This is a genomic window from Acinetobacter bereziniae, assembly GCF_016576965.1.
Classification (GTDB): domain Bacteria; phylum Pseudomonadota; class Gammaproteobacteria; order Pseudomonadales; family Moraxellaceae; genus Acinetobacter; species Acinetobacter bereziniae.
On record NZ_CP066119.1, the window covers coordinates 3,287,275 to 3,344,945 of the forward strand.

At 40.0% G+C, this 57,671-nt stretch carries 40 protein-coding genes (2 of these 40 only partly in view); 15 read left to right on the forward strand and 25 right to left on the reverse strand.

The genetic code is table 11. The features are described 5' to 3' along the window. Both I9192_RS15405 and I9192_RS15410 read left to right on the forward strand, forming a co-directional pair. Positions 1–336: the 3' portion of a GNAT family N-acetyltransferase gene (locus I9192_RS15405; RefSeq protein WP_151811852.1), read on the forward strand. The gene continues 219 nt to the left of window position 1, outside the view; only the last 336 of its 555 coding nucleotides appear in the window; its start codon lies off the left edge, out of view; the stop codon is at positions 334–336. Between the two features lie 63 nt (positions 337–399). Continuing rightward, a complete protein-coding gene (locus I9192_RS15410) occupies positions 400–945 on the forward strand; it encodes a GNAT family N-acetyltransferase (RefSeq protein ID WP_004829386.1) in 546 nt (181 codons plus the stop codon). A gap of 6 nt (positions 946–951) precedes the next feature. Here the strand turns inward: I9192_RS15410 and I9192_RS15415 are convergent, their stop codons facing one another. The 3 genes from I9192_RS15415 to I9192_RS15425 form a co-directional block, all read right to left on the reverse strand. Beyond that, complete coding sequence (locus I9192_RS15415) at positions 952–1,323, reverse strand: hypothetical protein (protein WP_200149896.1); 372 nt, start codon at positions 1,321–1,323, stop codon at positions 952–954. Positions 1,324–2,059: 736 nt separating this feature from the next. Beyond that, positions 2,060–2,956, reverse strand: a complete 897-nt coding sequence (locus I9192_RS15420; protein ID WP_200150429.1) for a tyrosine recombinase XerC — start codon at positions 2,954–2,956, stop codon at positions 2,060–2,062. Positions 2,957–3,036: 80 nt separating this feature from the next. Beyond that, positions 3,037–3,951, reverse strand: coding sequence for a M28 family peptidase (locus tag I9192_RS15425; protein ID WP_370469255.1), 915 nt, complete (start codon positions 3,949–3,951; stop codon positions 3,037–3,039). A gap of 182 nt (positions 3,952–4,133) precedes the next feature. Between I9192_RS15425 and rlmH the strand changes: the two genes are divergently transcribed. From rlmH to I9192_RS15445, 4 genes are all read left to right on the forward strand, one after another. Further along, positions 4,134–4,616, forward strand: a complete 483-nt coding sequence (gene rlmH / locus I9192_RS15430) for a 23S rRNA (pseudouridine(1915)-N(3))-methyltransferase RlmH (RefSeq protein WP_004829391.1) — start codon at positions 4,134–4,136, stop codon at positions 4,614–4,616. A gap of 170 nt (positions 4,617–4,786) precedes the next feature. Further along, positions 4,787–5,563: a dioxygenase family protein gene (locus I9192_RS15435; RefSeq protein ID WP_005032891.1), complete on the forward strand. Its 777-nt coding sequence runs from the start codon at positions 4,787–4,789 to the stop codon at positions 5,561–5,563. 166 nt (positions 5,564–5,729) lie between these two features. Further along, positions 5,730–6,500: an META and DUF4377 domain-containing protein gene (locus I9192_RS15440; protein WP_005032894.1), complete on the forward strand. Its 771-nt coding sequence runs from the start codon at positions 5,730–5,732 to the stop codon at positions 6,498–6,500. Positions 6,501–6,742: 242 nt separating this feature from the next. Beyond that, positions 6,743–7,162, forward strand: a complete 420-nt coding sequence (locus I9192_RS15445) for a DUF4377 domain-containing protein (protein WP_010591000.1) — start codon at positions 6,743–6,745, stop codon at positions 7,160–7,162. 96 nt (positions 7,163–7,258) lie between these two features. Here I9192_RS15445 and gdhA read toward each other — a convergent pair whose 3' ends face one another. Beyond that, complete coding sequence (gdhA, locus tag I9192_RS15450) at positions 7,259–8,602, reverse strand: NADP-specific glutamate dehydrogenase (RefSeq protein ID WP_005032897.1); 1,344 nt, start codon at positions 8,600–8,602, stop codon at positions 7,259–7,261. A 347-nt stretch (positions 8,603–8,949) separates the two neighbouring features. Between gdhA and I9192_RS15455 the strand changes: the two genes are divergently transcribed. Both I9192_RS15455 and nth read left to right on the forward strand, forming a co-directional pair. Continuing rightward, complete coding sequence (locus tag I9192_RS15455; RefSeq protein WP_005032899.1) at positions 8,950–9,750, forward strand: RnfABCDGE type electron transport complex subunit B; 801 nt, start codon at positions 8,950–8,952, stop codon at positions 9,748–9,750. Continuing rightward, entirely contained in the window at positions 9,747–10,424 is a 678-nt protein-coding gene (gene nth / locus I9192_RS15460; protein WP_005032902.1) for an endonuclease III, read from the forward strand. Before I9192_RS15455 ends, nth begins: the two co-directional genes overlap by 4 nt. A 345-nt stretch (positions 10,425–10,769) precedes the next feature. On the opposite strand, the gene I9192_RS15465 is transcribed toward nth, so the two are convergent. The 5 genes from I9192_RS15465 to I9192_RS15485 form a co-directional block, all read right to left on the reverse strand. Further along, a complete protein-coding gene (locus tag I9192_RS15465) occupies positions 10,770–11,120 on the reverse strand; it encodes an SH3 domain-containing protein (protein ID WP_005032904.1) in 351 nt (116 codons plus the stop codon). Between the two features lie 172 nt (positions 11,121–11,292). After that, complete coding sequence (locus tag I9192_RS15470; RefSeq protein ID WP_005032906.1) at positions 11,293–11,508, reverse strand: hypothetical protein; 216 nt, start codon at positions 11,506–11,508, stop codon at positions 11,293–11,295. A 91-nt stretch (positions 11,509–11,599) separates the two neighbouring features. Beyond that, positions 11,600–12,253: an adenylate kinase gene (gene adk, locus I9192_RS15475; RefSeq protein ID WP_004829407.1), complete on the reverse strand. Its 654-nt coding sequence runs from the start codon at positions 12,251–12,253 to the stop codon at positions 11,600–11,602. 83 nt (positions 12,254–12,336) lie between these two features. Continuing rightward, a complete protein-coding gene (locus I9192_RS15480) occupies positions 12,337–13,653 on the reverse strand; it encodes a membrane protein (RefSeq protein WP_005032908.1) in 1,317 nt (438 codons plus the stop codon). Between the two features lie 60 nt (positions 13,654–13,713). Next, positions 13,714–14,253: a hypothetical protein gene (locus I9192_RS15485; protein WP_005032911.1), complete on the reverse strand. Its 540-nt coding sequence runs from the start codon at positions 14,251–14,253 to the stop codon at positions 13,714–13,716. Positions 14,254–14,530: 277 nt separating this feature from the next. On the opposite strand from I9192_RS15485, the gene mrdA reads away from it, so the two are divergent. Both mrdA and rsmD read left to right on the forward strand, forming a co-directional pair. Next, positions 14,531–16,597, forward strand: coding sequence for a penicillin-binding protein 2 (gene mrdA / locus I9192_RS15490; protein WP_005032912.1), 2,067 nt, complete (start codon positions 14,531–14,533; stop codon positions 16,595–16,597). Positions 16,598–16,601: 4 nt separating this feature from the next. After that, positions 16,602–17,150, forward strand: a complete 549-nt coding sequence (rsmD, locus tag I9192_RS15495; protein WP_034715485.1) for a 16S rRNA (guanine(966)-N(2))-methyltransferase RsmD — start codon at positions 16,602–16,604, stop codon at positions 17,148–17,150. Positions 17,151–17,363: 213 nt separating this feature from the next. Here rsmD and I9192_RS15500 read toward each other — a convergent pair whose 3' ends face one another. The 3 genes from I9192_RS15500 to I9192_RS15510 all read right to left on the reverse strand — a co-directional run bounded on the left by I9192_RS15500 (position 17,364) and on the right by I9192_RS15510 (position 33,363). After that, complete coding sequence (locus I9192_RS15500) at positions 17,364–17,567, reverse strand: hypothetical protein (RefSeq protein WP_005032919.1); 204 nt, start codon at positions 17,565–17,567, stop codon at positions 17,364–17,366. Between the two features lie 139 nt (positions 17,568–17,706). Continuing rightward, positions 17,707–18,186, reverse strand: a complete 480-nt coding sequence (locus tag I9192_RS15505; protein WP_010591004.1) for a hypothetical protein — start codon at positions 18,184–18,186, stop codon at positions 17,707–17,709. Positions 18,187–18,462: 276 nt separating this feature from the next. Then, positions 18,463–33,363: an Ig-like domain-containing protein gene (locus tag I9192_RS15510; RefSeq protein ID WP_200149897.1), complete on the reverse strand. Its 14,901-nt coding sequence runs from the start codon at positions 33,361–33,363 to the stop codon at positions 18,463–18,465. A gap of 722 nt (positions 33,364–34,085) precedes the next feature. Here I9192_RS15510 and I9192_RS15515 point away from each other — a divergent pair. Next, positions 34,086–34,847 (forward strand): 3-oxoacyl-ACP reductase, encoded by a 762-nt coding sequence (locus I9192_RS15515; protein WP_005032926.1) that lies wholly within the window; start codon positions 34,086–34,088, stop codon positions 34,845–34,847. Positions 34,848–34,944: 97 nt separating this feature from the next. Here the strand turns inward: I9192_RS15515 and sucD are convergent, their stop codons facing one another. The 9 genes from sucD to sdhC form a co-directional block, all read right to left on the reverse strand. Continuing rightward, positions 34,945–35,835 carry a succinate--CoA ligase subunit alpha gene (gene sucD / locus I9192_RS15520; protein ID WP_004829423.1) on the reverse strand — a complete coding sequence of 297 codons (891 nt, stop codon included), beginning with the start codon at positions 35,833–35,835 and terminating at the stop codon, positions 34,945–34,947. A gap of 12 nt (positions 35,836–35,847) precedes the next feature. Beyond that, entirely contained in the window at positions 35,848–37,014 is a 1,167-nt protein-coding gene (gene sucC / locus I9192_RS15525; RefSeq protein ID WP_004829424.1) for an ADP-forming succinate--CoA ligase subunit beta, read from the reverse strand. A gap of 168 nt (positions 37,015–37,182) precedes the next feature. After that, positions 37,183–38,619 carry a dihydrolipoyl dehydrogenase gene (gene lpdA / locus I9192_RS15530; RefSeq protein WP_200149898.1) on the reverse strand — a complete coding sequence of 479 codons (1,437 nt, stop codon included), beginning with the start codon at positions 38,617–38,619 and terminating at the stop codon, positions 37,183–37,185. Between the two features lie 60 nt (positions 38,620–38,679). Beyond that, entirely contained in the window at positions 38,680–39,894 is a 1,215-nt protein-coding gene (odhB, locus tag I9192_RS15535; protein ID WP_004829426.1) for a 2-oxoglutarate dehydrogenase complex dihydrolipoyllysine-residue succinyltransferase, read from the reverse strand. Next, entirely contained in the window at positions 39,894–42,731 is a 2,838-nt protein-coding gene (locus I9192_RS15540) for a 2-oxoglutarate dehydrogenase E1 component (protein WP_200150430.1), read from the reverse strand. The genes odhB and I9192_RS15540 overlap by 1 nt, the downstream gene beginning before the upstream one ends. A 624-nt stretch (positions 42,732–43,355) precedes the next feature. After that, entirely contained in the window at positions 43,356–44,066 is a 711-nt protein-coding gene (locus I9192_RS15545) for a succinate dehydrogenase iron-sulfur subunit (RefSeq protein WP_004829428.1), read from the reverse strand. Positions 44,067–44,080: 14 nt separating this feature from the next. Then, entirely contained in the window at positions 44,081–45,979 is a 1,899-nt protein-coding gene (locus I9192_RS15550) for an FAD-dependent oxidoreductase (RefSeq protein WP_005032935.1), read from the reverse strand. A 12-nt stretch (positions 45,980–45,991) separates the two neighbouring features. Then, positions 45,992–46,357 carry a succinate dehydrogenase, hydrophobic membrane anchor protein gene (gene sdhD, locus I9192_RS15555; RefSeq protein WP_004717289.1) on the reverse strand — a complete coding sequence of 122 codons (366 nt, stop codon included), beginning with the start codon at positions 46,355–46,357 and terminating at the stop codon, positions 45,992–45,994. Beyond that, positions 46,357–46,746: a succinate dehydrogenase, cytochrome b556 subunit gene (gene sdhC / locus I9192_RS15560; protein ID WP_004829430.1), complete on the reverse strand. Its 390-nt coding sequence runs from the start codon at positions 46,744–46,746 to the stop codon at positions 46,357–46,359. The genes sdhD and sdhC overlap by 1 nt, the downstream gene beginning before the upstream one ends. 1,078 nt (positions 46,747–47,824) lie before the next feature. Between sdhC and gltA the strand changes: the two genes are divergently transcribed. The 3 genes from gltA (at position 47,825) to I9192_RS15575 (ending at position 52,730) form a co-directional block, all read left to right on the forward strand. Next, entirely contained in the window at positions 47,825–49,099 is a 1,275-nt protein-coding gene (gene gltA / locus I9192_RS15565; protein ID WP_004829431.1) for a citrate synthase, read from the forward strand. 263 nt (positions 49,100–49,362) lie between these two features. After that, complete coding sequence (locus tag I9192_RS15570; protein WP_200149899.1) at positions 49,363–50,931, forward strand: peptide MFS transporter; 1,569 nt, start codon at positions 49,363–49,365, stop codon at positions 50,929–50,931. After that, positions 50,928–52,730, forward strand: coding sequence for an aminopeptidase P family protein (locus I9192_RS15575; protein ID WP_005032941.1), 1,803 nt, complete (start codon positions 50,928–50,930; stop codon positions 52,728–52,730). Before I9192_RS15570 ends, I9192_RS15575 begins: the two co-directional genes overlap by 4 nt. Before the next feature lie 325 nt (positions 52,731–53,055). Here I9192_RS15575 and I9192_RS15580 read toward each other — a convergent pair whose 3' ends face one another. Together I9192_RS15580 and I9192_RS15585 are read right to left on the reverse strand one after the other, a co-directional pair. After that, positions 53,056–53,673, reverse strand: a complete 618-nt coding sequence (locus I9192_RS15580) for a hypothetical protein (RefSeq protein WP_010590881.1) — start codon at positions 53,671–53,673, stop codon at positions 53,056–53,058. A gap of 69 nt (positions 53,674–53,742) precedes the next feature. After that, on the reverse strand, positions 53,743–54,411 hold the full coding sequence (locus I9192_RS15585) for a YARHG domain-containing protein (RefSeq protein ID WP_200149900.1): 669 nt from the start codon (positions 54,409–54,411) through the stop codon (positions 53,743–53,745). A 176-nt stretch (positions 54,412–54,587) separates the two neighbouring features. Here I9192_RS15585 and I9192_RS15590 point away from each other — a divergent pair, with 176 nt between their 5' ends. Next, on the forward strand, positions 54,588–55,259 hold the full coding sequence (locus I9192_RS15590) for a DUF2306 domain-containing protein (RefSeq protein ID WP_005032945.1): 672 nt from the start codon (positions 54,588–54,590) through the stop codon (positions 55,257–55,259). 46 nt (positions 55,260–55,305) lie between these two features. On the opposite strand, the gene I9192_RS15595 is transcribed toward I9192_RS15590, so the two are convergent. Together I9192_RS15595 and I9192_RS15600 are read right to left on the reverse strand one after the other, a co-directional pair. After that, a complete protein-coding gene (locus I9192_RS15595; protein ID WP_005032947.1) occupies positions 55,306–57,099 on the reverse strand; it encodes a flavin-containing monooxygenase in 1,794 nt (597 codons plus the stop codon). Between the two features lie 17 nt (positions 57,100–57,116). Then, positions 57,117–57,671, reverse strand: the 3' portion of a protein-coding gene (locus I9192_RS15600; RefSeq protein WP_005032950.1) for an SDR family NAD(P)-dependent oxidoreductase. Its footprint extends 291 nt past the window's final position; only the last 555 of its 846 coding nucleotides appear in the window; its start codon lies off the right edge, out of view; the stop codon is at positions 57,117–57,119.

Below are 57,671 nucleotides of genomic sequence, written 5' to 3' on the forward strand. Positions count from 1 at the left end.
AAAGAAAATCAAAAATTTATTGGTTTTGTTGGATTAGCTGACCAACCAGAAACGTTCAGTTTTTCACCCTGTGTTGAAATTGGCTGGCGTCTTGATCGACCTTATTGGAATAAAGGCTACGCAACAGAAGCTGCTAAAGCTTGCTTAACATTTGCATTTGAGCGATTGGCTTTAAAACAGATCGTCGCATTTACAGCTGTATCCAATCGACCTTCTGAAAAAGTGATGCAGCGATTAGGAATGCAGTATGTTTGCTCTTTTCAACATCCAGCTTTAGATGCGCAACATGCGCTAGCAGAACATGTACTTTATCGTATAGCCAACCCAAACCTTTAAAAAGTAAACATGCTAAGATTCAAACATCAGCAAATAATAAACAAGTAAGGATGCCCATCAACGATGATTTATGAATTATGTACGGATCGACTCTTGCTTCGACAATGGCAACCTTCTGATTTAGAAGCTTTTGCAAAAATAACCTCCAATCCTGAAGTGATGCAGTTTTTCCCAAAAATATTAAATCGCCAGCAAAGTGATGAATTAGCCAATCAAATCAAATACCTTATTGAAATTAAAGGTTGGGGGCTTTGGGCTGTTGAACTATTAGAAACTCAAGAATTCATCGGCTGCATCGGGCTACATCCACAACCTTCAAAGTTTGATTTTTCACCGTGTATCGAAATTGGATGGCGACTTGATCCGAAATTTTGGAATCAAGGTTATGCAACTGAAGGTGCTCATGCCTGTTTAAGATTTGCTTTTGAAGAATTGGGTTTTGAAGAAATTGTTGCTTTTACTGCAAAACATAATTTTTCTTCACAAAAAGTCATGGAAAAAATCGGAATGCGTTTTTCACATGACTTCTTGCATCCTGATTTTGATGATCATCATCCACTACGAGAGGAAAAGTTATATCGAATTAAAAAACAGGATTTTCAAGACTAAGAGATCTTACTTGGCAATGCTCTCTAAAAAATCACGATGGATATGACTTAAATCAATCAAATCTTGCTTTTCAAGCTCCAACACCTGCCAAATTTCAATAAAATCTTCTTTTAAATCAATATGGCTAGAAACAGTATTTGCGGCTTGCCATTGCTGATCTGATATCCATAGATAGGTTTGATTGGTTTGGGTATTGATTGCTTGGACTTTTCCTTCAGCATTAATTCCCAAGACTTTCCCCGCTTCAGGCAATGTCGCCTCAATTTTGGGTAAGCTAAATTCTACAAAATGCTTAATTTGACGTAAGCCATAGCCCTTAAAAATCTCTTTTTGAGCTTCTGTCAGTTGCTTATATTTTTGTTCAAGTTCGGGGATCATTGAAAGACCTAAATTTTTTGCAAAATTGAATCAATAAAAATGTATTTGATAAATACGAAACTTAGATATACATGAGAGCATTTTTAAAAACAATTATCTATTCGACTTTTTTCTGTGCTAAATGTGTCTAATCTGTGTGCATGTTCTCAAAGATGAGAAGTTTTCAACAACTTAGATGGACTTCCTTCATCAGTTAAATGCGCTCACGAGCATGCAGCTGCTCTTCTTTTCCTCAACAATCTAATTATTAGAATAAAGGATAATATATAAGTTAGGATTAGATATATATTGCCATGAAATAAGTGATGTCTATAGCCATCAAAAATAAATTTATATAATCGTTCTTGTTGAGTATAACCAATAAAGGCTTTGCCAAAAAAATAACTTAAAATGAAAGAATATAGTCCCGTAAAAACGAAGAACGCTAAAATCTTATTGAATTTATCTTTTATCCAAGTAGTAGAATTAAGGCTCAAGGACGCAATCAGTACACTAAAAATTATCGAGTAAAGACTAACCCAATAGTTATATTCATCCATTTAACCACCTAATGCCTTTTTGATAAATGGTTTATTTATAAATCAATTTCTGAGTATTATTTGCATCAATAATATACATAAATATGCAATGTTCTTATTTTTCATAAAGCTAAATATTTACAAAATGTTTAGTTATTCTTATCAATAAACTAAATTTCACATGAATTAAAAACTATTCAACGTTATTTTACTCATTTTTATTTTATTTTTGCAGCTGATGCTCTTGGGTGTGCTTGATCATAGACTTGTGCCAAACGATCGAAATCGACATGCGTATAAATTTGAGTCGTGGTTAAATTACTATGCCCTAACATTTCTTGAACCGCTCTTAAATCACCACTATTAGACAGCATATGACTGGCAAAACAATGTCTCAGTAAGTGAGGGTGTAAATCAACATTTACTCCTGCTCGTAAGGCTTGATATTTCACACGATTTTCAATTTGTCGAGGTGTAATACTATTGCCACGTTGCGTAATAAAAACAAAAGCATCTGGACTAAATTCGCCTTGCCAAATTCGATAAACTTTCAACCATTCAACTAGACTCTCACGCGCCTTAGAGCCAAAAGGAACGATTCGAGTTTTATTGCCTTTCCCTGTGGTCCTTAATAAATGCCGATTGAAATCAATATCACGAATCGTTAAACGCTGAATTTCTGCAAGCCGTAAACCACTGGAATAGAGCAATTCAAGTATCGCTTTATCTCTCATCCATAATTGCTTTTCTACTGGTTTTTCGGGTTCTGCTTGCTCCATGATTTGATTGATCGTTTCTATATCAATCATCCCAGGTAATGGTCGAGGTTGACGTTTCAATTGAAAATCATCAGCAGCATTGATTTCCAAGTAACCGCCTTGTTTTGCCCATTTCATGAATTGACGAATCGAAGTCAAATGGCGCTGTAGACTACTGGTGGAAAGCTGATCATTTTCAACACGATAAGCCACATATTCACGTAAATCTGATGCTTCTACTTGTTTTAATTCAAGCTGTTTGTCATAGCAGAAATCAATAAAATTCGATACATCTCGAAAGTAAGCATCCAATGTATGCTCAGACTGATTTTGAATTTTGCGATCTTTCATCCACATTGAGAGCAATTGCATTGCACCGTATTGCATAAGCTCTCCTTATTTAAAGTAATTTTGACTGATGAAAAACATACCTAGAATTAGTCTTTTAACAAAGTATTGACTAGACCATCAACCACATCAGCCATTTTATTTAAATTAAGCTTTTCAACCGTATCCTCTGGAGTATGGTAATGCTTATTTCTAAAAAATGCCGTGTCGGTAATCATAATAGCAGGAATATCGAAACGCCAATAATTCAAATGATCAGAAAAATCCACACCTTTGACAAATGATGGTGCAATAAGTCTTTGGCAATCCAAACGCTTTAGATTTTTCATAGACGAACAATATTTTTCACCTATTGCGCGTGAGCTAAAATTACTCACAGCACCAATAAAATTTGCATGTTTGGGATAAAATGCAGCCAATCCTGATGGGTAATCTTGCACATTTTTATGATCGAAATACCCGATCATTTCCAAAATATAGACCGCTTGAATTTGATCTTTCTGTTTTAATATTGACTGGGCGTGGATAAAACTGCCCATGTGTTCTGTACGGAAGTAAGGCGGCTCTTCCAAGGTATAAAACACAAAATCAATATTTTGCTTTAACTGGCGTCGATTTGTTGCCAAAATTCGAGCCGTCTCTATCAGTCCAACAACGCCAGAGGCGTTATCATCTGCACCTTTGAAATTACCATAAACATCATAATGCGCCCCAAGAATCACTTTTTTGGCATGTCCCATTTGCAAATGACAAATCACATTACGATAGTTTTTTCCATCAACCGCATAAGTTTGATATTCACATGGGATGGAAAACTGTTCGATTTGTTGTTTAATAAAGGCAGCAACGCGATCCAGCTCTTGTATATTTTGATAATTTCTAAAAGCTTGAGGATGAATCACTTGTTTTAGGTAGCTATTAAGCCGATCAGGTTCAGCTTGCTGAATATTGAGAGGCTGAGCTGCCATAGCCCATATTGGGAGTATAAAGCTCAGTACAAGCATCAGGATCATTTGTTTTAAAATTCTAGTCATTAGACAATGCATCAACATAGATAAACTCAATAAAAGTTATGCAATAAACATCATTAAAAAAACAGCAATAGGAAAAACAGTTTTTGTTGTATGCCTGAGGATAACCAATATCACGTTATAATGGCGTAATTCCAGCGTTTGAAATTGTTAATATGAAAATCCGTATTCTGACTATTGGTCAAAAAATGCCTGCATGGGTACTGACTGGTTTTGAAGATTATTTCAAAAGAATTCAGCCTTTTGTACAAACTCAAATTATTGAATTGCCCATGGCTAAACGTGGCAAAAATGATTCAGAAGCAGATATTTTAAAATACCGTCAAATCGAAGGTGACAGTATTCTTGGTCAACTCAAACAAGGTGAAACATTAATTGCGCTTGAGGTAGGTGGTCGTGAATTCAGTACAGAAAAACTGGCTGAAACCATGAAAAGTTGGATGCTCGAAGGTAATGATGTCGTGCTTGCAATTGGTGGACCTGATGGTCATTCAGAAGCAGTTCGCAAAGCAGCGGCGTGGCACTGGTCGCTTTCTAAACTAACACTTCCTCATCCATTGGTGCGTGTCATGTTAATCGAACAACTGTATCGTGCGATGAGTATAAATCATAACCACCCTTATCATCGTGCAGGTTAATTTTAGGAATATCGATTTACACGCCTAAATATCTCGTCATCGATAATTTCAGCTTTAAAGAATATGTTGTATTCATGCAACAGGATATTGAAGTAGAACACTGACGCCCAATTATTCATTGAGTTAGAATGGACTTTTGATTTATTCAACGATCATTTAGGCGCAAAGATATGAACTTACAAACACTTCCCGGTTTATTTATCTCACATGGCTCACCCATGCTTGCACTAGATCCCGAACAAGTTGGTCCTGCTTTACATCGACTTGGGCTAAATCTTCCCGTACCACAAGCGATCGTTGTGATGTCAGCACATTGGGAAAGTGATGCACTGGAAGTAAATACAGGTGTACGACCTGAAACATGGCATGATTTTAGAGGTTTTCCTCAAGCACTCTATGAGATGCGTTACCCTGCACCGGGAAATCCTGAACTCGCCGAAGAAATTTTACATTTACTGGCTGAAGCTCAACTCCCTGCGCATGCAAATAGTACACGTCCACGTGATCATGGCGTTTGGATGCCTCTGTTACACATGTATCCTGATGCAGACATTCCAGTGATTGAAATTTCCCTACCGATGACCATGAATGCTGATCAGATCTATGCAATTGGTCAGGCGCTTCGCCCATTACGTGAAAAACAAATTTTACTGATAGGCTCAGGTAGCATTACACACAATCTAAGAGAGTTATCTTGGCAAGATCAAAATAACCGTGTTCCTCAGTGGGCTTCAAGCTTTAGAAATTATGTCGTAAGTAAATTAAATCATAGTGATTATGATGCAGTATTGCAGTGGGACGCTTTACCCTATATCGAAAAAAACCACCCTACGCTCGAACATTTTGCACCACTCTTTTTTGCAATGGGAACTGGACATCGCTTTAGTATTGTACATAGCAGTTTTTCGATGGGTGCATTAGGTATGGATATTTATCGCTTCGACTAAATTGCTGAATTGGCTCAAATTCATTACAATTGATAACAATTTGTTAAGTATTGTTTAATTTTTGGTTATATGGATACATTTTGAAACCGAACTAATAAACTGTCTCCATATCTTTTTATGGACAATGCTTTATCCTGTGCCTAGTTTTCAATAACGTGAATAGAATATGAAATTCAAATATTTAGCTTTAGCTGTACTTCCTTTAGCGCTTGCTGCTTGTCAATCGGGTGATATTCAAAAATTAGGTGATACCGCTGTGAAAGTATTACAACAACAAGGTACTGCTCAACAAACTTTAAATGCTTATCAGTGGTCATACCAACCAACTGAAACTAAACAGCCAATCGTACTCAACTTTGCTGATCAACGCTTAAGTGTCGCTACAGGTTGTAACCGTTTAATGACAAGTGCAAAAGTTGAAAATGGCTTGCTTGTTACAGGCAATATTGCATCTACAAACATGATGTGTTCACCTGAATTAATGAAGCAAGAAAGCTTTGCTGCTTCATTGTTCCAAGCAGGCAAGACTGCTTTTGTACTTGACACAGCCAATACTGAAAGCCCAACTTTAACTTTAGTGAATGCGACAGGCGGTAAAGTTGTGTTTACAGGTAAAATGACACCTGAAACGAAATATCAAAGCCAAGGCGAAACTATTTTCTTAGAAATTAGCCCAGAAACTAAAGAATGTTCTGCTGGCGTGATGAAAATGCAATGCCTTCAAGTACGTGAAATCAAATATGCTGACAACGGCGTAAAAACTCAAGTAGACAAAGATTGGACATATTTCTATGACCAAATCGAAGGCTTTACACATAATCCAGGTGAACGCCAAGTTGTACGTTTAAAACGTTATGAAATTAAAAATCCTGCTGCTGATCAGTCTAAATATGCTTATGTGCAAGACATGATTATTGAGCGTGAAACTGTAAAATAATTTAATGAAAAGCTGAAGTTAAACTTCAGCTTTTCTTTTTGAGTTAAACCTATTGATATAACACCTAACTTAATTTACTTATTTAAAAGATTAAATTGTTTGATTCCTTATTTAAAAATCTAAAATTATTCAGCAGGCTTTTAATTGATTCACCAACATACTCAATCACAACTGATTCAAGTTATCGCTGATCTACCTTTGTAATCAATACTTTTACTTAACATCAATACATGGTAAATACGATGAATTATAAATTAAGCCCTGTTCTACTCTTGCCTTTGTTGATGATTGCATGCACAAAACAACCCCAAACTGAGTCCAAAGCCCCTGTTGAAACTCAAGTTACACAACAGCATGCAACTAAAAAACAGCCAACGACAATGATTTTTTTAGAAGTTAGTCCAGAGACCAAACCGTGTGAAGGCGTAGCACCACAAACATGCCTTTTAGTTCGCAAATTAACTATCAATTCAACAGGAGAAAAAACATATCTTGAAAAACAACCGAGTTATTTCTATGACAGCATTGATGGTTTTACACACAATCCTAAATTAACCCAAATTATTAAAGTAAAACGTACCGAGATTTTGCATCCAGCAGCAGATCAATCTCAATACCAGTATACGTTTGATTCAATTATTGAAACGACAACCCAACCTTAAACAAAAATTGTATCTTGATCAAATAAAAACCGAGCTAATCACTTAACTCGGTTTAAGAAAAAATTTTGATCTATTTCGAAAAATCGCTTCTCTATATTAGAATACACCTTGCGCTAACATTGCATCAGCAACTTTTACGAAACCAGCAATATTTGCACCGTTTACATAGTTAACTGTACCGTCTTCTTGCGTACCATATTTCACACAATTACGATGAATTTCTTTCATAATGGCATGTAATCGCTCATCAACCTCTTCAAAAGTCCAACCCAAACGAATTGAGTTTTGAGACATTTCAAGACCAGAAGTTGCTACACCACCCGCATTGGATGCTTTACCTGGCGCATAAAGAATTTTAGCTTCAACAAATTTTTCAACAGCTTCAAGTGTAGAAGGCATATTTGCACCTTCAGCAACACAGATTACACCGTTTTCAAGTAATACTATGGCATCATCTTCATTCAATTCATTTTGTGTTGCACATGGCAAAGCAATATCACATGGAATTGACCAAGGACGTTGACCTTCTAAATATTCAAAGCCATGTTTCGAAGCAAATTCAGAAATACGTCCACGTTTTACATTTTTAAGCTCCATCACTTCTGCAAGGAGTTCGTTGGTAAAACCATTTTTTACATAGACTGTACCATTCGAGTCAGAAAGAGAAACCACTTTTGCACCCAAGTACATTGCTTTTTCTGCTGCAAATTGAGCTACATTTCCTGAACCAGAAATAGCGACAGTTTTGCCTTTAAAGCTATCCCCACGAGTTTTAAGCATTTCTTCAGCAAAATAAACTGTACCAAAACCTGTTGCTTCTGGACGAGCCAATGAGCCACCAAAAGACAAGCCTTTACCTGTAAATACACATGAAGTGTCATTGCTGAGTTTTTTCATCATCCCAGCCATATAACCCACTTCACGTCCACCCACACCAATATCACCCGCTGGAATATCGGTGTTTGAACCTAAATGGCGATAAAGTTCGATCATCAATGCTTGACAGAAACGCATGATTTCGCCTTCTGACTTACCTTTAGGATCAAAGTCAGAACCGCCTTTACCACCACCCATAGGTAATGTGGTTAAAGCATTTTTAAAAGTTTGCTCAAAACCCAAGAATTTTAAAATTGATAGGTTTACCGATGGATGAAAACGCATACCGCCTTTAAATGGACCAATTGCAGAATTGTATTGGACACGGAAAGCGCGGTTAACTTGTGTTTGACCTTTATCGTCTACCCAAGAAACACGAAATTGAATAGCTCGTTCAGGCTCTACAAGACGCTCAAGCAAACCTTGTTCAGCATACTCTGGGTTCTTTTCAATAAATGGCCATAAACTGGTCATCACTTCTTCCACAGCTTGCAAAAACTCTGGTTGATTTGGATCACGTGCTTTTACGTAATTTAAAAAGTCATTCAGGCTACTATATTTCAACGTTCATTCCTCAGCAGAAAATGATACAAAAAAGGTCAAACTTTTCAATAAAATGATAAATTTTGGCGCAAAGTATTTAATCGCTTTTGTGGACAATCCACAACCTTTTTTCAAATGTTTTTTCAAATAATATTTAAATTCAATATGATAATTTCTAATCAAGCTATAAAAAATAGTCTAATTATTGGCATTTTATTCCATAAAATACACCTTGATTTTGATCTAAATTAGCGCATTTTTAGCGCTAATTTAGATCAAAGATTTTCAACATAAAACATGCTAAAATCCGCATCATCGCTACGCTTTTACCCAGCTCTTGTTTATTTTTGCTTAAAGTCTTTAGTCACATGAATTCATCTCTCTCCATCATTCAGCAAATAGATGCAATTTTGCCTCAGACACAATGTGGACTCTGCGGTCACCGTGATGGATGTTTACCCTATGCCAAAGCCATTGTGGAAGGTGAAGATGCCAATAAATGTGTTCCCGGGGGACAACCTGTTGCTGACGCTTTGGCAGAATTGCTTCATCGAAATAAACTGATTGCAGAACCGAGTGTGTGGCCAATTCAAAGCGATGGTCGCCCGCAACGGATGAAGGCAGTGATTCGTGAAGATGAATGTATCGGATGTACAAAATGTATAAGTGCTTGCCCTGTAGATGCCATTATTGGTTCAGGAAAATTAATGCACACCATACTGACAGATCTTTGCACAGGCTGTGAGTTGTGCATTGCGCCCTGCCCTGTAGACTGCATCGACTTAGTTGAAGATATTCAACCCATCCCAAATAATGAGCAACGCCTATTCGAACAAAATGATTTACGCAGTCGCTACTATGCGCATATTCAACGTGAAGAAAAACAGCGTATTCATCGTAAAGGTCCTGTAGTTCGTGCAGAGATTGATACAGAGTTATTTGCACAGATTACTCAAAATAGTCAGTCTTTACCGACGATTGAAATCGTAGAAGCACCTCAAAAGAAACCCATCGTTACAGATGCGAAAACCACCATTGAACTGGCTAAACTACGTACACAAATTAAAAAATTAGAAAAACAGCTCAGCGTACGAGCCGATCAAAATAAGCAAGATCAACTTGACCAATTATTACGACAATTATCTGTTTTACAAGGAGAAAGTGAATGACTGTAAAAAATATGACAAAAAAACAGATTCAAATTTTCTTTGAAAGACTTCGTGAACAACGTCCAAATCCAAAAACTGAACTGAATTATTCCACACCATTTGAACTTTTGGTTGCTGTAACACTTTCAGCTCAAGCAACAGATGTCAGTGTCAACAAAGCCACCGATAAATTATTTCCTGTTGCCAATACTCCTGAACAAATTTATGCATTGGGTGTGGAAGGCTTAAAGGAATATATTAAAACCATTGGTTTATATAATTCCAAAGCAGAAAATGTCATTAAAGCATGTAAAATTTTGATTGAGAAACATAACAGCCAAGTTCCTGATAATCGTGCTGATTTAGAAGCATTGCCCGGGGTGGGGCGTAAAACAGCAAATGTTGTCTTGAATACAGCCTTTGGTCAAGCCACCATGGCTGTTGACACACATATTTTTCGTGTAGGTAATCGCACAGGGCTTGCTGTCGGTAAAAATGTGCTTGAGGTTGAGCATCGTCTGATCAAAGTGATTCCAAAAGAATTTATCATCGACTCTCATCATTGGCTTATTTTACATGGTCGTTACTGTTGCATCGCGCGCAAGCCAAAATGTCATGAATGTGTGGTATCAGACGTTTGCAATTGGCCTGATAAATTTGAGTTTGGAGCGACAAAAGAAATCAAATCGGCTTAATTCAACCAGCCGCACCGTTGATAGCATTGAAGATTTGATTAATCATTGCTTTATTATCACCTGAGTTCGATAAAAATCCTTGATGAAATATGATACTCGGAAACGTCATCCGCAACTGTTCGAGGCAGGACTACTTTTATAAGATATTGTTTCTGCGACTGATTAAATATCTTGCTGGTGGTTGACGAGTTTTGCGGTGAGCCGCAGGCTGATCCAAAAAATGGATGAAAACTCAGCAAGACTCCGCACAGATTTATTTTTTTCAATAAGTTAAAGGTATGGTTGCGTCGAACTCACGTTAGTATAAAATTTTTATGCTAAAATAATGACTTAGTATAATTTCTATTAAATTTGATTGAGTACCTCTAACGGCACCCAACCTGATTGCCCATCAGACGATCTACTACACCACATCCAACCATTTAATTGCTCTTCGCCGACCAATAGATCGCCCTGATCTACATTTAACTCTTTCGCTGTATAATCCGCTTTTGCATAGCCTTGAAGCTTATCAACCCATTCAATGATTTGTGCAGGAACCCAGCCCTCTAATCCGTCATCAACTTTGCAGAAATACCAATTGTCCCAATTCTCCGAGCCTTGATATTTTTCTCCTATCTTTAGCAAAGCCCCCTTTGAAAAAGTAATCGGCGCTATATATTCACTTCTGTGTTTAGCTATGGCAATCCATTTCATTTTGATCGTCTTTTTATAATAGTGTGCTTTAAATATAACATGTAGCTTGATAGAAAAAGTATTTATAATTATTTGCTTACATCTTTCAATCAGCAAAACTCATCTGTTTTGAATATTGAACATCCATGATGGATAAGAATGTATTTACCCCTCAGTATTTATCCTTGATGCTTTATTTTTTATTTTCCAAATCTTTCTTCATTTTTTCGAGTCGTTTCCATTCCTCTGCCACTTGAGGATGAACTTGGTATTCACCTGTTTTTCTCATCTCGTGGCGTTGTTGCATTTCTTCTTTTTGCGCTTTGCGTAACAATTTAAAGCTCATATACAACAAGCCCAATAAAACCAGAACACTGATAATGACCAAGGCAATTAATAAAAGCTTCATGCTAAATGTCACGCTAACAAAAAAAGAGACCTAATATGAATCAGGTCTCTTCGATTGTCAAAACTTTAAGGTCAAGTTTTAACTTAAAGGATTATTTATCTAAAATAGCAAATAAATCTTTTTGAACGTCTTCGATTCCACGCAAGCCGTTTAATTTATTATAAGTCGGTGCATTTTCTCCAGAAGCTGCACGACCTTGATAGAAACCTACCAATTGTTCAGTTTCATTGTGATAAGAACCTAAACGCTTGCGAATGGTTGCTTCTTCATCATCTGGACGTTGAACAAGATCTTCACCTGTCTCATCATCTTTACCTTCCACTTTAGGTGGATTATAGATCGTATGATAAACACGACCAGATGCTGGATGTTGGCGACGACCAGAAAGGCGTTTTACGATTTCTTCATCAGGCACTTCTATTTCGATCACATGATCGATCGTGATGCCTTCATTTTCCAAAGCTTCAGCTTGCGGAATCGTACGAGGGAAACCATCGAAGATACAACCATTCACGCAGTCAGGTTGTGCAATACGTTCTTTTACTAGACCGATAATAAGCTCATCAGATACTAGACCGCCTGACTCCATTACACTTTTAGCTTTAAGACCTAATTCAGTACCTTCACGAATCGCAGCACGGAGCATATCACCGGTTGAAATTTGTGGGATATTGTAGCGCTTACAGATCAACTGAGCTTGTGTACCTTTACCTGCTCCAGGTGGTCCGAGTAATATAATGCGCATAAAAAAACATCCTCATTTAAAACAATATTTATGATACCGTTTGCCATGACAAATTAAAACTTATCATCGTAATGGCATCAAATTTATAAGAAAGCCACAAATAAATGTATTAAACCAGCAAAGAATCCAGTGACACCACCCAGTACAATCAAAATCCATTCGTCTTCCTGAAATGCAGGACGTAACAAATTTTGAAACTCTTTCGGCGTTAACTCTCTAATCCGCTCTTTAAACATTTGAAAAATTTTCTGTGCACGGCTCGCATTAAACGCTGGGTCGCAAACAGGCACCATCGTAATTTCAATTGATCGATCAATCAAGTCTGTCTTGAGTTTTGCATACTCTTTTGGTCCCAAAGACAATTGTAAAGACGTACGAACCAATGGAGTTTCCATAATTTCGTTAATATGACGCTTCACAATACGGCGCGTTTTATCTTTCTTTGGACCATACATCATTTCTGTCATGATCGATTTTAACGTAATGAGGTCTTCAGTCACTACACTTGCAAAGACTTCTGACACTTCTTCTTGGCGTTTCATAAACGCGCCCTGAACATTATATGTGCCTATTCGAGGAATAACAGGTTTAATCCATGGAAATTTTCGATTTTTTGTACGTTCAAAAAATTGTGGGTAACGAATGTAATGCGGTTCTATAGGGTTAAATACCATCCAGATTGCAATCCAGTTGGTGAGAAACCCCCACACTGCTGCAAAGAACGGAACAGTCCAATGTTGTGGTACAAAAACGTACACAAACATTTGAAAAATACCAAAAAAACTTCCAATAACAGCACTAATATGCCAAATAAAATTAATTTCTTTCTGACCGACTTTTAAAAACATACGCACCATCAAACGGCGGTCACCTTCCATTTGATTGACCACCATATCACGCATATTGACCAGTGACTCAACGTTCATGGTCAGTTCGGTCACAAGTTCTTTTAAGGTACCTGGTAGTTGCTTATGTGCTTGACCATAAATACGACGCTTGATGGAATAAGGTAAATTTTCCCATAATACAGCATTGCGATCCAACATCACTTCATCGATCAGATGCTCAAGTTCAAAACCGACTTGCTCACCGATGATGCGCGCCATATCTTCTGGATCCATTGCATCCAGGAACTCACGCAAAGAACCCAATTTAGATAAGGTATTGTCGGTAATAATGCCAGAAATTCGTCCAGCTTTACGTGGCACAATGCCTTGCCAACCTACGGGTAAAGGACCTAAATGAAATCCCCAAAACGTAATTGGATAGAATACCATTTTCAGTGCCATCCAAACGTGTGCCCAAGTTACAAAGGCAGTCACAGGAATGATACTTAAGATAGCAAGATGATCGGGTCTAGCCGTAAAAGCGTGCCACAAACCATTAACGTATTCCAACATGCATGACTCTCGTATTTATTTCTATTGGCGGTCGAAGGATCTGTATAAAATCATAAAATTTTAAAAACCTACACTTAAAGTATAAGCGAATTGTATCTGAGGGCGAGTTTCCAAGATCATATCTCCATTTTTATTATGAAGTTCACTTCCTGCACCCATACCTACACTGAATGTACTTATACGTTCTTTATTCAATAAAACATAAGCGATATCAGCCCCACCACCATATTGAACCTCATCACTTCCGTCTACTTTTTTACTTTTAAGTGAGCCACCATACAGTCCCACATAGAATCCATTTTTGTCAGTGCCATTTAATGCAACAGGAATTCGATAACCCACTTGTCCAGCAAATGCATTGTCGCCATTATAAAAAGCACCTAATTTGGTATAGGCAATTCCATAAGGGTTGACCCACTCAGCATTGAAGTGAACGATTTGTTGAGTCACACCTGCACCAAAGTTCCATTTAGATGCATCCTCAGGCTTAATCTTCGCCTCTGGTAAAATTCCCTTCAAATCTGGCAAATATTCTTTAACATCAGCATGCGCGAAGTTTCCTACAGCGACTAATATTAATAAGGGAAATATTTTTCTCATTATTTTCTCCATTACCCCTAACGTTAACTTGGGTCGAGTTCTTTATCCTTAATGCTCGACTTTAACAGAATTATTTTAGCACTCATATACAAAACACTATAAATTTAATGTCGCTAAGGTCAAATCCGCACCATGTGATCGAACATGATTTGTTCGAGTATTTAGTTAAAATAAATTTTTACGAGTTATTTGTGTTTTTTACTTTTTAATCCTCAATCTAGGGTAAAATGTTTCGCCCTCGCATTCACCTATTTTCAGTATCTAAAGCCGACGACGTATGAAGCAGCAGTTTCCTTTAAAAAATGTCCAACAAGAAAAACGCATCTTTCGGAGCCGTGTTTTTTTTGCGATTGGTATTGTTTCATTTTTTATGTGTCTACTGATTGCACGTTATGCTTATCTGCAAATTTTTCATCATCAAGAGTTTAGCGAAGCATCGGATAAAAACCGTATACGCTTACAGCCGATTGCGCCTGCACGTGGTTATATCTATGACCGTAATGGTATTTTATTGGCTGACAACTACCCTGTTTTTACTGCAACCTTGAGTAAAGCTGATGTCGAAGATATTGAGGGTACTGTTCAACGTTTAATTCCTATTTTAAATCTGAGTCAAGAAGATATTGACCGTTTTAATAGTCGTATTAAAACCTCTAAAAAAACCGAACGTGTCACCTTAAAACTGAATTTAACTGAGCAAGATATTGCACGCTTCAGTGAAGTTAAATTTCAGTTTCCTGGGGTAGATATCGAAACACAGATGACACGTTACTATCCACATGGGGAGTTATTTGCACATGTGATTGGTTATGTGGGTCGTATCAATGACAAAGAACTTAAATCCATTGATAAAGACAGTTATGCAGGAACCAACTTAATCGGAAAAATCGGTGTAGAGAAATCTTATGAAGATTTATTACATGGTGTTCCAGGTTATGAATCTATTGAAGCCGATGCGCACGGGAATGTGCTACGCCATTTAGGTCGTAAAGAATCAACGCGTGGTAATGATCTCTATCTTTCACTTGATTATGGTTTACAAACTGTAGCAGCTGAACAACTGAAAGACCGTCGTGGCGCTATTGTTGCTATTGATCCTCGTACAGGTGAGATTCTAGCACTCGTCTCCAGTCCAAGCTTTAACCCCAATTTATTTGTCACTGGGATCGGGCATGATGACTATACTGCCTTGCGTGATAATCTCGATCAACCGCTTTATAACCGTGCTGTTCAAGGAACTTATCCGCCGGGTTCAACCATCAAGCCAATGGAAGGATTAGGGGGAATTCACTTTAAAACTGTGGATTGGGGCACTGCTATTTCTGATCCAGGTTATTTCCATTTACCTGGCGACTCGCATAAATTCCGTGACTGGAAAAAAACAGGACACGGCTCTGTCAATTTACATAAATCCATCGTCGTTTCTTGTGATACCTATTTCTACATTTTGTCTTATCAAATGGGTATCGACCGTATGAACGAGTGGATGCGCCAATTTGGTTTTGGCGAAAAAACTGGAGTAGATTTACCGAGTGAAAGTACAGGACTTTATCCAAGCCCAGAATGGAAAATGCGTACCCGTAAGAGCAAATGGCTCAAGGGTGAAACGATTTCTGTGAGTATTGGACAAGGTGCATTTACTGCAACACCTTTACAGCTTGCTATGGCAACGGCGATTACCGCCAATCATGGTGCGCATGTAACACCACATGTTTTACGCGAATCCAAAGGTGCAAAAAAACATCCTGTGCATAACGCACCTACAGGAAAAATCAATTTTAGCGGTACCGATGATGACTGGGTCAAAATGCGTGACGCAATGGTGGACGTGATTCAATCTGGTACAGGTCGTGGTATTCGTACACCAATGTATCAAATTGCAGGTAAAACAGGGACGGCGCAGGTCAAGAGTATTGCTCAAGGAAAACGTTATAACGAAGCTGCACTTACAGCTCGTCAGCTCGATCACGGTCTATTTGTTGGCTTTGCGCCTGCTGAAAATCCTGAAATTGCCATTGCAGTGATTTGGGAAAATGGTCGTCATGGGGGTTCTGCTGCAAAAATTGCCCGTCCAGTTTTTGATTATTGGCTATTAACACGTAAGAAAAATCCAATTGCTCCACTCAATCATCAGGTCAGTGGCGGTTTAATGACTGCTGGGATCAAACCGGGTGAATTGCCGAGTGGTGATGTTTCACTTGCAGCTGATCCAAATGCAATGCCTAAACCAAAGCCAAACTCAGCAACCAATTCAGCGCAGAATCATAGCAATACTCAAGGGCATAGAAACAATACTCCGCAACCAGCTACCGCACCATCTAATGAGGCTGATATCAGTGAATAATAAAGTGAAAAACCAATTAAGAATTATTGGTGGAGAATGGAAACGACGTGTTCTCCCTTTTGCTGATATTGAGGGTTTGCGTCCTACACCTGACCGTGTTAGAGAAACTTTATTTAACTGGTTGATGTGGGATATTCAAAATACTAAAGTGCTGGACCTCTGTGCAGGTTCAGGTGCTTTAAGCTTTGAAGCATTATCTCGTGGTGCGCGTTATGTGGTGATGATTGAACCAAATCTTAAACAGGCAAAGTTTTTAAAAGATAATATTCAATTACTCAAAGTAGAAAATTGCCAACTTAAAATTCAGACAGCACAACAAGCGTTGTCCAACCTGAATGAACAATTTGATTTGGTATTTTTAGACCCACCGTATAGTTTAAATTTGTGGGAAGAATTGGCTCAAAAAGTTGATCCATATTTGTCTAGTGACGCATTGATTTACGTTGAAGCAGATCGTGCTTTAAATCAATTAAATTTACCTGCAACGTGGCAACTGCAAAAACAAACCAAAGCTGGTGTGGTACAGGCAGGCTTGTTTAAAAAAATAATATGATGGAGATTTGATCAATTGTGATTTATACATCATTTTGTTCTATCTAGCGCAAATTTATTTAAACTTGAATTTATTTAAACTTGAGAAGTAAAGCGTGGCAATAAAAGCTTTATATGATTAAACAATAAATTCATCGCATGAATTTGATTGATCAATTTGCGTATAAAAATTATAAAAAAATGGGCATTTACAGCCCATTTTTTTAATCAATAATTAACGCGTTTTCCAATTCCAGTCACGATCATTGCGATCTCGATCATAGCGATCGCGGTCACGATCATGACGATGATCCCAACGGTCACGATCACGATGATCATATCGACCATGCCCACCACGATGATCATCATCGTATGGTGCAACAATACAGCCCGTTAAGGAAACACCTAAAACACCGAGTAAAATAATTTTCTTCATCATGACAGTAGCGCCCTATTCATCTTATTTTTGAAGCTTAACTGTGTAATGTGAAGTTCAACGCAAGCTTGTGTTTCAACGTGTAGTTATTTCAACATGATTTATTCACACTACTTATTTTTAGATAAAAAGCTATTTTAAATTAATAGGTTAATGTATGAATCCAAAATAGTCGTATGAGTTGTCCTCGATCATAGGGAAAACTGGAAATATATTCATAACCCACTCTATTTAAAGCATTGATCTTAAACTCAATTCCGTAACCAAAGGACAGATAAAGTTCATTTACAGAGGCACTATTTGAGTTTGGGTTAATCAATGAAATTTTTAATTGCTGTACATTATAAGCTGTATAATTAAAGATCCGAATTCGATCATTTTCATAAAATTGGTTACTCAGAATTGAATAATCTGCCAATTGCTGCTCATACTCCTCAGCTAATTTTTTCTGAATTTCACTTTGTTGTAAAAAATCTTCATTTTGATCTGTAATTTCATCAAAATAGCTTAGGCTATTTTCTGGATTTTCAATATGAAATAAAGTCTCGTGTTCCAATTCAATATCTGATTGTTGAGCGTTTTGCTGACCTTCTAAATTTTCGATAGCAGCAGATTCAGGCATAACGATCATTTGATCCAAAGCATAGAGCTGTGAATTAAATCCAAATAGAATAATCAGTATGAAGTAAAACTTGCAGAAAAATCGCATAAGTAAGGTGATCAATTTACGATGAATTTTGTGGTTAATATAGATGCGAAAAATATGTGATAGGTTATATTAAATGTATCATATTTAAAGTTAAGTTAAAGCATATACTCAATTTGATTTTTGCAAGAAATTAGAGAATTATAAATAAAAAAGAGCTGCCAACATGACAGCTCTTTTAACTAAGCGAACTTAACCAATGATAATCTGATGATTCGCTAACAATGTTTCCAGTTCAGTATTTACACCATTCAGTGTAAGCAGATTAGTCATAGCATATGCACCACCTGCACCATCTCGATCAATACTCAACACAGTATTGCCACCACTATGAGACACTTGTAAATAACTGCCAATATTGTCACCAGAATCAAGCGTTGCAATACCATTCACATAATGTGCAGCGCCATCACTATCAGCAGTATACCCAATCAATAAAGATTTCAGATCAATCCGGTCTGCGTCAGCTGTGGCTTCAACTGTACCCACTTTAAAGCCATTCACACTATCTGTACCATTGCCACCCGTTGCATCGGCTAACAATACTTTATATAACAAAGTATCTTGACCACCGTTGGCAAGATTAAAGGTGTCATTACCACCCCGCCCTTCAAACTGATTATTGGCTGTATTGCCTGTAAACGTGTCATTCCCATTCCCACCAGCAAGAGCTTCAATGTTCTTAAAGCTCGCTGTTCCAAAACCAGTGTTTTGAGCACTCATATTAGACAAATCAATGGTCAATGCAGTGCTGCCTGCCAGTTTATAGTCAACAGTATCCAACCCACCAGTTGCACTCCAATTACTGTTACCAGATAAATCCACTGCCGTTCCACCACTACCGTCATAACTGTCTGTCCCTGCTGTTGCAAAGAAAATATCGTTATAACCAGTACCGATGAATTTACCATTCGCAACGTTGGTCGTTGCTTCACCTGATAAGACATAAGCTTGGGTCGCTGCACCAGCGGTTAAACCTGCCCAGCTGAGGTTAATATTTTCAATGCTGTTTCCGCCTAGGCTTGCTGAACCACCCACATCCTGAGATACACCATTGACACTCTTAATCAATACAGCGGTGTAGCTGTCATTCGCATTCAAGCCGTAGAAGTTGACGATACCTGAACCATCTGCACCAAATACACCTGATTGTGGATTCAATATTTGTGATGCGACTAATGTACCCGCACTATTGTAAAGCTGTACAGTGTTGCCATAGTACACGTTTAGACCATTGGCATCTAAAATACGTAAATGCAAACTGGTACCATCTGCAACAATATTGTTGTTTTGCAATAAGATCGTATTGGCACCGCCTTTATAAGCCAATACATCGACTGCACCATCCCAATTATAATCTACTGCTAAAGCTCCATTCACACCTGTAATTGCAGTTCCCAGTGTACTTTGCGTAAAGCTTCCTGCCCCATTGTTGGTATATAGGTTTGGTACTGCACTGACGCCAGAACGCGGCAATTCCACAATATCCATTTTACCATCATGATTCCAATCCACTGCGACTGAAGCACCACCATCTAAAGTATCTGAAAGGTAAGTTGCCTGACCGCCCGCAGTCCCAGAAGCTGTTCCAAACAGACTTCCTGTGCCACTGTTCCAGTAAATACGGCTCGCTGTACTATCAGCAGTATTTGCAGCATTTCGACCAGCACCAAGGAATAAATCCATTTTACCGTCATTGTTGAAGTCTGCCCATGTCATCGCGGTCGCAGAGGCTGGGTCACCTGCTGCTCCTGTTCTAAATACACCAGCCACATTGATTTGAGTAAACGTATTATTGGCAGTTTGTACATTGGTCAATAAAGTCAAGGCATAAGCACCACCTGCTGTCGGTGTCGTTGCGCCACTGGTATGCTGAACCACATCTACAGCACCATCATTGGTCAAATCCACTGCCGCGACTTCAGAGAACGTATTTCCTGTTACTGTTGGAGGCTTACCCTGCACGCCCCCTGCCATTAAAGACAGGCTACCTGCAGTATTGGTAATAAACGTCATAGAGTCATTACCTGTATCGCCATAAGCAAAATCTAGATAACCATCGCCTGTTTTATCATAAGCAACCACAGCACCATTCCACATAGATGTGCCGCTTACCAGTACCTGATGGTTATAATTGATACCATCAATCGTGGTCCATACACTTTGCGATGAAGCACCTGTACTGGTATTTGTGAAAATATCCATAAAGCCATCACGATTAAAATCAGCAAATGATGCGCCTGACAATCCACCACTTCCGCCAGTAACACTGACATTGGTATAGGTATTCAATCCAGTACTGTTATAGATCATTCCAACATCACTCGTCGTACTGGTTTGGAAGAATGACCATAAACCATTTTGCCCCAGCGTCATGGTTGCACCCCCCACAACATTACCGACATCAGCATCCCCCCAAGTAGGCGTCAATGAACCTGACGAACTGAGCACTTCCAACTCCATACGACTTGCATCACTCATGATTATCGAGCCATTCGCATCCACGATGTTTGCCATTACATCATAGCGCCCGACATTGACTGCACCGACAGGCAATTGCACATACCAAGTGTGATTTACAGGATCTACGACCACAGTATTGTTTGCCGTACTATAGGTCGTACCATTTACGGTTATTTGTAAAACCTCACCAATATTTAAGCCATAAGGAATGGTTCCACTCACAATTGGCGTAGTATCTGTGGTGGTTTGTGCATTGATATGAATTAAAGCGGCAGTTGAAGAACCCAGTAACAGTTGCCCATTCGCCAGCAAAGACTCCATACTCATGCTCAGACCATTGAGTATCAACAAAGGCGTTGTAAAGTTCCCAGTACCCGCTAGATCAACTGAAATCACAGTGTTACCACCCGCTGTCATGACTTGAAGATAATTGCGCAACCCGAGCGATGCACTGTCCAATACATAGGTTCCTGTACCAGCATCAAAGTAGACATAGGCTGTGCCAGTATAAGCTGTCAATAAGCCACTCAGGTCAATGATATCTGCATCAGAATTCGGTGCAAAAGCTAAACTCCCTCCACTGAAATCATTGATCGTATCAGTACCATTTCCCCCAGTAACATGATCAGCAGGATTAATCAGGTTGTATACTATTCGATCATTACCTCCATTAAAGCCTAAAGTGATAATGTCATCCCCGCCACGACCTTCAAAAATATTATCAGTGTTATTACCAAATGAACCGAGTAAACCGATTAAGGTATCTGCTTGTGCACTACCACGTACCCCCTCAACATTGGTGATATTACTAATCGTCCCCCAACCTGATACCGTACCAGCTTGTAGATTAACCGTTACACCTGTAGATGCATTACGGAAATCAATAATATCCATACCCCCTGAAGCAACCCAAGTTTTACTTTCACCTTTCATGACAGGTAAATTCCAGCCACCACCGCCGTTATAAGCTGTGGTCCCCCCTGTCACATTAGAAACCACATAAGTATCGTTATAGCCAGTACCCACCAATGTTGTTGCATTGGCAGTGGTCACAGCTGTTGTGGTCAACACTTGTGCGTCAACCGCACTGCTTGGAGTAACGTTCCATGAGTACGTCGTTGTCACGCCATGATCATTCGCCAATAATTTGACTGTGTAGCTTTGTGATGGATCCAAACCAAAAATGTTGACCAATGCAGAACCATCGTTGACCCAATTTCCTGATTGTGGATTTATGATTTGGGTGGATACTAAACGCCCCGAAGAATCGAACAACTGAACGGTATTACCGTAATAGACATTATGACCTTCTGCATTCACGATACGCAGATGCAAAGCTGTTCCATCTTTGACTTGGTTGGTGTTGCTGATTAACTGTGTCTGTGTACTCGTATTAAAACTGGCTAACAGGTCAATATCACCATCCCAATCATAGTCAGCAGCGGCGATACCATTTAACGTGCTATTCCCCATATCAGCCAATTGCGTAGTCGCCCATCCCGCAGCCACATTACCGTTATTGGTATATAGATTCGCAATACCCGTCGTATAATCGACCTCTATTGCATCCATTTTGCCGTCACCATTCCAGTCGACAGCAACAGACGCTTCTCCAGCTAGGCTATCATTTGCAATTGCAATTCCATTGCTTGATAAGCTACCACCGTTATTGAGGAAAATTTTGCTATTGGCGGAGGTTCCTGTTTGAGTTGTATTTAAATATAAATCCAGATAACCATCACCATTAAAGTCTGCCCAAGTCATCGATAACGGGGTGGTCGAATCATCTGCTCTAGCGGCTCCGAATACATTGGTAATGACCTGTGTTTCAGTCCAGTTTGCACCCGTTGCACTGCTACTACCGTTATTTAACAACAAGCTTAATGTATAAGCGCCTGTTACCCCAGATTGGCTAGTGGTGGCATGTAAAGCGAGGTCGACTTTACCATCATTATTTAAATCTACTGCTGAATTTTCTCGATCCATGGTCAATGTATTCAGACCTGTTGCTGTCGGATTACCTGATGCCCGTCCATAGACACTGAATACACCACTATTATTTTTCAAAAATGCTGAGGAGTCGTTTCCTCTATCACCAATCACAGCATCCAAATAACCATCACCATCCATATCTAGAAATACTGAACCACCACGTGCAACAAGTTGTCCAGCATCTACAGTACCAGCAGTAAATCCTCCGCCAGCAATACCCGTCCAAATCGGCGCTGTCGAACTCACGGCACTATCTGTGCCGATGATGTCAATATTTCCATCCAGATTGTAATCACCGAAAGAATATGAACTGACCGTACCAGAAGCGAGTGTCAAAGCTGTGGTGGTATAACTTGTCGTTGAAGCACCAGCATAAACCGCTTGATCATTGACAAAAGTCCAGTGTCCATTCGTGTTAATGACCATACTGCTACCATAACCCAGTGTTGCATTGGTACCAAAAGCACTGTTGGTATATGGCGCATTACCCAAGTTGTTCACGACATCTATATCGGAAGTCATGCTTAGGCGACTACGGTTCCCTGCTGCATCCCAAATGACATAACCCAGATGGTACTGACCTGCTGTCAAACTCAATGACATATTCCATGTCCCACCTGCTGCGACTGTTGCAACATTGAGGACACTATCAACACCTTCTGTATAAATCCCATCGTTGTTAATATCATTGATCAGCGCCACAACACTGCCAACCTCAGCTGTGCCATCCACACTGCTGTTAAACTGTGCTGTACCTGCAAGGATTGTTTTGTCACCATCAGCATCGATCGAACCAGCATTGGCAAAATCTGGATTACTCAAAGTCATCGATGGTGCTGTTAAATCAAAGGTATATGTTGTTGTGGTGGTTGAGCCATGCGTTCCATTCACGGTATTTTCAATCCGTACTTGTAATGGAACAGTTGTCGATACTGCATAACCGAATGGTTGCGGATTATATGCCCAACTTGTTGCACCCAAAGTCGTTTGCACCACAATCCAACTGTTCCCACCATCCAGACTAATCGTGACTTGTTCATTCGCTTCCAAAGCACGACTGATCGTCCCATTCAGTATTGGCGTACTATCACGAGTGATCAAATCAGTATTGGTCGCATTATTATTGGTAGAGTAATTGCCAATCTGACCATAAGCAGTATCGGTCATGAGAGAACTGAGTGTGGCTGTTGCATCAACAGTTAAGGTGAAGATTGGACTTGCAGTTCCTTCATTACCCGCTTGATCTGCAACTTTGACATAGTAATTATATGTGCCAAAACCTAAGATATTCGGTGTATAACTCCATGAAGTCTGACCATTGGTTAATACGATTGAGGTGATTAAAACATTATTCTGATAAAGGTTAATGGTATAACCAGCTTGTACGCCTGCTGTGACCGCCCCAATCAAGGTTGGTGTGGTATCATCCGTCGTTGTATTGTTCCCCATCAATCCAGTAACTGCACCGGAATTATCAATATAATTATTAATATTGGCTGTTTGTGAGGTGGCTATCGTATCAACGATTAAATTGAAGGTGTTGGATATCGGTCCTTGATTGCCTGCAGCATCCATCACACGTGCAGTAAAATCATGACTGCCGTTGCTTAAAATGTTTGTAAATTCAAAAGTCCAATTTAAACCTGTAACGGTTGCAATACCTAAAAAGGTTGAGCCTTCATATATACGCAATACTTCATTCGCACCTAAACCTGTGTTGAGTGTACCGTTTAAAACAGGCAGCGTATCATTGGTATAACTACCTGATCCATAATCACCAGTGTTCATGATGACATCATCTGTAAAACTATTAATGATCGCTTGTTGAGTTGGTGGTGTTGTATCCAATATTAATGTGAAGGCAGCTGACTCAGGTCCTTCATTACCAGCCTGATCGACCACAACAGCGGTATAGGTATAAGTGCCATCTGTTCCTAGCGATAAAGGTAAAGTCCAAGTTGTTCCTGTGACTGAAGCAATACCAACTAAATTGCCGTTATTATCATGGATATGTAAACTTTCTCCTGATGATAATGCAGTATTCAGCGTTCCTTTTAAAAGTGCATGACTATCGTCAGTCGTAGTACCACTCACAAAATCGCCTTGAAATAATCCAACCGTATCATTATAGACAGTAATAGTTGGAACTTCTGTCGGTGCAATCGTATCCACAATCAATTCAAATATATTGGACTGTGCCAGAACACTGTTAAAACTATTCATCACCTCTGCACGATAGCTATAAAGACCATCACTTAAACCTGTGACTTGATAACTCCAAGACGTTTCAAAAACATCAGCTTCTCCCAGTAATATTGATGTACCCAGTACTTGATCAACTTGATAAACCAGCACTTTATCTCCATCATTTAATACTTTTCCAAGAGTTCCCATTAAGAGTGGCGAACTATCGTCTGTTTGACTTCCAGATAAATAATTCCCCATATTGTCGCCATAATCGTCGTTATAGAGGGTAATCGTGATATCTTCTGGCTGTACAGTGGAGTCAACTGTCAGAGTAAATGGCGCTGACGCTAGAGATTCATTACCTGCTTCGTCCGCAACTTTGACTGTATAAGTGTGAGTACTTGGATCTGTTAAGGTTGGTAAATTAAAAAACCAATTTGTGCCACCTGTTGTTGTCGCAACACCAACTAGAATTGTCCCCTCATAAATACGTATTTCATATTCAGGTGGAATTACAGAACTAAGTGTTCCATTGAGTATGGGATTTCTGTCATCTGTTGTTGTACCATTCCCAAAAGTGCCAATAACTGGTCCAGTTAGATCTAAATAACTGGTAATATTTGCGGTTTGTGTTGGCGCCACAGTGTCAACAATTATTCTAAATGCTGGAGACGAAAATACTCCAAGATTCCCCGCCGCATCCGCAACAACTGCCGTATAATTTTTATTGTCACCATTCACTAAACCTGCCACATCAAAGGTCCAAGCTGTGCGACTGGCATTTAAGGTTGCAACACCTATTTGTGTTGTCCCTTCATAAACGAGAACAACGTCGGTTGCAGCCAATGCACCACCGCTGATGGTTCCATTTAATCGAGGCGCTGTATCATCGGTATGTGTGCCACTTGGATAATCTCCAGTATTCGTACCCAAATCATCAGTGAAACTGTCAATAGTTGTGGTCTGTGTGGGTGCAAGCGTATCAATTGTCAGTGTGAAGTTCGCAGAATTAGTTCCATGATTACCTGCCGCATCAACAACGACTGCATAATAAGTATAACTGCCATTGCTCAGTGAAGGTAATTGGAAACTCCATCCTGTTCCTGTAGCATCGACAACAGCAACACCTAGCAGCGTATCACTATCATCATAAATTTCAACAACTTCCCCTAAACTTAAAGCACTACTCAAAGTTCCATTTAAGAGCGGTGTGGTATCATCCGTCGTTGTATTCGTATTGTTATCTCCTTGATAAATACCTATATTATCTGTATAGCTATCAATCATCACGGTTGTCGTTGGTGCAGTGGTATCTACAGTTAATGTAAATGCTGGGGACATTGAACCTGCATTACCTGCAATATCAACAATACGAACAGTATATTGATAGGTCATACCATCATTCAAACCAGATAATGAGTACGTCCAAGTGGTATCACCAGGACTCAATGTAATCGATGCAATCCATGTACCATTTTGATATAACTCAAGAATATCGCCCGCTTGCACTCCTGCTGTGATTGAGCCAATTAATGTCGGGGTAGTATCATTGGTGTTAGTATTATCTCCCATTAATCCTGTGTTAGGATCAACTAAATCAAAATAGCTATTAATAAAAGCATTTTGTGTTGGGGCAGTCGTATCTATTTGTATTACTTGACTATCTGTTGCCCCAATATTACCTGCAACATCCACAATACGAACCTGATAGATATAATCACCATCAGGGCTTAAAACCCGAGGGTCTTGGTAACTCCATGTACCTCCTGTAACGATTAGATTTACCCAATTGATACCATCCACACTTATTTGAACTTGTTCATCTGCTGCCAATGTACCGACAACACCATTCACGGTAATTGATTGGTCATTGGTGATAAAATCCGTCGAACTCGTCCCACTGTCTGTACTGATAGATGTAATATTCAATAAAGTGCTGACTGAAGGTCCTGTTAAATCAACAATCACTATCTGATCATCACTTTGACCAATATTTCCAGCTGCATCAACTACACGTACTTGATAAGTATATTCTCCTTCTAAAAGTGTCCGAGTATCCTCATAATGCCATGTTCCTGCATTTACAGTCAGATCAATCCAATTCAAACCGCCATCAATACTGATTTGTGCAGTTTCACCCACTGCCAAAGTCCCAACCGTACCATTAATTGTCAGACTGGTATCATTGGTAATAAAATCGGTCGTATTCAGTCCAGTATCATCAGTAATCGAAACGATATTAATCGTTGTACTTACTGAAGGTGGTGTTGTATCTATGTTCAATACATATGCATTTGATAAATTCGCTTGATTACCCGCGCCATCTTCTACACGTGCAGTATAGGTGTAGCTTATGCCATCACTTAAACCACTATCATCAAATATCCAAGTTGTGCCAGTACCTGTAATGGTTGCCGTTCCAACTCTAATATTTGTATTACCATCATTTCGATAAATCGCAACGACTTCTGTTGCACCTAAAACGGCACTAATTTCACCTAAAATTTGTGGTGATGTGTCATTACTATATCCAGCGCTATCTATATGACCCGTATTTGGCGCAACATTGTCATTTATACCTGTAATCGTTGCGACTTGTGTTGGCACAATATTGTCAACATAGTTAGTACTGGTACTTGGTCCAGTGTTACCTGAAGCATCGGTGACTGTACCACTCACCGCACCTGTCGGTTGGTTGATCGCAGAGGTCACAGGTCCATAATTACCTGAACTGTCCACCGCTGTGGTGACTATGCTGCCATCTGGATAGCGGATTTCAATGTTGCTGTTTGGCTCAACCGTTCCACTGACGCTTACCGAACCATCTGGATTGCCTGTGACATTGACCACTGGTGCTGCTGGATCAATGTTGTCGACATATTGGGTGCTGGTACTTGGTCCAGTGTTGCCTGAAGCATCAGTGACTGTACCACTCACCGTACCTGTCGGTTGGTTGATCGCAGAGGTCACAGGTCCGTAATTGCCTGAACTGTCCACAGGCGTCGTCACAGTGCTGCCATCTGGATAGCGGATTTCAATGTTGCTGTTTGGTTCAGCCGTGCCACTGACGCTTACCGAACCATCTGGATTGCCTGTGACATTGACCACTGGTGCTGCTGGATCAATGTTGTCAACATATTGGGTGCTGGTACTTGGTCCAGTGTTGCCTGAAGCATCAGTGACTGTGCCACTCACCGTACCTGTCGGTTGGTTGATCGCAGAGGTCACAGGTCCATAATTACCTGAACTGTCCACAGGCGTCGTCACAGTGCTGCCATCTGGATAGCGGATTTCAATGTTGCTGTTTGGCTCAGCCGTTCCACTGACGCTTACCGAACCATCCGGATTGCCTGTGACATTGACCACTGGTGCTGCTGGATCAATGTTGTCAACATATTGGGTGCTGGTACTTGGTCCAGTGTTGCCTGAAGCATCAGTGACTGTACCACTCACCGTACCTGTCGGTTGGTTGATCGCAGAGGTCACAGGTCCGTAATTGCCTGAACTGTCCACAGGCGTCGTCACAGTGCTGCCATCTGGATAGCGGATTTCAATGTTGCTGTTTGGTTCAGCCGTGCCACTGACGCTTACCGAACCATCTGGATTGCCTGTGACATTGACCACTGGTGCTGCTGGATCAATGTTGTCAACATATTGGGTGCTGGTACTTGGTCCAGTGTTGCCTGAAGCATCAGTGACTGTACCACTCACCGTACCTGTCGGTTGGTTGATCGCAGAGGTCACAGGTCCGTAATTACCTGAACTGTCCACAGGCGTCGTCACAGTACTGCCATCTGGATAGCGGATTTCAATGTTGCTGTTTGGCTCAGCCGTTCCACTGACGCTTACCGAACCATCTGGATTGCCTGTGACATTGACCACTGGTGCTGCTGGATCAATGTTGTCAACATATTGGGTGCTGGTACTTGGTCCAGTGTTGCCTGAAGCATCAGTGACTGTGCCACTCACCGTACCTGTCGGTTGGTTGATCGCAGAGGTCACAGGTCCATAATTACCTGAACTGTCCACAGGCGTCGTCACAGTGCTGCCATCTGGATAGCGGATTTCAATGTTGCTGTTTGGCTCAGCCGTTCCACTGACGCTTACCGAACCATCCGGATTGCCTGTGACATTGACCACTGGTGCTGCTGGATCAATGTTGTCAACATATTGGGTGCTGGTACTTGGTCCAGTGTTGCCTGAAGCATCAGTGACTGTACCACTCACCGTACCTGTCGGTTGGTTGATCGCAGAGGTCACAGGTCCGTAATTGCCTGAACTGTCCACAGGCGTCGTCACAGTGCTGCCATCTGGATAGCGGATTTCAATGTTGCTGTTTGGTTCAGCCGTGCCACTGACGCTTACCGAACCATCTGGATTGCCTGTGACATTGACCACTGGTGCTGCTGGATCAATGTTGTCAACATATTGGGTGCTGGTACTTGGTCCAGTGTTGCCTGAAGCATCAGTGACTGTACCACTCACCGTACCTGTCGGTTGGTTGATCGCAGAGGTCACAGGTCCGTAATTACCTGAACTGTCCACAGGCGTCGTCACAGTACTGCCATCTGGATAGCGGATTTCAATGTTGCTGTTTGGCTCAGCCGTGCCACTGACGCTCACCGAACCATCTGGATTGCCTGTGACATTGACCACTGGTGCTGCTGGATCAATGTTGTCAACATATTGGGTGCTGGTACTTGGTCCAGTGTTGCCTGAAGCATCAGTGACTGTACCACTCACCGTACCTGTCGGTTGGTTGATCGCAGAGGTCACAGGTCCGTAATTACCGGAACTGTCCACCGCTGTGGTAACTGTGCTGCCATCTGGATAGCGGATTTCAATGTTGCTGTTTGGCTCAGCCGTGCCACTGACGCTCACCGAACCATCTGGATTGCCTGTGACATTGACCACTGGTGCTGCTGGATCAATGTTGTCAACATATTGGGTGCTGGTACTTGGTCCAGTGTTGCCTGATACTTCAGTAACTGCTCCACTCACCGTACCTGTCGGTTGGTTGATTGCAGAGGTCACCGGTCCATAATTACCGGAACTGTCCACAGGCGTCGTCACAGTACTGCCATCTGGATAGCGGATTTCAATGTTGCTGTTTGGCTCAGCCGTGCCACTGACGCTCACCGAACCATCTGGATTGCCTGTGACATTGACCACTGGTGCTGCTGGATCAATGTTGTCGACATATTGGGTGCTGGTACTTGGTCCAGTGTTGCCTGAAGCATCAGTGACTGTACCACTCACCGTACCTGTCGGTTGGTTGATCGCAGAGGTCACAGGTCCATAATTACCTGAACTGTCCACAGGCGTCGTCACAGTGCTGCCATCTGGATAGCGGATTTCAATGTTGCTGTTTGGCTCAGCCGTTCCACTGACGCTTACCGAACCATCTGGATTGCCTGTGACATTGACCACTGGTGCTGCTGGATCAATGTTGTCAACATATTGGGTGCTGGTACTTGGTCCAGTGTTACCTGAAGCATCGGTGACTGTACCACTCACCGTACCTGTCGGTTGGTTGATTGCAGAGGTCACAGGTCCATAATTACCTGAACTGTCCACCGCTGTGGTGACTGTGCTGCCATCTGGATAGCGGATTTCAATGTTGCTGTTTGGTTCAGCCGTGCCACTGACGCTTACCGAACCATCTGGATTGCCTGTGACATTGACCACGGGTGCTGCTGGATCAATGTTGTCGACATATTGGGTGCTGGTACTTGGTCCAGTGTTGCCTGAAGCATCAGTGACTGTACCACTCACCGTACCTGTCGGTTGGTTGATCGCAGAGGTCACAGGTCCGTAATTGCCTGAACTGTCCACAGGCGTCGTCACAGTGCTGCCATCTGGATAGCGGATTTCAATGTTGCTGTTTGGTTCAGCCGTGCCACTGACGCTTACCGAACCATCTGGATTGCCTGTGACATTGACCACTGGTGCTGCTGGATCAATGTTGTCAACATATTGGGTGCTGGTACTTGGTCCAGTGTTGCCTGAAGCATCAGTGACTGTACCACTCACCGTACCTGTCGGTTGGTTGATCGCAGAGGTCACAGGTCCGTAATTACCGGAACTGTCCACCGCTGTGGTAACTGTGCTGCCATCTGGATAGCGGATTTCAATGTTGCTGTTTGGCTCAGCCGTGCCACTGACGCTCACCGAACCATCTGGATTGCCTGTGACATTGACCACTGGTGCTGTTGGGGCAGTTGTAGTATTGATAGCAAAGTTGGGACCAACACCACCAATACCAACATTACCTGTAATATCTGTAAAACTTCCTGCAATCACACTAATTTTATTATTGCTTGCCAAGAAATTTGCGTTGGGTGTGAAAATGGCTGTCCAAGTTAGACCACCATCATTACTGCTTACTGGACTTAACGTCCCATTTGATACCAAGATATCATCATTACCAAAGTTTTTTACGATCTCACTAAAACTAAAAGTTACAAGCGCTGATTCACCTATAGTTAGAATCGTATCACTCATACTAATAATGACTGTTGGTGCTGTACTATCTACTATTACTACCGCAGGCGGACTAACATTTCCCGATGCATCTACAGCGGTCACTTTAAGCGCTGTACCATCTGGAATAGGTGTTGTTGGTGTAAATGTAAATTTACCGTCTGATCCTGCTGTTGTAGTACCAATGACTTTACCTGAACTATCAGTAATATTTACCGTACTTCCTGCTTCTGCTGTCCCTGTAATTGGACTACCGTCTGTAGGATCAACGATGGGTTGAGCTGGTGCAGTACTATCAACAATCACTTGCGCAGGCGGACTAACATTTCCCGATGCATCTACAGCCGTCACTTTAAGCGCTGTACCATCTGGAATAGGGGTTGTTGGTGTAAATGTAAATTTACCGTCTGGTTCTGCTGTTGTAGTACCGATGACTTTACCTGAACTATCAGTAATATTTACTGTACTTCCTGCTTCTGCTGTTCCTGTAATTGGGCTACCGTCTGTAGGATTAACGATGGGTTGAGCAGGTGCAGTGCTATCCACAATGACTTGCGCAGGCGGACTAACATTTCCCGAGGCATCTACAGCCGTCACTTTTAGCGCTGTACCATCTGGAATAGGGGTTGTTGGTGTAAATGTAAATTTGCCATCTGGTCCTGCTGTTGTTGTCCCGATGACTTTACCTGAACTATCAGTAATATTTACTGTACTTCCTGCTTCTGCTGTCCCTGTAATTGGACTACCGTCTGTAGGATCAACGATGGGTTGAGCGGGTGCAGTGCTATCCACAATGACTTGCGCAGGCGGACTAACATTTCCCGAGGCATCTACAGCTGTTACTTTAAGCGCTGTACCATCTGGAATAGGGGTTGTTGGTGTAAAAGTAAATTTACCGTCCGGTCCTGCTGTTGTAGTACCGATGACTTTACCTGAACTATCAGTAATATTTACTGTGCTTCCTGCTTCTGCTGTTCCTGTAATTGGACTACCGTCTGTAGGATTAACGATGGGTTGAGCAGGTGCAGTGCTATCCACAATCACTTGCGCAGGCGGACTAACATTTCCAGATGCATCTACAGCCGTCACTTTAAGCGCTGTACCATCTGGGATAGGCGTTGTTGGTGTAAATGTAAATTTACCGTCCGGTCCTGCTGTTGTTGTCCCGATGACTTTACCTGCACTATCAGTAATATTTACCGTACTTCCTGCTTCTGCTGTTCCTGTAATTGGACTACCGTCTGTAGGATTAACGATGGGTTGAGCGGGTGCAGTACTATCCACAATGACTTGCGCAGGCGGACTGACATTTCCCGAGGCATCTACAGCCGTCACTTTTAGCGCTGTATCATCTGGAATAGGTGTTGTTGGTGTAAAAGTAAATTTGCCATCTGCTCCTGCTGTTGTTGTCCCGATGACTTTACCTGAACTATCAGTAATATTTACTGTACTTCCTGCTTCTGCTGTTCCTGTAATTAAACGACCATTAGTCGAATGAACAAGAGGCTGATTGGGTGGAGTCACATCTCCATTTTTTTTATCACTGGATGAATCGTTATTGGCTATAGCAGCAATAGCACCTATACCTAAAGCACCACCAATCACCCAAGGTAGAATCTCAATATTTACATCATGATATAGAAGTGGTTCTATATCATTGATAGAAATATAGTTTACAGTTTCTAAAACATCTTGTGTTTGATTTAATTCCAACAAAAATAATTTATTCTGGTCATCTTTTAAAACAATGTCATTATCTGAATGGGTAGCAAAAAAATTCTCAATTGAAATTTTCTCACCACTTTTTAATAGAATGACCAATGCATTTCCCACTCTTTCTGTTGATGCAATATCTTCTTTTTTCACATTAATAATAACAACTGAATTTTCAACCAACTTCACATCGGTTGAGCCCTTTAAGTCTAAAACCTGGTGAGTTTCTTTAGAAACTATTTGAATATTTAACATAATTTTTTCCCTTTATAATTTCATTAAATGTTTTGAATTTCATGTTTTTATTTGCAACGTTTTTGAGAGCACTTTTAATTGAATTGAACTATTTTTTAGTATTTTATTATTGAAATATAAAACGCACTAAACAAAATAACTAATATAAAAAGTCACAACATATACCCATGTTTTTTAATGATTTTATAAAAAAAATTAATCAAAAATTAAATAAAATAATTTAAATCAATATTTTTCAACATTTTATTATTTATTGTTTTTATCAAATTTAATAATCTATTAAATTAAATAATCATCATTATAAAATACATTCAAACATTAACAATAAATAGAACACAATATATAGAGTTAATGCAAACCACAACACATTAAATAAATAGTTAAATTCAAATATTCTAAGTATGAAATGCTAAAAAATATAAGTTTACTTTTGAACAAACATTCATCTTTTTTATTCCCAACATCTTGTCACAGATGAGCAAAAGAATTTCGACGCCTATATCTATAATTTTGTTGTTCTTTGAAAATGAAGTTTTTAGGATATTTCTAAAAGTGGTGAAGCTTTTTCAATCATGAAAGGTTAATCATTGTTTAACTAATGCCTAAGCCTTTAGGCTAATATTTAAAATAAAATACTAAAATTTATACAAGATTAACCCATTTTAAATGCTTAGTATAAAAACGCTAAACTCTAACTTATTTCAATTCAGTGGATGATTCGCATGGAAATACGTGATCAAATTATTCTTGTTACGGGTGGTGCACGTGGCTTAGGTCTTGCCATTACTCGTGCTTTAATACGAGAAGGTGCAAGGGTTGTTGTAAACTATTTCAATAGCGAAGAATCCGCACAACAACTTGCCAGAGAACATGCTGAACAAGTATTTATTTACAAGGCAGATGTGACTGACGAAGAGCAAGTGAACTTGATGTTCAAAAAAGCTAAATTGCATTATGGGCATGCCATTACTTCAGTCATTAATAATGCACTTTTATCTTTTAAATTTGATGGAGACTTACGTCCTAAAGTCGAAGCGCTGAGTTGGCATAGCATGCAACAGCAATTAGATAGTGCTGTTAAAGCAGCTTTAAATACAACTCAAGCTGCCTTAGAAGATATGAAGAAAGATCATTTTGGTCGTATTATTAATATTGGAACAAACCTCGTACAAAATCCTGTGGTTCCATATCATGATTATACAGCAGCGAAAGCAGCACTTTTGGCTTTTACTCGAACAACATCACATGATCTTGGACAGTATGGAATCAATGTCAATATGCTTTCAGGTGGTCTATTACGTAAGACTGATGCCAGTAGTGCAACACCAGATCAAGTCTTTGACTTAATTGCTGCATCGACACCATTACAAGAAGTCACAACCCCTGAGCAGTTTGCAGATGCAATATTGTTATTTTTATCGCCTTGGTCTAGAGCAGTGACAGGACAAAACCTCATCGTTGACGGTGGCTTAGTCAAAGGTTAATGATATAGCGAAGATTGAAGCAAATAAAATAAACAGTTAAAACAAAAATGAGAGCCTTTAGACTCTCATTTTTTAGATCATTTTTGAAATACCGGGATTAAGCCAAACCTTTCTTTTTCAATACATCAAGCATTGTTGAACCGAGTTCAGCAGGACTGCGCGTATATGCCATGCCTGCTTTTTCAAATGCAGCAAATTTCTCTTCAGCAGTACCTTTACCACCAGAGATAATCGCACCAGCATGTCCCATACGTTTACCCTTAGGCGCAGTAACACCAGCAATATAACCCACCACTGGTTTAGTGACATTTGACTGGATATACTCAGCAGCTTCTTCTTCCGCAGAACCACCAATCTCACCAATCATGATGATTGCTTCAGTTTGTGGATCTTCTTGGAAAAGTTTTAAGCAGTCAATTTGGTTCATACCCGGAATTGGGTCACCACCGATACCGATACAAGTCGACTGACCTAGACCAAGCTTGGTTGTTTGTGCAACTGCTTCATAAGTCAATGTACCAGAACGTGAAATAATCCCGATTTTACCTGGCTGATGGATATGACCTGGCATGATCCCGATCTTACATTCACCCGGTGTGATAATCCCTGGACAGTTAGGACCGATTAAACGTGCATTATTACCATAAGTTTCAAGGTAACGTTTTGCTTTAAGCATGTCTAAAGTCGGTACGCCTTCAGTGATCACAACGATCAATTCAATACCTGAATCAATCGCTTCAACGATTGAGTCCAATACAAATGGAGCTGGAACATAGATCGAGGTTGCATTAGCACCTGTCTCTTTTACTGCTTCACGCATCGTATTAAATACAGGCAAACCGATATGCGTTTGACCACCTTTACCTGGTGTTACACCACCAACAACTTTTGTGCCGTATGCAATTGATTGCTCAGAATGGAATGTACCATTTTTACCCGTAAAGCCTTGTACCAATACTTTTGTGTCTTTATTTACTAATACGCTCATGATTGATACTCCTTACGCTTTCACTGCAGCAACAACTTTTTCTGCCGCATCGGCTAAACCGTTTGCAGAAATTAATTTTAAACCTGATTCATCAAGTAATTTTGCACCTAACTCTGCATTGTTCCCTTCTAAACGAACAACCACAGGCACAGTTACATTTACTTCTTGAACCGCTGCAATAATCGCTTCAGCAATCATGTCACAACGAACAATACCACCGAAGATATTGATCAATACACCTTGTACTGAACTATCTGAAAGAATGATTTTGAAAGCTTCAATAACACGATCTTTCGTTGCACCACCACCTACATCAAGGAAGTTAGCAGGTTGACCACCGTACAGTTTGATAATGTCCATGGTCGCCATCGCAAGACCTGCACCATTCACCATACAACCAATATTACCTTCTAATGCAACATAGTTTAGATCAAATTCAGATGCTTTTAGCTCACGTTCATTTTCTTGAGATTTGTCGCGCATTGCAGCAATCTCAGGTAAACGATATAACGCATTTGAATCGATGCCAACTTTTGCATCTACACACAAAATTTCACCATTTTCACGAACTGAAAGTGGGTTAATTTCAAACAATGCAAAATCATTTTCAACAAATGCTTTATATGCACCCGTCATAATCGTTACAAACTGATTGATTTGTTTGTCTTTAAGCCCCAATTGGAAGCCAACATCACGTGCTTGGAAAGGCAATAAACCTACCAATGGATCAACTTCAACTTTAATAATTTTTTCTGGTGTTTCTTCTGCAACTTTTTCGATTTCCACACCACCCTCAGTCGACGCCATAAAGGTCACGCGACGGCTAGAACGATCGACAACTGCACCGAGGTACAATTCACGCTCTACTGGGTATACATCTTCACAAACAAGAATACTATTTACAGGCTGACCATTTGCATCAGTTTGATAGGTGACTAATCGCGTACCTAATAAATTTTTTGCGTATTCAGCTGCTTCTTCTTTTGACTTAACAACTTTCACACCACCCGCTTTACCACGACCACCTGCATGAACTTGGGCTTTCATCACCGCGAATTTGCCACTAATCTGGTCAAATGCTGCTGATGCCTCTTCTGGAGTAGTGATTAAAATGCCTTCTTGAACTGGCATACCATATTTTTTCAACAGCGCTTTCGCTTGATACTCATGTAGATTCATCTTTTACCTTTTACTACTTTTCACATTGTTATGACACACCAATACCTAGACTTCCATCACAATAACTATTGGCATTTATTAAAAATTGTTGTTGTATTCTTAGATGATTATTCAATTAAAAACAACCATCAAAAGTAAAAAGAGCGGTCGAAACCGCTCTTTTTTGTTTTATTTACGTTTACGTTGGATGGCGTGAATCGCACGACCATCAACTGCAAGAGCAGCTTCGTGAACGACTTCTGAATATGTTGGGTGACCGAAAGTCATCAATTGTAAATCTTCTACAGAAGATACAAACTCAAGCGCAATCATACCTTGGTGTACGATGTCTGAAGCGCCAGAACCGATGATATGCATACCCAATAAACGATCTGTTTTAGCATCCGCAACGAATTTCACAAAACCTGCTGATTCATTTGCAGCTAAAGCACGACCATTCACAGCAAACGGGAATTGACCAGTTTTAACTTCATGACCTTTTTCTTTAGCCTGTTCTTCAGTTAAACCTACCCAAGCCGCTTCAGGATGTGTATAGATCACAGAAATAATGGTGTCATAGTTTACTTGTGCAGCATGACCGTGCATTCGCTCAACAGCCATTACACCTTCTTCCATTGCTTTATGTGCAAGCATTGGACCACGCACCAAGTCACCAATCGCATATACACCATCAACAGATGTTGCACACCAATCGTTTACTTCAACCAAACCACGCTCAGTCAATTTAATGCCTGAATCTTCAGCCAACAAACCTTCTGCATATGCTTTACGACCCACACAAACAATCAATTTGTCAAAAGTTTGAGTTTTGTCTTCACCAGCTTGGTTGTACTGAACAGTCACTTCACGACCGTTGATTTCAGTACCAGAAACTTTAGCGCCAATACGAATATCTAAACCTTGTTTCGTTAAAAGTTTTTGATAATCTTTTGCCAAAGCTTTGTCCGCCATTGGTAAAAATGTATCTAATGCTTCAAACACAACAACTTCAGAACCCAGACGACGCCATACTGAACCAAGTTCTAGACCAATTACACCAGCACCAATCACACCTAAACGCTTAGGTACTTCTTGGAATTCAAGTGCACCAGTAGAGTCAACAATTAAGTCTTCATCTACTTTTGCAACTGGAATATTTACAGGAACAGAACCAGTCGCAAGAATCACATATTTAGGCTCTAAAACTTGAACGTCACCACCTTCTAATGGTGTAAATTCAACTTTTTTACCCGCAAGTAATTTACCAGTACCTTGTAACCATTCGATGCCGTTTCCTTTAAGGAGCTGAGCAACACCGCCAGTTAAATTGTCAACAACTTTGTCTTTACGAGCAAGAAGCTTTTGAAGATCAAGTTGTACATTTTCAACTGAGATTCCGTGTACATCTAAGCCATGAAGTGTGTCTTCATAGTGATGTGAAGAATCTAATAATGCTTTAGAAGGAATACATCCTACATTCAAGCAAGTACCACCTAAAGATGGCTTACCTTTGTGTACACGTTTTTCGATACACGCAACTTTAAAACCAAGTTGTGCAGCGCGAATTGCCGCTTCATAACCACCTGGTCCACCGCCGATTACAACAAGATCAAACTGTTGAGACATGCTTATCTCCAAGAACAAGCCTAGAGGATCGCCCTAAGCTTGTGATGTTATTCTAAAGAATTAAAGGTCAAGGATAAGTTTAGCTGGCTCTTCAAGTAACTCTTTAACCGTTACCAAGAAACCAACAGCTTCTTTACCATCAATCATACGATGGTCATAAGAAAGCGCTAAATACATCATTGGAAGAATTTCAACTTGACCATTCACTGCCATAGGACGCTCTTGGATCTTGTGCATACCTAAGATTGCAGTTTGTGGTTGGTTCAAAATAGGCGTTGAAAGTAATGAACCGAAAGTACCACCGTTGGTAATTGTGAACGTACCACCAGTCATTTCTTCGATAGACAATTTACCTTCACGTGCTTTAGCAGCATATGCACCAATACCAGATTCAACTTCAGCATAGTTCATGCGGTCAGTATCACGAAGAACTGGAACAACAAGACCACGATCAGAAGAAACCGCAACACCGATATCATAATAACCATGATAGATGATGTCATCGCCATCAATTGATGCATTTACAGCTGGATAACGTTTAAGCGCTTCAGTACAAGCTTTAACGAAGAATGACATAAAGCCTAGACGTGCACCATGACGTTTTTCGAAAGCATCTTTGTATTGCTTACGCATTTCCATGATTGGCTTCATGTTCACTTCGTTAAACGTTGTCAACATTGCAGTTTGCTGAGTTGCAGCAAGAAGGCGCTCAGCAACACGTTTACGTAAACGCGTCATTGGAACACGTTTCTCGATACGCTCACCTACAGCAACACTCAATGGGGTTGCAGGAGCAGCAGCTGGTTTAGTTTGATGATTGGCAACATCTTCTTTGGTGATGCGACCACCACGACCAGTACCATCAACATCTGCAGCAGCAATACCTGTTTCAGTAAGTGCTTTACGTACTGCAGGTGCTTGATCTTGCACTTGAGCACGCTCAACAACAGGTGCATTACCTGCTTGAGTTTGTGCAGCAGCTTGCTCAACTTTCTCTTCAGATTGAACTGCTTGAGTTTGAGCTGCACCAGAAACTGCACCCTCTTCAAATGTTGCGATTACTTCAGCAGAAAGAACTGTATCACCTTCATTTTTGATGATTGCAGAAATAGAACCATCAGCAGGAGCAACAACTTCTAAAACAACTTTATCCGTTTCAATATCACAGATCACTTCATCACGTGATACTGCTTCACCTGGTTGTTTGTGCCAAGTTGCGATTGTTCCGTCAGCAACTGACTCTGGGAACACAGGTGCTTTAATTTCGGTTGCCATTATTTAGATTCTCCTGATTGATCAGCCACGATCGCTAAAGCGTCATTTACGAGCTGAGCTTGTTGTTTTGCATGCAAATATGGTGAGCCACATGCAGGTGCAGCTGAAGCTTCGCGTCCTGCATAGCTAATTTGAACTTGTAGACCAGATTTCATTACACCTTCATATAAACGAGGAGCAATGAACAACCATGCGCCTTGGTTTTTCGGTTCTTCTTGACACCAAACGAGTTCTTTCACGTTTGGATAAGTAGCAAGAACTTCTGCAAGACGTTTTTCTGGGTACGGATATAACTGTTCAACACGTACAACTGCAATGTTCAAGTTTTCTTCACGACGTTTTTCAAGTAAGTCGTAATAAACTTTACCACCACAAAGTACAACACGTGTTACATCTTGTTTGTTGATTTGATCCACTTCATCAATCACAGTCTGGAACGTACCAGCTGCAAGCTCATCTAAAGTAGATGTTGCAAGTTTGTGACGAAGTAATGATTTAGGCGAAGTCACAATCAACGGTTTACGGATTGGACGTACCGCTTGACGACGCATTGCATGGAAAATCTGTGCAGGTGTTGTTGGTGTAATCACTTGCATGTTTTCTTCAGCACATAACTGTAAGAAACGTTCAAGACGTGCAGATGAATGCTCTGGACCTTGACCTTCGAAACCATGTGGAAGAAGAAGTGTTAAACCACAAACACGCTCCCATTTGGTTTCACCAGATGAGATAAATTGGTCAATTACCACTTGCGCACAGTTTGCAAAGTCACCGAACTGAGCTTCCCAAATCACTAAGCTTTTTGGCAATGTAGTTGCATAACCATATTCGAATGCAAGAACCGCCATTTCAGACAATAATGAGTCATAAATTGCAGTACGTGGCTGGTTTTCTTTGATATGACAAAGTGGGATGTAAACAGAACCATCAACTTGGTTATGTAGTTTTGCATGTCGGTGTGAGAATGTACCACGACCAACGTCTTCACCTGTCAAACGAACCAAATAACCATCATCAAGAATAGAAGCATACGCTAGAGTTTCTGCTGCACCCCAGTTGAGTGGCATTTCACCTGTTTGCATTTTAAAGCGATCATCAATTACTTTTGAAACTTGGCGTTGCATCACGAAGCCTTCTGGAAGCTCACGCATTTTTGTACCAAGTTCTTTTAAACGCTCAATCGGGAATGTTGTATCCCAATCATCGGTATAGTCATGACCAAGGTATGGTGTCCAATCAACAAACATTTTTTTGTTTGGCTCAAGCACCAATGCATTTGCAACGTGATTTCCTGCTTCAAGATCTTCACGGTATTTTTCAACCATCGCATCAGCAGATGCACGGTCTAATACTTTTTCTTGTACCAATTGGTCAGCATAAAGCGTACGGGTCGTCGGCTTTTTGCTAATAACTTGATACATCATCGGTTGAGTTGCTGCTGGCTCATCTGCTTCGTTGTGTCCACGACGACGGTAACAGAACATGTCAATCACAACATCTTTACGGAATGTATGACGGAAATCATGTGCCAATTGAGAAACAAACAATACTGCTTCAGGATCATCACCATTGACATGGAAGATCGGTGCCTGAATCATTTTAGCGATATCAGTACAGTATTCTGTTGAACGCGCATCACGTGGATCAGAGGTTGTGAAACCCACTTGGTTGTTCACTACAATGTGAACTGTACCACCTACGGTATAACCACGAGTTTGTGACATTTGGAAGGTTTCTTGGTTGACACCTTGACCTGCAAATGCAGCATCACCGTGAACAATCACTGGCAATACGTCATCACCACCAATGTCTTTACGACGGACTTGGCGAGCACGTACAGAACCTTCAACAACAGGTCCAACGATTTCTAAATGTGATGGGTTAAATGCCAAAGCCAAGTGAACTTCACCACCAGGTGTCATTACATTTGAAGAGAAACCTTGATGGTATTTTACGTCGCCTGAACCTTTTTTATTCAGTGCTTTACCTTCAAACTCACCAAATAAATCAGCAGGGTTTTTACCCATGATATTGACAAGTAAGTTTAAACGACCACGGTGAGGCATACCAATAACGACTTCTTTACAACCTACAGAACCTGCACGTTGAATCAGTTCGTTTACCATAGGAATGAAAGATTCACCACCTTCCACACCGAAACGCTTAGCACCAACATATTTATTGCCAAGGAATTTTTCTAAACCTTCAGCCGCTGTTAAGCGTTCAAGTACATGTTTCTTTTGATCTGCTGAAAAGCCAAATTGACCACGCGCACTTTCAAGGCGTTGTTGAATCCAACGTTTTTCTTTTGTGTCAACGATGTGCATATATTCTACACCAATAGAAGCACAATACGTCGCTTCCATTGCGTTAACCATTTCACCTAAAGTGGCTTCAGTTTTACCAATCGCCAAGTTACCCGCATTAAAAACCGTATCTAAATCAGACTTGGTTAAACCATGGGCAGCAAGGTCTAAATCAGGCACGTCTTCGCGTTTAGCCAAACCAAGTGGATCAAGTTTTGCTTTTTGATGACCACGGTTACGATATGCTGCAATCAGTTGCAATACACCGATTTGACGACGTTCATGCTCAGTACTTACTTCGCTTTGAACCACTGGCTGAACACGACTTGAATTACGACCTAATAATAAGAATTGCTCACGAATATTTCCGTGTGGTTGGTCGCCTTTAGGGAATTTATCGAAATATTGACGCCAATCCTCACCTACTGAGGTTGGAGAAGAAAGGTACTGTTCGTAAAGCTCTTCAATATACGCTGCGCTGTCAGCGGAAAGTTCAGTATCAAGACGCAATGCGTCAGCAACTTCTTGCATTTGTGGACCCATTTCCTATTGCAAAAACATTAGAGGGTGCTTTTTAAGCACTCCCATGATTGATAATGCCAAATCGGTAAATTGACATTCACCCATCAGGTACTAATGACCATGGGGCGTTATAAACATTAGCTTATTACTAATGCATACAATGAATCATAACGCCTTCATTGGCATCATCACTCACTTATATACTCAACCGAGGCTGAGCAATTTTTTGCAAATCGACTTAGAAAAAACAAAAGACTTTTTGCTTTTTCTAAAGCGGTTCTAAACGGCATCTATAAAAAAGATTTATAAACCGATCTGAGTCACACTTATGTTGAAAAAATGTACCAAAAACAAAGTCACTTTTTCACATATAGTGGTTTGTTAAATCGTAACATGATCTGCCACTTCAATTGATTTTTTTGACACATACCATCTATAAATTAGCGAAATACATACAAGAAATAATCAATTATTATCCCTCCATTTATATCGGGTCAGTTGTTCTGTTTTCAACGCTTTTATCGCAAATCATCACAATAAAAAACAACATTCTCCTTTCCTGCTCTCTCCTCAATGAATTTGCATAAAAAAAAGAGCGCACATCTAGGATGTGCGCTCTTTATTGACGTCGTATTAACCTGCTTGGTCAAGCAACATGCTACGGATATGACCGATTGCTTTTGTTGGGTTTAAACCTTTAGGGCATACAGATACGCAGTTCATGATTCCTTTACAACGGAACAATGAGAATGGGTCATCAAGACGTGATAAACGGTCTTGAGTTGCTGTATCACGAGAGTCAATGATAAAGCGATACGCATTCAATAATGCTGAAGGACCCAAGAATTTATCCGGGTTCCACCAGAATGATGGGCATGAAGTTGAACAACATGCACAAAGAATACATTCATACAAACCATTTAAGTGTTCACGCTCTTCTGGAGATTGTAAACGCTCTTTAGGTGGCGCAGGTTGGTTATTGATCAGGAATGGCTGAATTTTGTCATACTGATCGTAGAACTGATTCATATCCACAACTAAATCTTTAACCACTGGCAAACCAGGTAATGGACGAATGACGATTTTTTCAGGTAAATCGTTCAAGTTCCATAAGCAAGCAAGACCGTTTTTACCATTGATGTTCACACCATCAGAACCGCAAATACCTTCGCGGCAAGAACGACGGAATGTCAATGATTCGTCTTGAACTTTCAATGCTAGAAGTGCATCAAGCAACATACGATGCTTATCTGTCAACTCTAGTTTAAAAGTTTGCATATACGGCGCTTTATCCTTATCAGGATCATAGCGGTAGATTTCGAACGTACGAGTACCTCTACTCATCTTATCTCTCCCGATTAGAATGTACGTGGTTTAGGTTCAATTGGGTCTACAGACAATGGGCTGTAACGTACAGGTTTGTATTCAAGATGATTATCTGCTGAATACCATAACGTATGTTTCATCCACTCATCATCACGGCGACCATATGAATAGTGCTCATCATCAGCAGGCAATTCATAATCCACAACTGTGTGTGCACCACGACATTCTTTACGCGCAGCAGCAGAAATCAAGGTTGCTTTTGCGACTTCATATAAGTTTTCAACTTCTAAAGCTTCAATACGTGCTGTATTAAATACTTTTGATTTGTCTTTCAAATGAATGTTACGTACACGTGGTTCAATCGCAAGGATTTGTTTAACACCCTCATCAAGCAATGCTTGAGTACGGAATACACCTGCGTGGTCTTGAACGATGTCACGAATCGCATCTGCAACTTCTTGGGCATTTTCACCAGAAGTTGAATCATCTAAATGACGAATACGCTTCAAAGTGTTTTCAAGCACATCATTTGGAAGTGGTTGATAATCATCACCGTGGTGTTTTGTCACATAATCAATGATGTGCTCACCTGCAGCTTTACCGAATACAACCAAGTCAAGAAGTGAGTTAGTACCCAGACGGTTTGCACCATGTACAGATACACATGAACATTCACCAATTGCATAGAACCCTTTTACAGGTACTGTGTAATTCATTGTGCCATTGGTTGTATATTCATTGGCTGCTTTATCAAATCCAGCATAGAAGCCTGGTTCATTTTTAGCTGCTTCAGGAATAACCACTTGACCATGAATATTCGTTGGAATACCACCCATTTGATAATGGATTGTTGGTACCACTGGAATAGGCTCTTTGGTAATATCCACGTTGGCAAATTTCTTACCAATTTCGAATACTGAAGGTAAACGTTTCATGATCGTGTCCGCACCTAAGTGCGTCATATCAAGAAGAATATAGTCACCTTTAGGACCACAACCACGACCTTCTTTGATTTCTTGGTCCATTGAACGTGATACGAAGTCACGTGGTGCCAAGTCTTTCAAAGTTGGTGCATAACGCTCCATGAACGGTTCGCCGTCTTTGTTACGAAGGATTGCACCTTCACCACGACAACCTTCAGTCAACAATACACCCGCACCAGCAACACCCGTTGGGTGGAATTGCCAGAATTCCATATCTTGTAATGGAATACCAGCACGTGCAGCCATACCTAGACCATCACCCGTATTGATATAAGCATTGGTAGATGCTCGGTAAACACGACCAGCACCACCCGTAGCGAATAAAGTTGCTTTTGCTTGAAATACTGCAATCTTGCCTGTTTCTTGGTCAATTGCAGTTACACCAAGTACATCACCTGCTTCGTTACGAATTAAATCCAATGCGATCCACTCAACAAAGAATTGAGTACCCATTTTCACATTGCTTTGATACAGCGTATGAAGAAGCGCATGACCTGTACGGTCAGCAGCAGCACATGCACGAGGAACTGGTTTTTCACCATAGTTCGCAGAGTGACCACCAAAGGGACGTTGATAAATTGTACCGTCAGCGTTACGGTCAAATGGCATACCTAGGTGTTCAAGTTCATAAACAACTTTAGGTGCTTCACGACACATGAACTCGATTGCATCTTGGTCACCTAACCAGTCAGAACCTTTTACTGTGTCATAAAAGTGATAGTGCCAGTTATCATCTTGCATATTACCAAGTGATGCACCGATACCACCTTGTGCCGCAACAGTATGAGAACGTGTTGGGAATACTTTAGTTAGCACTGCAACTTTCAAACCTGCTTGAGCAAGTTGATATGAAGCACGCATACCTGAACCACCACCACCAACGATGACTGCATCGAAGAACTGGCTTGGAATATTTGAATAATCTTCTTTAGGGGTTAAAGCGCCCATGACATCTTCCTATCAATTCGCCCAAAAAATCTGGATTGCCCAGATCGCATATGCAATTACAGCAATAATCACTGCTGAAGTTAACACGATGCGTAAACCTGAAGCTGAAGGCCCCATTTGACGAGTAGTCACATAGTCAGTGAATACTTGCCACATGCCAATCCAAGCATGCGCAACAAGAGATAAGACTGCCAATAAAGATAAAATCTTCATTGGAAGTGTCATCATAAAGCCGAACCATTGCTCATAGTTAAATCCGCCATTGCACAGAATCCAACCTAATACCACAACAGTATAAACAGCTAGAACAACAGCACTTACGCGTTGGATATACCAATCACGAGAACCTGACCCCGTTAAACCTGTAGCACTTTTCATTAGAGAACAATCCATACGAATGATGCGATAATTGCTATCACAGCCAAGATTAATGCAATAGTTGCTGCTACGCGACCACTTTGCAACTCTTCAGCAAAACCTAGGTCAGCAAGTAGATGCTTAATACCCATAATGAAATGGAATAATAAACCAGCGACAAATACCCATACGATGAAGCGTACAACGAAGCCACCAAAGATTGCTTGAACTTGAGCAAAACCTTCAGGCGAAGACAAAGACTTGTCTAAAAGCCACAAAAGTACCGGTACGAGTAAAAATACGATGACACCTGAAAGACGGTGTAGAATTGATGCAATAGCCACAGGGGATTTTAAGTTTACATCTAAAACTTGACCCATGGACAAATTGACAGGTCTGTTGCTTTTCACAGCGGGCATCCTGTAAGTAAAAACTCCATCCGGAGTTTGTTGGAATTAATTCGAAGGAAAGCTAGCATTGTCAGACAAGTTAAATTGTCTGAACTTTAAACGACACTGAATTATAAAACGTGAACAGTCAAATTACAAACTGTCGGAATTGGCTTTTTCTTTAAAAAACACTCAAATAAGAATCATTTACATTCATTTGTAAGCTTATATCAATATTTTAAATCAAGCATTTAGCGCTATCCCTTTATTTTTTATGATTTTTAAACATAATACTTTTCGACATCATAATGGTGGATATTATTTTCATAAATTTAGACTAAAGCACAACAATACGGACAAAAGCGTCCTCTCCTACCCTTATCCTAGAATTTTAAATTCTGTATTCAATTTAACCCTATACAGATACCCATTATGTCGCTTCTAAATATCGCTTTATTTTCATTTTTAATGGTCATTATTTTATTCTGTGATTTAATTTAAAGCTTTACAATAAGAAAGAACGACTTAGTTTGTGAATAATTCAATTTTGACTGCTCAATATTGCGCACATTTGCTTGTTTTAACAACATGTAAAACCTGATTTAACGGTTGTTTTGGGTGTTTTTTGTACCAAAAACTAGATTGCAAAAACTATTTTTTAATCAATTAAGCACTAAAATGAAAATAAATATTTCATCATTTCATTTGGATGCTTTTCATACTGCCATTACATTAAAAGCTATGTAAGTCGTGAAATTTAGAAGTTTTTAAAACATGGAATCTAAGGAATTTGGCTTACAAAAACATCAAAATATTGGTCTAAAATGCCATTTCCTGTCTAGCAATCCTAATTATTTTTCTGCACCTAACTCTGAATTTACCTTATTATACTGACCGACTCTGAAATTTGATGCTCAATCTAACTGGTTAAAGTTGGACTAACTGTAGATGAAAACATGACTTTTTCATCCATAAGTATAATTGACAAAATTTCAGTACTCACTAAGCTAAATAGCAATTTTTGATCCGTCTGACTTGTGCATTACAAGATGACTAAGCAAGTTAGATAAAATATCCACCAGGACAGGAGATCTATTGAATGTCTGCAGCAACTGGCAAGAAAGCCGTTCTAGAGCTTGATGGCAAAAAAATTGAATTACCAATTTACAGCGGCACATTGGGCCCAGATGTAATCGACGTTAAGGATGTGTTGGCTTCAGGTCACTTTACTTTTGATCCTGGTTTTATGGCGACAGCTTCTTGCGAGTCTAAAATCACTTTCATCGATGGTGATAAAGGCGTTCTTTTACACCGTGGCTATCCTATTGCTCAACTTGCGACTCAAGCTTCTTACTTAGAAACTTGCTATTTATTGTTAAGCGGTGAGCTTCCAACTGCTGAACAAAAATCAGACTTCGAAAACAAAGTCCGCAACCACACTATGGTTCATGACCAAGTAAGCCGTTTCTTCAATGGTTTCCGTCGTGATGCTCATCCAATGGCTGTGATGTGTGGTGTTGTTGGTGCGTTATCTGCGTTCTATCACAATGGTTTTGACGTTGAAAACGTAGATCACCGTGAAATCACTGCAGTTCGTTTAGTTGCTAAAATTCCTACTTTAGCTGCTTGGACTTACAAATATACTATCGGTCAACCGTTCGTATATCCACGTAACGATTTAAGCTATGCTGAAAACTTCTTATACATGATGTTTGCTACTCCAGCAGATCGTGACTATAAAGTTAACCCTATTCTTGCTAAAGCAATGGACCGTATCTTTACGCTTCATGCTGACCATGAACAAAATGCCTCTACGTCTACAGTACGTTTAGCTGGTTCTACTGGTGCTAACCCTTACGCTTGTATTGCTGCAGGTATTGCTGCGCTTTGGGGTCCTGCTCACGGTGGTGCAAACGAAGCAGTTCTTAAGATGCTTGATGAAATTGGCACTGTAGAAAACGTTGCGCCGTTCATGGAAAAAGTTAAAACTAAAGAAGTTAAACTTATGGGCTTCGGTCACCGAGTTTATAAAAACTTCGATCCACGTGCGAAAGTTATGAAAGAGACTTGTGACGAAGTGTTAAGTGCACTTGGTATCAATGATCCACAACTTGCGCTTGCAATGGAACTTGAACGCATTGCGTTAAGCGACCCGTACTTCATTGAACGTAAACTTTACCCGAACGTAGACTTCTATTCAGGTATCATCCTTAAAGCGATTGGTATCCCAACAGAAATGTTTACTGTAATCTTTGCGCTTGCACGTACTGTGGGTTGGATCAGCCACTGGTTAGAAATGCACAGCGGACCTTACAAGATCGGTCGTCCTCGTCAGCTTTATACTGGCGAAACTCAACGCGATATCAAACGTTAATTCGTTACGCGTTCAGATCGAACAAGAGACCACCCTTTGGGGTGGTTTTTTATTACATATTCATACCAGCTGGCACAATCTATTTATTTTAAAATTCTTTTAAAAATCAAAATATAACAATATTAATAATAAGTATTGAAAGCTCAAATTCATATGTTCTCGATAAAACTTACAAATCACTACTTTATAAAACATCCAACCAATAACTTTATTTTATATATTGTTTAAAAATTTTTAATCATACATTTTCAAAGGAATTGAAGATGCCTCAATATTTATCCAAACAAGTGCTCGACCCAGACCAAGCTTTTTTTGGTCACCCTAAACCATTAAAAGGTTTATTTTTTACCGAGCTTTGGGAACGTTTTTCCTATTATGGTATTCGCCCTCTATTAATCCTCTATATGGCGGCTTTAGTTGCTGATGGCGGTCTCGGTTTAGATCGCCCAACAGCATCAGCAATTGTCGGCTTATTTACAGGCAGTATGTATTTAATGACCGTATTGGGTGGATGGGTTGCTGACAATTATCTCGGTCAAGAGCGCGCTGTGTGGTATGGCTCACTGATCATCGCACTCGGACATTTATCCATTGCATTGGCAGCCTTATTTGGACATTTCTTTTTTTATTTTGGTTTAGTTTTGATTGTGATCGGTTCTGGTTTATTTAAAACCTGTATTTCCGTCATTGTTGGCACTTTATATCAGGCTCAAGATTCACGGCGTGATGCAGGATTTTCCATTTTTTATATGGGAATTAATCTAGGTTCATTGACTGCCCCACTATTGACTGGTTTATTGGTAAAAGAACATGGTTGGTACTGGGGATTCGGCATCGGTGGGGTTGGAATGTTAATCGCCTTACTGATTTTTAAGTTAATCACTGTGCCTCAATTAAAACAATTTAATCATGTGCGTGGCAATGAAAATAACTGGGCTCGTCCTGTACATTACAATCCTAAAGCACCCCAAATGATCATAGGATTTCTTGCAGTTGTTGGCTTGATTATCGCTCTAGTTTCTTTTGGAATAATCAACATCAATCCAATTCAGATCGCCACATATTTCACAATCACAATTTGTATTTGTATTGCCTTATATTTCTGCTATCTATTGCTCTTTGCAGGTTTGAATAATACCGAGAAAAAACAAATCATCATCTGTTTTATTTTACTCATCACTGCTGCACTGTTCTGGTCAGCATTTGAACAAAAGCCAACATCTTTTAATCTTTTCGCCCAAGACTTTACAGATCGCCAATTCTTTGGCTTTGAAATACCCGCCGTTTGGTTTCAATCAATTAACCCGCTTTTCATTATTATTTTCGCACCAATCCTGGCATGGCTTTGGGTTAAATTAGGCAAACAAAACCGTGACCCTGGCTATATCACCAAATTCATTATTGCTTTACTCCTCGCTGCGGGTGGTTTCCTCGTAATGAGCATTGCCAGTTACTTGATCACCCAAAATGGTGGAACTGTTTCTGCATTGTGGATCGCATCAAGCCTCCTGCTTTTAACGCTAGGTGAATTATGCTTAAGCCCTGTTGGGCTCTCAACAATGACCAAACTTGCTCCAACCATCATTCGTGGACAAGTGATGGGACTTTGGTTTACAGCATCTGCTTTAGGGAATTTGATGGCAGGTTTAATCGGTGGTCATGTTTCTATCAATGAAGTTGAGCAATTACCCCTCCTATTTATGCGATGTGTCATCGCTTTACTTCTAGGCGCACTCGTTCTATGGTTAATGAAAAAACCGATTCGTAAATTACTCAATCAAACATCAACCCCCTCTCAAAAATCTCTTGATATGCAATTGGAAAAAGTATGAACGCTTTATCACCTGCCAACAAATTAGAAAACCTTCGTACAATTATGAAGAAATATCAGCAGGATGCTTTTATCGCCATGAGTGCAGATCCACATATGTCAGAGTATCTACCTGATTATTGGAAAATACGCCAATGGCTAACAGGCTTTACAGGTTCAGTTGGCACAATTGTCGTCACTCAAAACTTTGCAGGTTTATGGGTAGATGGTCGATATTGGGTACAAGCTGAACAGCAACTGGAAAATACAGGTTACGTTTTACAAAAGCAGACACCTGATCCTGCTTCAACACATTTGTCTTGGCTTTCACAACATTTAGCCAAAGATGCAAAAATTTGTGTCAATGGAAATACCATTTCAACTCAACAATATAGCGCATTATCAGCGCTTGCAATAGAACACAATTTCTTTATCCAAACAGACTTCGATTTAATTGATGAAATTTGGACTGAACGCCCAGCACTGCCCCTACAACCCATTTGGCAAATGGCAGATGATTTCAATGCACAAACACGTTTAGAAAAAATAATTGCGATCCGTGACAAACTTATTCAGAAAAAAGCAACGGGGCATTTTATTTCTGCACTCGATGATATTGCTTGGATTTTAAATTGTAGAGGCAGTGATGTTGAATATAATCCCGTGTTCTTAGCACACTTATATATAGATCATTCTCGAACTGTGCTTTTCATTGATGATGCAAAACTTTCGACTGAAATACAGCGAAGATTTGCTTTGGATAACATCGAAATCTTACCTTATAACGCAAGCATCGAGTTTTTGGTCGAACTTAAACAACAAAATATTTTAATTGATCCAGCAAAAACATCGATTGCTCATACACAAGCGATTGAACACCATAATCACTTGATTCTAGATATCAATCCCAGCACATTATTTAAATCCCAGAAACACCCTTCAGAAATTCAGCATGTGCGCAATGCCATGATCAAAGATGGTGTAGCCTTGTGCCATTTTTTTCAATGGTTAGATACAGCGCTAACAAATAATGAATCCATCAATGAATTAACGATCGATGAGATGATCACTGGTTTCCGCGCCAAGCAAAAGGACTTTCTAGGACTAAGTTTTTCAACGATTGCAGGTTTTAATGCCAATGGGGCGCTACCCCATTATCGAGCAACTAAAGAAAGTTTCAGTGAAATCACGGGTGACGGCTTGTTACTGATTGATTCAGGTGCGCAGTATGCAGATGGTACGACAGATATCACCCGAGTTGTCCCTATCGGAAACACAAGTATTGAACAAAAACGTGATTATACGCTGGTATTGAAATGTCATATTGCGCTTGCTCAAACTGTCTTCCCAGAAGGCATTGAATCACCTCTTTTAGATTCGATCACACGTCAAACCCTGTGGAAATATGGTTTGGATTATCGTCATGGTACAGGTCACGGTGTAGGCTATGCATTGAATGTTCATGAAGGACCTCAAGTCATCTCTTATTATGCGCCAGCGACATCTTTTACCAAGATGCGTGAAGGCATGATTAGCTCTAATGAGCCAGGCTTATACCATCAAGAAAAGTATGGGATTCGCATTGAAAATCTTGTCGTCAACAAAATTAAGCATTTTGAAGATACGACTTATGGTCAGTTCTTAGAATTCGAAACACTTACACTGTGCCCGATTAACCGAAGCTGTATTATTTTAGAGTTGTTAAATGATGATGAAAAAGCATGGCTGAATCAATACCATCAAATAGTCAGAGAACGATTAGCGTCCCACTTAGAAGGTGATGTTTTAAACTGGCTAAATGAAAATACCCAAGCAATTTAACTCTCTATATCAATCAAAAAAGCGCAGAGCCTTTTGACTGTGCGCTTTTTTGAAAATCCATATACCATTGATGCGTATAATAAATATAAAATTCCGTACTTTATTGCATAGTGAGTTTATGAAAAACACATACAATAAAATATCGTTTATCTTCAATAATAAAATTAACCATCGAATATATTGGGTGATGATATGAGTGTTGTGACCACCCTGCCTTATGTTTAAAGTTTAATGACTTTGCACAGATGATGCTTCATTTCTTCAAAGATGGAAAAAGTGAATCCGATCTGATCGAATCACCGAACACTGCAATCAACAAGAGCACTTATAGTACGATTTTGATTCTTTCCGTTTGGGTTGTGACTTTTGCATTTTTACATGCATTGGATGATTGAATAGTTTTAATCACTTCATTGCGACGGGGTAAAATCTTTAAACTTGAAACAATTTCCCCACCCGTTTTACAATCTTGCTCACCCAACTTCTCACTAAAACGACCCGGATGACTCGAAGATTCAGCAGTTGCAATAATTTTAGCTTTCCACCCATCAAAATAGACTAAATCCGTTGTCTGGGAAACTTGCCCCTGCCCCGAGCCAGCAGACTCTATTTCAACCAAATCGATTGGTTTTGCTCGATATTGCACCGTATGTACTGTGAAATCATTGGCTTGACCACCGAACTCAAGTATTCGAGATTGTTTTAACTTTGGGCGCGTCAATATATAGCCTCCCCAAAAATTTCGTCCTGCATTTTCAAATGTTACACCAGAGAGATAAGCCAGCTCTCCAGACAACAAATGAACCTCTTTCATATAATCAATCATGATCGCTTTGGCGGGTGTCGCTTGAGAATCGTTTAGGTTCGTTATACTGTTGATCACTGCTTGATCTGTAGGAGTTGCTGCAAAACTCAGGGCAGATGCGCTTAGAACAAAAACCATAGTACTCAATCGAACTGAAGAATAGTAAAGCATAAAATAAACGCTCAAATTTTGTGATGGATTGTGTGCTTAACGTCCCCATTCCATTTTAGCCATGTATGGACGTATTTTTTTAATTCGTTGAATATTGGTTTTTTCAATCTGAGTTAATTGGTTTTCTACATTGGTACTACATGGCATATACCAGTTTTGATCAGCAAATTGATTGGCAATTTCACGATTTGCAAATGAATAACCATGTCGTGCATAAATTTCATTACGCATCCAATCCAGTTCTTCTGCGGGAATTTGTATATCTTGATCTTTCAATAAACGTTGAGAAGCAACAGGATAATCACCCACATCTTTTTTATAACGACATTGTTGCGGTTTTAAGTCAAAATATTTAGGTTTTACTTTTGCTGTTGTAGACTCCCAACTCGACTCCAACAAATTAGGTTGACTATGACTTACCACAAAAGTAAATACCCCACTGCTTGAAGGTGCACCGCTTTCAGTTGCGGTAATTTTATAGCCTTGAGCTGTGTTCTGCACCTTACCTGTGAAGTTCTGTTTGTTCTTACCCAAAATACTGTAACCTTTGACCTGATTTCGATCTATTGATTGAATAAAAACACCGATTTTTTGTTCATCATATTTTCCAGACCAAGATTTCTGTAATTGTTGAATATCCAGTGCATAGCCACTTTGAGTAAAAATTGCGGAAAGCCCTATACATGTTATTAATCGCTTATTCATTGTTATTCCTATTTGTTATGACGATGAGTGATACATATTCACGGTAATTTTAAAACAAATTATCGTATTTGTGGTGCAACATGATGCAAAAAAATCAAATTCAATCCAAATATAAACACTGTGTTTGGATATATCTTTGATTATAATTTACTGAACCCGTTTTATTACATAACAGTATGGCAAAAATAAAAAACAATCTGCCCACGATAAGTTTAGGTATAGTTTCTCTCTTGGTCTATGCCTATCTGTGTTACCTCATGGTCGCAATATGTTTGCAATATTTTCCTTGGAACACAGAACAGCATTTTTTATTGCTTAAGCAAGATGTAGTCAATACTCAACCTTGGCAGACGGCTTTTAAAATCCATGTGATCAGCAGTAGCTTTGTACTCATCGCTGGATTTACACAGTTTTTCCGTGTCTTTCGCACGCGTTTTCCCCGAATTCATCGTTGGAGTGGTTGGCTGTATCTGATCACCATTTTAGGGTTTTCTTTACCCAGTGGTTTAATTCTAGCTTTTTCAGCAGCTGGAGGGTTATCTACCCAAATCAGCTTTGTCTTATTAAGTTCACTCTGGGCAATTACCACCCTATCCGCGTTGTACTTTTTATTGAAAAAACGTTGGATTTTACATCGTGACTGGATGATTCGGAGCTTCGCTCTCAGCCTTTCTGCATTAAGTTTAAGAACATGGAAAATGGGACTTTACACTTTACAGCCCTATTTTGATTGGCTGACACCTGTGCATATCTATCAATTGGAGTCTTGGTTAGGTTGGGTGGTTAATTTAATTGTCGCAGAGATCATTATTCTCAAATTGCATTTATACAAGACAGAAAAGCCCTAAATAAATTTAGGGCTTTCGAATCACCTTCTACAATTTAGTGAACGTTTTAATCTTTTCGCGTCACCGTGTAATGATTTAAATCCAGTTGTTTTAACTGATTACGAAGCTCTTGCAATGACCAAGGCCATGCCGCAAAATTTCGTCCATTTTCATCCAGATAATAAGACTTACAGCCACCTGCATTGAATACCGTTGTTTTTAGATGCTTTTGTAGACGTCGATTATGTTGGGTAATCACATCTCCCTTAATTTCAAAACGGGTGAACTTCTGATCACGCATTTTTAGTAAACCATCAACAATATAGCCGACTTGCGCTTCCGCAATACCAATAAATGAATCATAGACCAGAATATTTGGACCCAAGACCAAGAATGCATTGGGAACATGTTCAATGCTTGCACCTAAATACGCTTCTGGAGAACTGTTTTTCCATCGCTCTGCAAGGACTTGACCATTGGCATCATAAACACGTTTACCAATCGGCGGATGAGAAACTTCAAAACCTGTTCCCCAAATGATCACATCAACTTCATGACACTCACCATTGGCTGCAATCACCGTATTACCGTCTATTTCCACCAAACCATGAGGAACAAGGTCAACATTGTCTTGTTGTAAGGCTGGATAATAATTGTTCGCAAACAATAAACGCTTACATCCAATGGTAAAGTTAGGGGTCACGTCTTTACGCAGTTTTTCATCTTTAATTTGTAATTTGAGTAATTGCTTACTTAAAAAATTGACAGGTTCGAGTACTTTCGGATTGCGTAACCCAAAGTTAATCCCATTTAAAATCTGAGCAATACTGTTGCGCCAAGTTTGTTGAATGACTGGAAACTTAGAAATAATCCCTTTCGCAGTTTCATTCAATTCCATGTCAGCCTTAGGAAGTACCCATGGTGCTGTGCGCTGGAACACAATCAATTGTTTCGCTAAAGGTTGAACTTGTGGAATAAATTGAATTGCTGAAGCGCCCGTACCAATGACAGCCACACGTTTACCTGTTAAATCATAATCATGATTCCAACGTGCAGAGTGAAACATTTCCCCCTTGAATGTTTCAATACCTTTTAATTTAGGCATCGAAGGTTCAGTAATTGGACCTGTAGTAAAAATCACTGTTTTTGCTTGGTAAGCGCCTTTAGATGTTTCTAAGTGCCAAATATGTTGTACTTCATCCCATTTGGCACTGATCAATTCATTATTAAATTCAATTTTCTCACCAAGGTCGTATTTTTCCACCACCTCTTCTAAATAACTTAATATTTCAGGCTGTTTGGCAAACAGATGACTCCATTTATGACTAGGAGAGAATGAAAAAGAATAAAGCGCAGATGGCACATCACAACCGCAACCTGGATAATTGTTATCACGCCACGTACCACCAACACGGTTGGCTTTTTCTAGTACAACATAGTCATGATAGCCCACTTGATTCATTTGATAAGCCGCAGCAATTCCAGAGATACCTGCCCCGACCACAATAGTATCATAGGTATGAACGGGCTGTTTTTTCTGAGCACTGGTTACTTTTTTATCAGCAGTCTGTTCAGCGCTCTCTGGTTTCACTGTTGTTTGAGTTGTAGCTTTTTGTTGAGTCGACTTTACCGCAGCTTTAGCCGTTTTTTGAATCTCCGCTTTAGCAGCGCCAACTTTCGCAGCAGTGGATTTCGCAGGCTTGGATACGGTTTTTACTTCTAATGCTTTGTCTTCTAAATTTGCAGATTGTGCTGTGTTCGGTTGAGTCACATGCTTAATCTCTTCCAACGTTGTTTGCGTTGTCGTCTTTTTCACGCTTTTATCTTCTGGATGTGTATCTAAAGTGGTTTCAGTCGTCATAGTCGTCTACTCAAATCTTATTTTACGTATTTATTAAATAATGGATAACCAATACCCAACATCTTGGCATACAATGCTGGCGAAGCACGTTTCATGATCCAGAACAGCTTTGCATCGGGTTGCGGAATGGTATAAAGCTTGTTTGCATCCAGATTATTTAAGGTCTTGATAGCAACTTGATCGCTGGTGGTAAATGCATGATTCATTAGCAAATCATCGGCTAGCCCTGCGTAATGTCCCGGTAAACGACCATTTTTCATAATATTGGTTGGTACCAATGTTGGACATAACACATTGACGCGAATATTGTCTTTGCGAAGTTCAGCGGATAGGGTTTCTGACAAAGCCAATACACTGGATTTGGTCACGTTATAAGCCGTCATCTCTGGTGCTGCGGTATAACCAGCCGCTGAAGCCACATTAATAATTGCGCCGCGACCTTGTTGTTTAAACTTTGGGACAAAGTAATGACAGCCGTGAATCACTCCCCACAAATTGACATGCATACACCATTGCCAATCCTCTAAAGAAACTTCATCAAACTTGCCACCTAAACCGACACCCGCATTATT

What these genes read in the sequence shown, in the direction of transcription:
- I9192_RS15410 (WP_004829386.1), top strand. Translation starts at nt 400, where the DNA reads ATGATTTATGAATTATGTACGGATCGACTCTTGCTTCGACAATGGCAA.
- I9192_RS15415 (WP_200149896.1), bottom strand. Translation starts at nt 1,323, where the DNA reads ATGATCCCCGAACTTGAACAAAAATATAAGCAACTGACAGAAGCTCAA.
- I9192_RS15420 (WP_200150429.1), bottom strand. Translation starts at nt 2,956, where the DNA reads ATGTGGATGAAAGATCGCAAAATTCAAAATCAGTCTGAGCATACATTG.
- I9192_RS15425 (WP_370469255.1), bottom strand. Translation starts at nt 3,951, where the DNA reads ATGCTTGTACTGAGCTTTATACTCCCAATATGGGCTATGGCAGCTCAG.
- rlmH (WP_004829391.1), top strand. Translation starts at nt 4,134, where the DNA reads ATGAAAATCCGTATTCTGACTATTGGTCAAAAAATGCCTGCATGGGTA.
- I9192_RS15435 (WP_005032891.1), top strand. Translation starts at nt 4,787, where the DNA reads ATGAACTTACAAACACTTCCCGGTTTATTTATCTCACATGGCTCACCC.
- I9192_RS15440 (WP_005032894.1), top strand. Translation starts at nt 5,730, where the DNA reads ATGAAATTCAAATATTTAGCTTTAGCTGTACTTCCTTTAGCGCTTGCT.
- I9192_RS15445 (WP_010591000.1), top strand. Translation starts at nt 6,743, where the DNA reads ATGAATTATAAATTAAGCCCTGTTCTACTCTTGCCTTTGTTGATGATT.
- I9192_RS15455 (WP_005032899.1), top strand. Translation starts at nt 8,950, where the DNA reads ATGAATTCATCTCTCTCCATCATTCAGCAAATAGATGCAATTTTGCCT.
- nth (WP_005032902.1), top strand. Translation starts at nt 9,747, where the DNA reads ATGACTGTAAAAAATATGACAAAAAAACAGATTCAAATTTTCTTTGAA.
- I9192_RS15465 (WP_005032904.1), bottom strand. Translation starts at nt 11,120, where the DNA reads ATGAAATGGATTGCCATAGCTAAACACAGAAGTGAATATATAGCGCCG.
- I9192_RS15470 (WP_005032906.1), bottom strand. Translation starts at nt 11,508, where the DNA reads ATGAAGCTTTTATTAATTGCCTTGGTCATTATCAGTGTTCTGGTTTTA.
- adk (WP_004829407.1), bottom strand. Translation starts at nt 12,253, where the DNA reads ATGCGCATTATATTACTCGGACCACCTGGAGCAGGTAAAGGTACACAA.
- I9192_RS15480 (WP_005032908.1), bottom strand. Translation starts at nt 13,653, where the DNA reads ATGTTGGAATACGTTAATGGTTTGTGGCACGCTTTTACGGCTAGACCC.
- I9192_RS15485 (WP_005032911.1), bottom strand. Translation starts at nt 14,253, where the DNA reads ATGAGAAAAATATTTCCCTTATTAATATTAGTCGCTGTAGGAAACTTC.
- mrdA (WP_005032912.1), top strand. Translation starts at nt 14,531, where the DNA reads ATGAAGCAGCAGTTTCCTTTAAAAAATGTCCAACAAGAAAAACGCATC.
- I9192_RS15500 (WP_005032919.1), bottom strand. Translation starts at nt 17,567, where the DNA reads ATGATGAAGAAAATTATTTTACTCGGTGTTTTAGGTGTTTCCTTAACG.
- I9192_RS15505 (WP_010591004.1), bottom strand. Translation starts at nt 18,186, where the DNA reads ATGCCTGAATCTGCTGCTATCGAAAATTTAGAAGGTCAGCAAAACGCT.
- I9192_RS15510 (WP_200149897.1), bottom strand. Translation starts at nt 33,363, where the DNA reads ATGTTAAATATTCAAATAGTTTCTAAAGAAACTCACCAGGTTTTAGAC.
- I9192_RS15515 (WP_005032926.1), top strand. Translation starts at nt 34,086, where the DNA reads ATGGAAATACGTGATCAAATTATTCTTGTTACGGGTGGTGCACGTGGC.
- sucD (WP_004829423.1), bottom strand. Translation starts at nt 35,835, where the DNA reads ATGAGCGTATTAGTAAATAAAGACACAAAAGTATTGGTACAAGGCTTT.
- sucC (WP_004829424.1), bottom strand. Translation starts at nt 37,014, where the DNA reads ATGAATCTACATGAGTATCAAGCGAAAGCGCTGTTGAAAAAATATGGT.
- lpdA (WP_200149898.1), bottom strand. Translation starts at nt 38,619, where the DNA reads ATGTCTCAACAGTTTGATCTTGTTGTAATCGGCGGTGGACCAGGTGGT.
- odhB (WP_004829426.1), bottom strand. Translation starts at nt 39,894, where the DNA reads ATGGCAACCGAAATTAAAGCACCTGTGTTCCCAGAGTCAGTTGCTGAC.
- I9192_RS15540 (WP_200150430.1), bottom strand. Translation starts at nt 42,731, where the DNA reads ATGCAAGAAGTTGCTGACGCATTGCGTCTTGATACTGAACTTTCCGCT.
- I9192_RS15545 (WP_004829428.1), bottom strand. Translation starts at nt 44,066, where the DNA reads ATGAGTAGAGGTACTCGTACGTTCGAAATCTACCGCTATGATCCTGAT.
- I9192_RS15550 (WP_005032935.1), bottom strand. Translation starts at nt 45,979, where the DNA reads ATGGGCGCTTTAACCCCTAAAGAAGATTATTCAAATATTCCAAGCCAG.
- sdhD (WP_004717289.1), bottom strand. Translation starts at nt 46,357, where the DNA reads ATGAAAAGTGCTACAGGTTTAACGGGGTCAGGTTCTCGTGATTGGTAT.
- gltA (WP_004829431.1), top strand. Translation starts at nt 47,825, where the DNA reads ATGTCTGCAGCAACTGGCAAGAAAGCCGTTCTAGAGCTTGATGGCAAA.
- I9192_RS15570 (WP_200149899.1), top strand. Translation starts at nt 49,363, where the DNA reads ATGCCTCAATATTTATCCAAACAAGTGCTCGACCCAGACCAAGCTTTT.
- I9192_RS15575 (WP_005032941.1), top strand. Translation starts at nt 50,928, where the DNA reads ATGAACGCTTTATCACCTGCCAACAAATTAGAAAACCTTCGTACAATT.
- I9192_RS15580 (WP_010590881.1), bottom strand. Translation starts at nt 53,673, where the DNA reads ATGGTTTTTGTTCTAAGCGCATCTGCCCTGAGTTTTGCAGCAACTCCT.
- I9192_RS15585 (WP_200149900.1), bottom strand. Translation starts at nt 54,411, where the DNA reads ATGAATAAGCGATTAATAACATGTATAGGGCTTTCCGCAATTTTTACT.
- I9192_RS15590 (WP_005032945.1), top strand. Translation starts at nt 54,588, where the DNA reads ATGGCAAAAATAAAAAACAATCTGCCCACGATAAGTTTAGGTATAGTT.
- I9192_RS15595 (WP_005032947.1), bottom strand. Translation starts at nt 57,099, where the DNA reads ATGACGACTGAAACCACTTTAGATACACATCCAGAAGATAAAAGCGTG.